The organism is Leptospira levettii (assembly GCF_002812085.1).
Taxonomy (GTDB): Bacteria; Spirochaetota; Leptospiria; order Leptospirales; family Leptospiraceae; genus Leptospira_A; species Leptospira_A levettii.
Window position 1 is genome coordinate 1 of the sequence record NZ_NPDM01000001.1, and the last position, 57,671, is coordinate 57,671.

A 57,671-nucleotide genomic window follows, 5' to 3' on the forward strand; every position below is an offset into this window, starting at 1 on the left:
AACTGCTGCCTCCCGTAGGAGTATGGACCGTGTCTCAGTTCCATTGTGGCCGTTCACCCTCTCAGGCCGGCTACTGATCGTCGCCTTGGTAGGCCTTTACCCCACCAACTAGCTAATCAGCCATGGACCCATCTAAAAGCGCATTGCTGCTTTAACCAATCCCTGCTACCAGGAACCGTCACATTCGGTATTAGCACAAATTTCTCTGTGTTATCCCCAACTTCTAGGTAGGTTATCCATGTATTACTCACCCGTTCGCCACTGGTATTGCTACCCGTTTGACTTGCATGTTTAAGACGCGCCGCCAGCGTTAGTTCTGAGCCAGGATCAAACTCTCCGTGTTGAAATCGGTATTGCTACCAATTTATTAATTACAGAGTTGTTGTTATCAGCCGAATGCTGTAACAACTACACCTAGTCTTCATTTGAGAGAACGTTTCCATTCCCTCGGTTTTTTCTCGCTAGAATTGTCTTGGAGTCACGCTACTGTGTATGTTGTAAAAGAGCTTTCTTTGCAATCAAGTCAGTTCCCTTCCAGGCTTCACTCAATCACCGTTTCACCATCATTGGGAATGTACACTCTACGTCAACCATCTATTGTAAAAATTGTCCCGGATTATGAGACATTTTGCATTTTTTTTATGAGATATGGAGAGGGAACTAGCAGGGAAAAATGGATCGAATTTGGATAGTTTGGGATTATGTCACATTAATTTGCGGCAATTATTGAAACCGTACGAATTGCACAAGGAAAACTAACAGCTATTATGGCATAAGTCCAGAGAATGAATTATACTCAAGTATAGGTAGTTAGTTTTCCCAAAACCAAACAGCTGTCTTCTTTCGCAAAACGGACGATAGTTTTTATTGGATATCTTCAAATAAAATTGACTAAAACAAACGTTATATTGAAATTCTGCATGATATGCGGCCAATAAATCACAATCGAAAATTATTTTTATTAACTTCTTTAATCTTCACACTTGCTTTTGTATTGAGTTGTGAAAAAAAACAGACGAACAAAGGTAACCTACTTACATCTCTTTTTTATTCTCCCCCTCCGACAAATTCTTTAGATCCGATAACAGATCCTATTCGGGAAGGTGGAGAGATCCAAGCAAATATAGTTGTAGAAAAAATTAAATCTGGCGAGTACCAAATTAATCCTGGAGGTCCGCAAGAAGGAAAGTTAGGAATTCAGGGATCTTACACAAATTTACCAAGCGCGGATTTTATCTATCGTGATGGTGCCCCTAACATTGGGAAAGTAATACCGAATCAAATCAAGATTCAGATTAAAAAAATTATAGTAACCTCTGAAGACGGGCTTGAATTGGAAACAAATTTCAATTCCACTCTCGTTGACATTATTTCTTTTGGAATGAATGCACCTGGTATAGCGTCAATTTCAAATATTCCAAGTGGAAAGTATAAATCTATCAAGTTCGTTCTAGATGCTAATCACGGGAATGTATGGATCAATGAAGAATCATTTGGATTTCATCTTACAAATTCTACACAAATTGAAATGGAAGGCAATTTCGAAGTAATTACTGGTATCACCACAAATATTAAACTAAACTTCGATTTATCTCTATTGCAATACAATTACTCAGTGAATTCTTTTACACTGCCAAGTCAAATCGTCACTATAACCAAAACATCCTTTGAGTTACCTTTCACGCCCGGAATTCTCATATTAAAACTAACAAAATCAATTGAAAACATTGATTCCAAAAAAGTGGGAATTCAAGAAATTGATGCTATATTAGAAAAATATTCTTTGTTGTCCATCTTACCTTTTGTTGCGGATGACACAAATGTAGATAAAGAAACTGCAAAATTAATTGGACTCGATCGGACATATTTCCTTTTGTTTGAAGCAAAGGTAGACCTACTCCAAGTAAACTTTGCTCTCACAAATAAGCCAGGTATTGAATGGGTAATAACAAATACAAAAACCGAAACATCTGCAGTTCCAGACGATCCCGAGGCCAATACAGGTTGTTTTTTCTGTACAAAATATCAGATAGCATATTTAACAGCAATTAATGCTTATAATGGATGGAACATATCAACTGGTTCACCTGCTGTAAAAATTGCTGTTATTGATTCGGGAATTGATGATACACATCCTGATTTGGTAGGAAAAATTATACAAAATAGATCTTTTGAACCAGCAACTTGCTACCATTGGGGCATATTCCCTTACGAATGTGTCACACACTCAGCTATGTCTAGACCCTTATTCAATGGAAAATTTGGATGGAATCATGGAACCCATGTGGCAGGTACAATTGGAGCTTCCACTAATAACGGTATTGGAATTGCAGGGATTACTTGGTCAAACCCCATTATCGCAATCAATGTGTTTTATCCCGGTATAATGAATGATCCAATTTCTAGTGATCGTCTAATCGCTTATGGAATACTAGATGCTATAAATGCCGGAGCAAAAGTTATTAATATGAGTTTAGGTGCTGAAGGTTATGAATATTGCCAATGGGGATGTTTAGTAAGAATTCACACTTCTGCTTTGACCAGAGATGCCGTTCGTTATGGGGAAGCGAAACGAGTCGTAATGGTTGCTTCTTCCGGAAATAAAGGCAGAAGGATTTCACCTTTCCCAGGTACATCACAAGAACGTGGTTCATTTCCTGCTTCATTTAATGAGGTTATTTCTGTTGGGAACTTAGATGCCTCGAATTCATATAGTTTTAGGTATCCAGATTCAAATTACGGGAAGGTGGATATTGTTGCACCAGGTAGTTTTATTTTGTCTACATCGACAAATAATCAATATATTTTTATGACTGGAACTTCTATGGCAGCTCCCATGGTTTCTGGGCTTGCTGCATTAATACTTTCCGTTGATCCCAATTACCATCCAAAAGATGTATTAAAAGCTATGTGCAATCAAGCCACACCACTCACTCAAACTGGAAATCCAATGATCGACAGGGAATACTTTGGTTGCGGACGGATCAATATTGGCGCAACACTTGCAGCATTAGTTCCTGCTCCGCTTAGACCAAACATTGTATCATATTGTGGTGCCGTCGATCAAGTCGCATGTCCAGCTGGTCGTTGGTTTTTACCTTGGGAATTTCAATTTGTTGCAACAGGAGGTACTCCTCCATTTCAATGGACCTATGAAGATGGGGGATTACCAACAAATTCATGGTTAGATCCCAATACAGGACGTCTGGTTGGTGGAGCCACGTGGTGGTTTGGTCCTGGTTGGACTTTCATGCTAAGAGTTACTGATTCTGCTGGCCAAAGTGATATTCGCAGTTTTTACTTTGCGTCGGGATTATAAAAGGAGTTTAAAACAAACTTATGAAAAAGCAAAAACTTTCTAAAAATACCATTTGTGCATATTTAATCTTTTCGTTTTTAATCACTTTCTTCGGAATTTCATGTCGTGATGCTTCTACAGATTCAGGATGGGTGCCATTATCTCTCATTACAGTTACTAAGAATGTGGAAGACCAAGAAAAACTTAATCAGTGTATGGGTGTTCTACCTCCTGGTTATTACTGTACAGCCGACCTTACACCTTACCCTACGAATATTTTACGAGTCGATCTCAGACTGGGAAATGAGCAAATTTCCACATTAAACACTGCATCATTGCCTTACTATTCTGGTGGTTGCACTAGATACTATGAAATCGTATGGAACGATGCAACGATATTCAAAAGAACAACTTTATACTTTTGGCGAGGTAATAAACAGGGAGTTTGTGCAATTCAATTTCAAAAAACAAATGGAGAAACAAAAAACTATTTGCTTAATTTACCAGAAGAAGAAGGTATCATCGAAGTCTTAAAAGAAGTGAGTGTAGACGGTTTCACACTCACTTTCAGCCGATAGTATTCTCAATTCAAAACATTTTATTAGATTATAGATATGAAACAAATTCGAAAATCAGTCGAAATAATACGAATTCCATATTTTTGCATTCCATTATTACTCTTTGTTCTTACATTCATTTCCTGCAAAGAGGACACAAATAACTCAAGTGTCATTCCACTTTCGTTAATCACAATTGCGAAAGAAGCGGAAGAACAGGATAAACTCAACCAATGTATGGGAAGAGTTCCTGGCCAATTTTGCATAACGATTGTCGAACACTACCCTACTAACATTCGTCAAATTGAACTCTTACAAAACGGAAATCAAATTGCCTTGGTTGATGCCACTGGTGTTCCCATCACGGATGCAATGTGCTCTGTATATTACAATATTGAATTGGGAAATGGCACTCCTTACCGAAACGCTAAGATTTATCTCAAAAACACGGACGGAGAAATTTGTGTGATAGGATGGGAAAAAAATGAAGGTGGGACCATTGACCAATTATTAAATTTAATTGGTGAAGAGAAAAATCTAAAAACGATTACAAAAATTGATTCAATGGGTATGACCTTAAAATTCACTCATTAGAAACCAAAGAAAAAAGAGAATCTTAAAATAACTTTCAAAAGCTTACCCAATAGTTTGACAGATTCGGTACGTTTTTGAAATTTTTCTCTTAGATCCGATGATCCTAATTTACTGTATCTCAATCGATTTGAAAGGGTAGGAAACTAATTTTAATCAAATATTTTCCCATCCTCATTCAAAATCGAAACCGAGAAACGATTTTTTCCATGGACTCAGAAACCAATTGCAAACGATTTGCCTCCTCGGAAATTTCACCGAAGGTAGTTGAAATCTGAGAATGATTTTCCCATAACTCCTGTAAGTTGGAATTGGATGTTTCTGTGTATATGGTTTGTAACTCCATTTCACTTGTGATCTTTTCGGCATCCATTTGGAATTCTCCAACCAGCTCTTTCAGTGACTTCACATTTTCCGAACTTGTTTCACTTGTGTGCCCAAAGAGTTGAGCTACTTGGGAGATTTCTTCAAATTTGGATTTAACATCATTATTTGTGGAGATAATCTCTTTCATGGATTCCAAACTTTCTTTGGATGCAACCTGAGATAATTTTACAACACGTTTGATCTCTTCTATGTTTTTAGCTGTTTCATCGGCAAGTCGTGATACTTCACTGGCAACCACTGCAAAACCACGTCCCATGGATCCAGCTCTTGCTGCTTCAATGGATGCATTGAGAGAGAGTAAATTCACTCGATCCGAGATATCTTCGACAATAGAGATGGCAGATTTAATATTTTCACTCATTTGGTTCATGAGTTCCACTTTTTCATATGCAGATTGAATGGCGTCTCCTGAAACCTTCACAGTGCCAATCGAGTGATTTGTATTGATTACTAGTTCTTCCGCTTTTATTGCGAGATTTGTCATCTCTTGTGTCACACGAGTTAATTCATTTGCCAAAAAATTAGTTTTGTCTTTTTGAGATAACACACGTTCATAAGTGGCTTTTGATAAGTTTTGGATTTGTTGCACGGAAGTAAATGTTGAATCAATTTTATTTTTTTCAGAGACAACTTGTGAATCGATCTCAATACCTTTGTTCAGAATCGTTTTGGAAGTATCGGAGAGTGTGACTGCTTCTTTTTTTGCAGTTTGAAAATAGACACGTAACGAATCCATAAACAAATTAAGTTTTACAATTGTATGACTTAAGTTTGTCGCCGAAAGTTGCGGGATCGATTCCGAAAGTTCTCCTTTAGATAAAGTTTCAATGGAATGATTGAGGTTCCCGATGTCTTCTTTTAATGATTTACTACCTACATAAGCAGCATACACCATAATCACAAGCATCATCACAAATACAATCGGCAATTGATAAAACCAATAAGGGGATCGAAAGTTTGTTGCTAAAATTAAAAACAAATAGTATCCAAATGTTAACATCGGTAATATTGCAACTGCCAAAACTGTACACAAATTTCTTTGGAATACACCAAAAACACGTACTTTGGATTCATCTAATGGAACATCTGCAAGGGATTTGTTACGTAAAACTCCACTTAAATATACTTCTGATTGGAAGTAGAAAGCTAAATATATAATAGGAACTAACATCACGCAGGCGTATGGAAGTGCAAATATTTCATTCCATGGTAAACCTAGTACTGTGACTGCCATAAATGAAAATCCGAAAATAGAAATTGTCCAACGGATTAGGATCACCCTACCTTCCCAACGTGGGTGTTCCAATAATCCTTTTTTCAATTTTGAGATCGCTTCTACATCTGTTAGGTGAGAATAACCAAGTAAATGTTTTAAACGTCGAGTGCGTAAAGTGATCCCTACTACCAAAGGAACAAGTGACAATAAAGTTCCAAGTAAAGCAAGTTGGATGAGTGTATCTGTGTCAAAACCAGAGGCGAATAAACAAAAATTGATAAAATATGGAAAGATTAAGAGGTATAAAGGAGCTTCAATGGCAATAGATAATTTCCTAATCAAACGATTCTCTGTCATTCTCCGCTAACCTACCTTGCGATTTGACAAAGATTTCAGAAAAGCAAAGTGAAAGCATCTATTTTCATATTTTTTTTACCAGTGAACAGAACAGGATGACCGTTCCCTGGCACATTCAAACTACAAAATAGTTCCAATCAAACAGTAGATTGTAATTCCAAGACCGAAATCTCGGAGGGTGCTCCCAAACGAAACGGAGGCCCCCAATAACCTGTACCTCGGCTTACATAAATTTGTGTATCCTTATAACGATGGAGTCCAGCTACAAATTTTTGAGCAAAATAAATGAGAATGTTACCAGGGAAAAATTGCCCTCCATGTGTATGGCCAGAGATTTGTAAATGAAAACCTACTTTGTTTGCATCGTACACGCTATTCGGTTGGTGAGCCAAAAGGATTTTAAAATCCGAATTTTCCCCACCAGCCATGGCTCGTTTGGGATTTGTTTGGTGGGATTTAATCATAGATCCTGCAGTTAAATCGGTAACACCTGCCATTAATAATTTAGCATTCCCTACCGGGATGGTTTGGTTCTCATTGAGTAAAACTCGAATTCCTAAAGATTCTATCTCTGGTAACCAGGATAAAACTCCAGAATAATATTCGTGATTTCCGGTTACATAATAGGTTCCAAATTTCGATTGGATATCGGCTAAAGGTTTTAAGTGGTGTTTGAGTGTCACTGCGGGACCATCTACTAAATCTCCAGTGATGACAACTACATCAGGAGTTTGTGCATTGATTTTTCCAACCACTCTACGTAGGAATTTTTCTTTAATTGTAGGTCCGATGTGAACATCCGAAATTTGTACGATTTTAAATTGATGGAGGTCAGGATGTAAATTCTTAACTGGAATTTTAACATGTTTGGTAGTTAATCGAACATGTGCATTGTAAAACCCAAGGGAACTCAGTGCCGTCGCAACAACAATGGTTGAAAATGCCAAACTAAAATTTTTTACCTCTGTCACTCCATCAATCGGAAATCCGAAATGAAGTAAGGTTGAAAACAAAAGTCTTGAATAATCAGAAACTATCCCAATATCAAATAGTCGTAGAAGGTCCATGAAGAGAACCAAGGTGAAAAGGATCGAAAAAAATCCAAAATTGGTGAAAGTGACATAGGCAAAAAAAGTCTGGGTTTTTTCCCGTTTAGACATGCGACTAAAGGCGTAAGTTAAGGGAACAAGGATAACCAGAGCTCCAATTCCGAAAAGAATCATAGTGACGATGGGACCATTCAGTGAAAGTCCTGAGATTAAACGAAAGGTAGAATAATAATAGATAAATCCAAGTAAGGATGTTAATACTGACAAAAATACAAAGAACGCTTTCAATGAGATTACCCTATATATTGGACAGTTTTTTGATCGAGAAAGTGACCTTTATTCAGACAAGAAGGATAGGATGAAAGAAAAAGATACAATTCGAACCAAGTCAGATGTGATTCTCATCGGAGCGGGAATCATGAGTGCTACATTAGGAGTTCTATTAAAAGAATTAAACCCCCACCTAACGATCACAGTTTTAGAGAGACTTGATGCTGCGGCACGCGAAAGTTCCAACGCTTGGAACAATGCAGGCACAGGACACTCAGCTTTTTGTGAATTAAATTATACAGTTGAAAATGAAGATGGCTCCATTCAGACCAAAAAAGCCCTTCAAATCGCTGAATCTTACGAAATTTCGAAGGAATTTTGGGCCTACCTTGCAGGTATCAAACAAATCATTGATCCAGAGGATTTTATCCATTCGGTCCCTCATTTTAGTTTTGTTTGGGGTGATGAAAATGTTCGTTTTTTAGAGAAACGATTTAACGCACTCAAACAATATGAATTGTTTAATGGACTGATCTACACAGAAGACAGAGAAACAATTTCAGAGTGGCTCCCCCTAGTCATGAAGGGTCGTGATCCAGATGAAAAAGTAGCAGCAACACGAATGGACTTAGGAACTGATGTCAATTTTGGAACCTTAACACGTGCTATGTTTCGTTACCTAGAAACGTTTTCGGATGTTCATGTTCACTATTTTGAAGATGTCAAAGACTTGGAAAGAAGTGAAAACGGAAATTGGCACCTAACATCTCATAATTTACAAACTCATGAAAAAGAACACCATGAAGCAAAATTTGTCTTTATAGGTGCGGGTGGCGGAAGTTTACCTCTATTAGAAAAATCTGATATTCCTGAGGCATCTGGTTTTGGAGGATTTCCAGTCAGTGGTCAATGGTTACGATGTAAAAACAAAAACATCATTAAAGAACATTTTGCAAAGGTTTATGGAAAGGCAAATGTTGGATCACCTCCAATGTCTGTTCCTCATTTGGATACACGAATCATTGAAGGGAAAAAAGAATTGTTATTTGGACCTTACGCTGGTTTTACGACAAAATTTCTCAAAAAAGGTTCTTATTTGGATTTAGTAAAATCTTTGGAATTAGATAATATTTTCCCTATGTTATCTGCAGGGATGCACAACCTTCCTTTAACAAAGTATCTGATTAGCCAAGCCCTACAATCTCACGAAGATCGAATTGAAGCATTAAAAGAATATTTCCCTGAAGTGAATTCTGAAGACTGGGAACTCGTTGTCGCAGGGCAAAGGGTTCAAGTCATCAAAAAAGATGAAGAGGAAGGTGGAGTATTAGAATTTGGAACAGAAGTTGTATCAGCAAAGGATGGATCCCTTGCTGCATTACTCGGAGCAAGCCCGGGTGCATCAACTTCCGTTTCCATCATGTTGGAAGTTTTATCAGATTGTTTCCCCAATGAAATGAAATCTAAAGATTGGAGAGACAAATTAAAAACCATGATTCCAAGTTTTGGTGAATCAATGAAAGAAAATCCAGAACTCTGCTCGTTTAGTCGAAAAAGAACAGAGGAATTATTAGGATTAAAAACCTTGGTTACTTAACTTTTTTCCTAAGTTCGATCACAACTTTTTCCTTCGACTCCACAGTGTACATGGCTGATCCTTGTGTGGAGTCGATGATCCTACGAGGGCTCACACCTTTTTCTCGAAGGACACGAGAGATAGCCTGGGCTCTTTCAAATCCCAAATCATAATTTTCAAAGTTACCTGGTAAGTCCTCTTTGTAAGGCGATGTATAAGTAATGATGAGAATATCATATTCTTTAAATTCGTTTTCTAAACTTCTCGCAATCGCATCTAACCTCGCTCGACCTTCCAAATGGATGCGGCTTGATGGTAAATCGAAGATCTCACTTGCAAAGAACACAAAACGTTCGAGTTTCGATTCATTGGGTATACTTGCTGTTTTCAATTGGTCATCGTTAGGGATGGAATCAATCACTCGTTTGGGAGTTTCTTCCTGAGGATACGTATCCTTTTTTGATAATGAAAAGTTGATTCCAAATCCAAACTTTCCAGCTGTTTCTTCGTAATTACCCTTGTTGCTATAACCAGAGTTTGGTGCCTTATAATTGACTATATATGTATTTGCATGTTCTACTTCGGTGCTAAGAAAAAATCGATCGGTGATATGATACCGGACTCCAAGACCACCAAAAACTCGATTCACGGTTCCACCATATAAATTTTCAGATCCGTAACCTGCTCCAATCTTTACATACGGATCAAAGGCACTGTTTGGATTCATATGAAAAAATAAATTTACATCAGCAGTTAACGCATTATAGAAATCTCGTTTTTTTTGTAAAATCAATTGAGCCAAATCACCTGCGTTTAGTAAATCGAGTTGATTCGAAACTGATCCGCTAAACAAAGCAGATCCAGTGACTACTCTCGAGTCCACAGTGCGAAAATTAGCAGAGGAAATCACTTGGTTTGTAGCAGAAAGACCAATCCCAAAATATTTAAAAATTCCATACTCAACCCCAAGTTCTCCGCCTTTACTAGAAAGCCTTGTTCTATCTTCAGTAAATCCAGTATAGAACGTATAACTAAGATAACGTGAGGTTATATCTGTAGAAACTGTATTGAGTGCAAGATAACCAGGAAAATTATAATTAAAAACTCCTTTTTGTATAGATCCAGAATTGTTACCAAAACCACCAATTCCCATTCCATAAAAGATCAGATTTCCTTTATCAAATCCTTGGCCCCATACGAAAGTAACTGGATAAAAGGAAAAAATCAAAATTGCCCAAAAAACAAGTTTTTGTTTCCATTTCTGCATGGGTGATCTTGTTCCAATATCGTTTGTTAATGCAAGTTCATTTTTTCTCTAAAATTGTCACAAACCTACCCCCTTCTTTCGTCATGTTAAGGAGGTTTCCTATGAAAACAAAGGTTTTGATTTTAGGTGCAGGTTATGCGGGCATACTCTGCGCCAATCGTTTGCAAAAACAAAATAAGGATATAGAAGTAGTACTCATTTCCAATTCTGAGTTCTTCCACGAAAGGATTCGTTTCCACGAACTGGCGTCTCGGAGAAATGAGAAAAAAATGAAAGTACAAGATCTCATTCGAAAAAAGATCCAGTTTACAATTGGTAAAATCACAAAGATTTCACCTAATTCCAATGAAGTGGACGTAAAAACAAATTTTGGACCAATTGTTTACAATTATGACTATTTGGTAGTCTCTATTGGAAGCCAAAATACGAAAACCCAGTTAGATGGTGAAAATTCAATCCAATCCAAAGAATCATTGGAATCATTTTTAAAATCAAAATCTCCTAAAGGTATAGGACATTTATGCATATTAGGTGGTGGTCTAACAGGCATTGAATTTGCTTCGGAATGGAAAGAAAAATATCCAAAAACTAATGTTACCATTGTGGATCAAAATCTATTTGCAAAATCCTTTTCTAAACTTGGAAGGAATTATATCAAAAATAAATTTGAGTCCTTAGGAATTGGAGTGATCGAATCGAAGGGAATTGAAAAAATTGAGAAAAATAAAATTCGATTCCTAGACCAAACAGAGTTACATTACGATACACTGATGAACTGTACAGGCTTTCAGGTTCATGATTTACTGACAAAATCTGGTTTTAAAACAAATGACTCCAACCAAGTTTATGTTGATCCTTTTTTACGATCCAAACAATACGATAATGTATATGTTGCTGGAGATGCGGCGAAGTTAGAACCTTCGCATTTGCGGATGGGTTGTGTTACTGCATTACCGATGGGAGCTTATGTAGCTGATACCATTTCCAATGTACTCCACAATCGAAACCTTTCTCCTTTTGAATTTCATTTTTTTGGACGTTGTGTTTCTCTAGGCAGAAACGATGGTCTCATCCAATGGACAAACTTCGATGATTCTCCAAAAGAAAAAATAATCAAAGGAACGTTAGGAGCATTGATCAAAGAATGTGTGAATCGTTTTACACTGATATCATTAAGGTTGGAAAAATACCTACCATTTCGATTTTATTTCTGGCCACAAGGGAATCCACAAAACAATCCAATTGGGTTTGAGGAAAAATTGATACAACGGGGAGAAACTTAATTTGGAAAATCTACAATCCTTTTTAGAATGGAAACCTTATTTGTTTTCAATTGCTTATCGAATCACTGGAAGTTATGCAGATTCTGAAGATATTTTACAAGAGAGTTACCTTAGGTGGCTCTCAGCAAATCATATTAAGGTAGAAAATCCGAAAGCCTATTTAGGAAGTATCGTAGCAAGGCTTGCTTTTGATTTATTAAAAAAGGCTTCCCGAAAAAGAGAAACCTATATTGGTCCTTATTTACCAGAACCAATTCCTGAACTTACGTCCGATATCGATGATGAAAAAATAAATTTTGCATTTTTAGTGTTGCTGGAAACATTAAACCCATTTGAACGTGCAGTTTTTTTATTACGTGAATCGTTTGGTTTTGAGTTTGAATTAATCTCAAAAATTATTGGAAAATCCCCAGAATACACAAGAAAAATTCTTAGCAGAGCAAAACAGGCATTAAAAGAACGAAGAAAAAAATTTGATCCAGATCCCAAACACCAAGAAAAACTTTTATTGGAATTTAGTTTGGCATGTATCAAACAAGATACAAAGTCCCTTTCCCAATTACTAAAAGAAGATGTGGTTGCCTATTCAGATGGTGGTGGAAAAGTACATGCAGCAAGAATTCCGATTCCTGGAATCATCCGAGTCATAACGTTCTTAAAACAAACAATCAAAAAGGTGAGTGATTCATCAATGGTTTACTTCGGTTATGCGAATGGTAGTCCAGTCACCATTGGTTATGGGAAGGATGGATTTCCCAATTTTGTACAATTCATTTTGATTGAGGGGAACCAAATCAGTGAAATTTTAACAATAACCAATCCTGACAAATTGAAAGGGTTTCAAAACAAAGACCTATTAAGAAAATTAGGATATATACGAAAACCTAACTATTTCTTACTCACCTTTTTATGGATCAAAATTAAAATCTTCGGGATTGGAAAATAGATTGAAGGATCACCTTAAATCGAATCCTCATACTAGATTAAGATGTTCCATCACTTCCTGCAGAAAGTTTCGATATCAATTCTTTTAATCACTTTTGCAGGATGTTTTACTTACGACAAACCAAACCCACCCACAGCACAATTTGGAGTTTTAGATCTAAGAAGTTGGGATTTTGATTTATATGGAAATGTTCCCTTAAATGGTGATTGGAAGATCGAGTGGAAACAATTGGTAACTGCTCAAAATGAAAATTCTAATTTTACCAAAATTCCTGGAAATTGGACAAATCATACAGGAGTTCCCTATAAAGAAGGATATGCCACATTACAGTTAAAAATCTTAGTAAATCCAAATGCAAAAACATTATACTTACAAAACGGAGTCACAAGGAATGCATTTAAGATTTTTGTTGGTGAAGAAAAAATTTATGAATCTGGAAAATTAGGTTTTGAAAGTGATTCTGAAATTCCAAGCATCAAAATTCAAACCATACCACTACCTTCAAGAGATAATGGTGAAATCAATTTAAACATTCAGATTTCTTGTTTCCATTATCATGTTTGCGGAATTGCGACACCATATCTGATTGGAACACACGAAGGAATTAACAAATCATTTTTCGAAGCAACAAGTCATGATATCTTCGTTATATCTTCTCTCGGCACACTTGCCTTTTTCCATTTTGTATTATTTCTATTCTGGAGAGACGAAAAAACTCACCTTTATTTTTCCTTTGTCTGTTTCCTTGCATCAGTTAGGTTACTGAGTATTGGGGAAGCGAGAATTGTTTATAATTACCTTCCAATGGATGTTTATGAAACCATGCTAAAGCTGAATGGCTTATCATTTACTTTATTATACCTTTCCTTTGTAAGATATGTAGAAGAAGTTTATCCCGATCACAAATACTCGCCAGTGTATTTAACAAATTATTTTTTTGCAATACTCTTGTTATTTGGCCTCCCTTTCGCAACTCCAATTTTTTCAAGAGTTCTATCATATCATTTAATTTTATCTTTAATTGGATTATTTGCGCTAATGTATCCAATAATTCATGGTGTATATATTAAAAAACCAGGGGCAAAATTTTTCCTATTTTCCCTTGTATCAACGATGTTACTTTTTTCATTCGATATCTTAACAGAATTTGCAAAAAAAGGAACAGCTTATCACGGACAATATGGATTTTTAGTTTTTGGTTTATCACAAGCCTTATTCATAGCAGATCGTATGATCCAAAATTTTAAAAACAAAGAAAAACTCAAACAGGAGAAAGAGTTAGCTCTCGCGGAAGCAAAATTTAAAACAGCTTTTTTATCCACCATGAGCCATGAAATCCGGACTCCAATGAATGGGATTTTAGGCATGACTCAGATGTTGGGTCAAACAAATTTAACGGATGATCAAAAAGAATATTTAAGTTTAATCCAATTTAGTGGAGAAAATCTTTTACTATTAATAAACGATATTTTAGATTTAGCAAAATTAGAGTCAGGTAAAATTGAGCTACATTTAGAACCGATAATTTTAAAAAAAATATTAAATGGTATGGTGCAGTTATTTAAATCAAAACTAAACTCTGAAGCAGTAAAAATAGACTTGGTATTCGATAGCGAAATACCAAACACCATTATCACAGACCAAAAACGTTTTACACAAATCCTTTCTAACTTATTAGGAAATGCAGTTAAATTTACTGAATTAGGAAGGATCTCACTCCTCGTCTCTTCTGAAAAAGTAGATGATAAAAAATTTAAATTAATCCTTCAAGTTAAGGATTCAGGGATTGGTATCCCAAAAGAAAAAATAGAGAATCTTTTCCAACCTTTTACACAAATCCATTCACATTTGTCAGGGAAAACTACTGGAACAGGATTGGGTTTAACCATTACGAAAAAAATTGTAGAAGAGTTATTGGGAAATATCACTGTCGAGTCTGAGTTAGGGAAAGGAACCATTTTTAAAATAGAAATTCCTGTAGAACAGACTGATGATGATGACAAAACAAACAATGAAACAACAATCCAGAGTAATTTAGATGCCACTAAGTGGGAAAAACATTTAGCGGAACAATACCCAGTAAAAATTTTAATCACTGATGATGACTCCATCAATCTTAAAGTAGGCAAGATGTTTTTGAAAAAACTTGGGTATCCAGCTTTGGTTGCAGAAAATGGAAATGATGCGATTTTACTCGTGGAAAAGGAAACACCGGATATATTATTTTTAGATGTTCAAATGCCAGATCTGGATGGAATCCAAGTAACCAAACAAATTAGACAAAATCAAATGTTAACAAAACAACCAATCATCATAGCACTAACTGCTAACGTTATGGAAGAAGAAAAGGAAAAATGCCTTGCTGCAGGAATGGATGATTTTATGACAAAACCTCTTTTAATGCAAGACTTAGTATTTATGATCAAAAAATGGGCAAAGGAATCGATAGCGTGAGTATGGAACATTCTTTAGTGATTGGAGGAACTTCTGATATAGGTGTATGGGTAGTTGAGTCTTTAGCCAAACAAGGTCATTCCATTTCCATTACGGGCAGAGACAAACAAAAGTTATCTGACTTAAAAACAAAAATCCATTCAAAATACAATATTTTGATTCAAATCTATGAATTAGATATCACCAATATGGAATCTTTTAATTCCTTCTATTCTGGACTAAGTGTAGAACCAAATCATGTTTATATACTTGTTGGTTATTATGAAGACCAAACATTCGCCAGAGAAAATTGGAGGGAATTAGAAAAAACCATCCAAATCAATTTCATTGGAGTTGTAACACTTGTGAATACCATTTCTATCAACATGGAAAAAAGAAAATCTGGAAACATTACTGTTGTTAGTTCTGTCGCAGGAATCAGAGGAAGGAAATTAAATTACATTTATGGTAGTGCAAAGGCAGGTTTAACAACCTACCTATCTGGCCTACGAGCACTTGTTTTCCCAAATGGTGTACACATCAGCACCATTTTACTTGGGCCAGTCTATACGAAGATGTCATTGGGACACAATTTAATTCCATGGTTAACATTAACACCCGAAGAAGCAGGTGAAAAAATAGTCAAGGCAGGTTTAAACAAAAAAAACGAAGTTTATATTCGTTGGCCATGGCGTTTCATCATGTTCATTATTCAAATCATTCCCGAATGGATTTTTAAACGTCTTCCACCATTTTAGAAACCAGATTTCTCAATTTTCTAAAAGATCAAGGATAACTAACATAATTCCAAACATTTTGGAATCCATTGAACATCGGACATGCGTGCATAGCCAAGATTCCCATTCCATTACAATTTGTTGTCACCAAACGTTTGCTATTTCCATATGGACTCCCGACATTCACATTTGTCAAAGAACCAACCAAACCCAATTGGTTTAACCATACATCTGTTATCTGATTCATATTTCCACTGATATTGGCGATAGAATCATTTTCATGGATTAGTCCAAAATAAGAACCTGCAGGAGCTTGTTGTGAGAGTCCAAGCCAAGAAGGGGTGGAAGCTGTTTGCAAACTATAATCGGTAACCCCACTATAGATGGAAACTCTACCGACAGTCCGAATTTTCCCTTGGTAGGCAGCATGTCCACTACCTTGGGAATGCCCCCCTACATAAACACTTGACCAGACAATGGAACCACCTGATACAAATTGGTCCCAACCTTGGCCTGGATAGGTTTGATTTAAGTAAAGTAATAATGACAATAGTCTACCTTCGATAGCATTACCAGAGTCCACTGCAACATATGGAGAAACAGATTCGCCTGTTACGATTTCACGTCTGACCAATTCAAAACAACTGGCATCATTACGCGCAGAACCTTGGTTACAAATCGTATTCACTGCTTCACCATTTGGATAACTAAGCCCAATGACATGGTATCCTCTTGTAGCTCCTTGTTGTAAAATTGCATTGATCTCACAAGGAGTGGCATCAGTACCAGGATAAAAAACGGACAATTTATTTTTTTGCGTAACACCCGTTTGAGGAGGAAACACTTGGTGAGGAGCATTATAGGTTGTAATATGTGAATTAGTTAGAGAGGGAACAATTTGATAACGAAAAAGAGAACCAACAGCACCATTGGAAGGAAAGGCATTTTGACCTGCACAGGAACGTGCATATAATCCTAAGGAAAGAATTTTTACCAAATCATCATTGGGATCCGATTCTTTTTTGCAAAAAAGAAAAGACTGAAAAAAAGAGAATATGGTAACGAAAAAAATTAACTCACATAACGTTTTATGGGCAAATGGAATTTTCAAAGAAGTATCTCTTATACTAATACAAATCAAAATAAAAACGATTGTAAGATTGGCAATTCAAATCTTTAACACACAACACCAATCAAAGGTTAGGATTGGTGTGAAACAAATCTCACTTTCATTCATTAAACTCACAGATGGCGGATCATTCAAACTTTACCTTTTCCCTCATGCAAAAAGAAAACACATAAAATTCTAAATCGACGGATCGGTATCAATTGGAAAAATTGGTATGTTGCCTCTATGACAGACCCACAAACTAGCCTGAGCAAATTCAGAAGTCTTCTTCATATTTCTTCCATTCTCAATGCAAACCTGGATTTGCACCAATTACTTCCTCTCATCATGTTATACTCCAAAGACTTATTGGAGGCAGAGGCAAGTTCCCTTTTCCTCTTGGAAAACGATGAGTTTTTATACTGCGAAGTAGCTCTGGGTGAAAAAGGAGAGATCATCCAAGAATACGCTAGATTGGAACTCGGAGAAGGCATCGTGGGAATGGTGGCAAAAGAAAAAAAACCAATCGCATTAGTCGATGCTTACAAAGACCCAAGATTCAATCCAAGTATGGACAGACGTACTGGTTTCAAAACAAAATCTCTTATCTGTGTCCCACTCTTTGTAGAAGAAAGATTGATTGGAACTCTGGAAGTGATCAATAAAACAAATGATCGGATTTTTAATGATTCTGATTTAGAATATTTGATTTCTCTCTCAGAGGTTGCTGCCACTGCCATTCAAAATGCCAATGTCAAAGATAGTTTAGACAAACGAATTTTAGAACTTTCATTACTATATGAATTTGAAAAACTTTCTGTTTCGGAAAAAAGCCTAAACGAACTTGGGAAATGGATGTTAAACCGAGTTTTACAATACTTAGGTGCAAGTTCTGGAACCATTTACTTAGCAAATAACACCAAACAAGAGTTAGGAATTCTTGCTGCCAAAGGAATCCCTGAAGATGCGTATGATCAAATCAAAGTTCCATATGGGAAAGGTGTTTCTGGTTGGGTCGCAGAAAAAAAAGAAAGCCTACTCATTCACAATTTGGATATGGACCCCCGTTATAATAAACTTTCACCTTACAAGTTTGAATCTAAATCTTTGATTTCGGCACCTCTCATTTTCCAAAACGAGCTACTTGGTGTGATAAGCATCAACAACAAACTTTCTGGTTATGCATTCCAACATTCCGATTTAGACCTACTCACCAATATTGCAGCTAGACTCAGTAATACGATTAAAAATGCACAACTTTTCCACCAAATCGTAGACACAGGAAAAGAACTCAGTCGTGCCAAAAACATCATGCAAAAAATCATGCCATCTGTTTTACCGCAAACAAAAGAACTGAGTTACGGAGTTTCACACATCCCACTCGAACAAGTTGGTGGTGATTTTTATGATGTAACACAAATTGATGAAAACCATTATTCCATTTTGATTGCTGATATTTCAGGGCATGGACTTTCCGCAGCGGTTTTAGCTGCCATGTCTCATATGGTTTTAAAAAACTTTGAACCAGAAATCAAACAAAGCCCTTCTTTATTTTTAACAACACTCAACCATATGTTGTTTGGTAAATTGGCTGGGAATTTTCTCACAGCATTCTATGGAATCATCAACATCCAAGAAAACTCGATTCTCTGCGCCAATGCAGGCCACCATGCACCTTTCCTTCTCAAAACGGGAGAATCAATAGCAAAACCATTGGATGTAAAAGGAAAAATCCTCGGACTCATTCCAGATCTTTATTATGAAGAAAAAACATTCTCTTTTGGAAAAGGGGATAGGCTTGTACTCTATACAGATGGAATTACGGAACATATGTCAAAAGACCATAACAAACGTTATGATGACGAATTATTCCAAAATGCAATCACAAAAGGGATATCAAAAGTAGCACAAGAATGTGCGAACCTACTCATCCAAGAAGCAAAGGATTATGTAGGTTCGGTAGAATTTGCAGATGATGTGACAATTCTCATTGTCGATCGAAAGTAAACCTTAGACTAACAAAATTGAATGTGATGTTAGTCTTATTGGTTATAAACACATTCCGTTAAGCTATTGCACTCTGAACCAATAAGCAACAGTTTCAAAGATCGATGGATTCGTTTCCTTTGTTTCGTAAGGTTTCGAGTAACTCTGGATTTTCCAAACAGTCTTTCGCCAAATCAGACTCAAATGCTTCCACTAACATTCGTAAGGATACATTAGAAGTTTCAAAATTCGAACCCCCATCCACAGAATCAGAAAATATAGGAAGTACAATATAAAACGGAATGGTTAACCAAGAAACAATCCTACGACCTTGGATTGGGTATGTATAATCTCGTATGATTTTTTTGTCTTCGCGGTCCATCAGAGTGAAGGTTACATTGGAATGGGTTTCCACAAACGAAGGGAAAATCCCCAGTGTGAGTAAAAACATAACCGCAGAAATACCTGCTGAATCAGTTCCAGTTTTGGTTGTATACGTAAGGTTTAACTTGGAAGTCCGACTCAGTTTGAAAAGTTTTGATTTGGCAAGTTCAAATTCCAATGCAGGCGAATTGTATAAATTTACTTTTGGAGATTCTTCCACGCGGATGAGATGAAACCGAATTTTATCTCCAGTGATTTTGTCTGGGTCAACAGGTGTTTGGTTCGATTCATTTGCCAATGCAAAATAATGGAAGTTACAAGAAATAAAACTTAAGAATAGAAATGAGAATAAACACCGAATCACGAATTTCATACGTCCTGTTACACTGCCATACAACCATCCCAACTGCAAGCTGATTTCCGCACAAGGGGGAGTAGCGGAAATCCTTATCGCAGGAAGCGATAAGATTGGAGCGGATCACCCGGTCCCTTTCCCTTAGGAAAGGGATGTGCCCCCAATCCCTTCCTTACGATAGTTTTCTTTGTACTTGGTATAATTGTTTGCTGTGCGGGTGATGATCTCGCGGTCTTTGTCTGTGATGTCGCGGATGATTTTAGCGGGACTACCCATTACAAGGACACCGGGAGGGATTTTTTTCCCTGGAGGGACAAGGGATCCAGCGCCCACAAAGGACCATTCCCCAATCTCCACGTCGTCCATGAGCATGGCTCCCATCCCCACAAAACTATGATCTTTCAAAACACATCCATGGATGGTCGCATGGTGGCCAATGGATACATAATCCCCAATCGTGACAGGATACAAATCTCTTGCCACATGTACGAGTGTCATGTCTTGGATGTTCACATGTTTGCCAATGGTGATGGAATTCACGTCACCTCGTAACACACATTGGAACCAAATCGAGGACTCTTCCCCAATGCTGACTTTCCCAAGTACATCAGCGGAAGGTGCCACCCAGGCAGTGGGGTGGATGGAAGGTGTATGGCCTTGGAAAGAACGGATCATACTTGCTACAGATCGGTGCCCAAACTGAAACTCAAGGTCTTTTCGTTTTTTCCGCTTGCGTTTTTACCTTTAAGTAAGTTACGGTAGTCTTAGATTCAAATGGGATCTCACTCCTCAACAACGCTATTTTTCTCTAAAAATCTGCTAAGGAATATTTCATGGCAATAGACATCAAAGTCCCCGAGATGGGGGAATCCGTAACCGAAGCGACCATCAGTGCTTGGACCAAAAAAGAAGGCGATGCTGTTAAAGTAGACGAAGTGCTCGCAATTTTAGAAACAGACAAAGTCTCATTAGAAATTCCTGCTCCTACCTCTGGGGTATTAAAATCCATCTCCAAAAAGGTGGGAGATGTGGTGCACGTGAGAGACATCATCGGTGCCATCGAAGAAGGTGCTGTGGCTTCTGCTCCTGTTAGTTCTAACACCCCTACTCCGAAAGCAGAAACTCCAAGCGCACAACCTAACACAGGAAAAGTGAACGAAGAACTTCCTCCTGCGGCTCGTAAACTCATCGAAGAAAATAAGTTAGACGCATCAAAAATCACAGGCACTGGTCGTAACGGACAAATCACAAAAGAAGATGTGATCCTCTATATGGAAAAAGGTGGCTCCAGTTCCGCTGGCACTTCTAAAGGAACATCACCAAGTCCTGAGATTCCAAAAGCAGTTGTGGTATCGGCAAACGCTGGTCCTAGAGAAACTGTTGTGCCGATGACGAAACTTCGCCAAACGATTGCTAATAGGCTTGTGAATGCACAACACACAGCAGCCATCCTCACTACGTTTAACGAAGTGGATATGGCGCCCATCATGGAACTTCGCAATAAATACAAAGACAAGTTCAAAGAAACTCACGGTGTGGGTCTTGGGTTCATGTCACTTTTTACCAAAGCAGCTGTGGCAGCACTCAAAGCGTACCCTGCTATCAATGCAGAGATTCGTGGGACTGACATTGTCTACAAAAACTACTATGACATCGGAGTCGCAGTGGGTGGACCCAAAGGACTTGTGGTTCCCATTGTACGCAATGCTGACTTACTCAGTTTTGCTCAAATCGAACAAGAGATTGCAAGGCTTGCGGGCAAAGTGAAAGACGGAAAAATTTCACTCGAAGATATGGAAGGGGGAACTTTTTCGATCTCCAATGGTGGTGTGTATGGATCAATGATGTCCACACCAATCCTCAACCCTCCCCAATCGGGAATTCTTGGAATGCACAACATCGTCAAACGCGCGGTAGTTGTGAATGACCAAATTGTGATTCGTCCGATGATGTATCTTGCTCTTTCTTATGACCATAGAATTGTAGATGGAAAAGAAGCGGTGCAGTTCCTCGTGAAGATCAAAGAAATGGTAGAGGATCCAACAAGACTCCTCTTTGAGGTATAGTTACCAATATGGAACAATATGATATCGTTGTCATAGGGGCAGGTCCTGGTGGGTATGTGGCTGCTGTTCGCGCAGCCCAACTCGGGAAAAAAGTAGCCATCATTGAAAAAAGAAAAACACTCGGAGGGACTTGTCTCAACGTGGGTTGTATTCCTTCTAAAGCACTTCTTGATTCATCAGAAGAGTATCACAAAACCAAACATAAATTAGCGGATCATGGAATCTCCGTGAAAGATGTCAAAATCGATATCGCGAAGATGATGGCTCGTAAAGACAAAGTGGTAAATGAAGTGACATCAGGTGTTGACTATCTGATGAAAAAAAATAAAATCACTCGATACTTGGGACATGCAAGTTTCATTTCTAAAAACGAAATTTCGATCACGGCAGAAGATGGAAAAAAAGAATCTATCTCCGGAACGAATATCATCATAGCATCGGGTTCTTCTCCCATTGAAATTCCTCCACTCCCTGTGGATGGAAAAAACATTGTTACCTCAGACCACGCCATTGCACTTGATGCAGTGCCAGAACACCTCATCATCGTGGGTGCAGGAGTCATTGGACTCGAACTAGGATCTGTTTGGTTACGCCTTGGTGCAAAAGTCACTGTCGTGGAACTCATGCCACGCCTTTTTGGAACCGCTGACCAAGCGATGGCAAGTCTTGCCGAACGACTCCTCACTGGGCAAGGGATTAATTTTCTATTCGAAACCAAAGTGCACGGTGCAAAGGTAAAAGGGAAAAAAGTAGAAGTCGAAATCGAAGGGAAAGACGGCAAAAAAACCATCCTCGAAGGCGACAAGGTACTTGTTTCCATTGGTCGCCGTCCGAACACAGATGGACTTGGTGCCAAAGAAATTGGTATTGAGATGACAGACCGTGGTCGCATCAAAGTAGAACCTAACAAATTCCAAACGAACATTCCTAACATTTATGCCATTGGGGATGTGATTGATGGACCGATGTTAGCTCACAAAGCAGAAGACGAAGGCATTGCTGTTGCCGAACTCATTTGCGGAAAGTATGGCCATGTGAATTACAAAGCCATTCCTTGGATCGTTTATACTTGGCCAGAAGTGGCATGGGTTGGTCTTGGGGAAGAAGAACTCAAAGCAAAAGGCATCGAATACAAAGTGGGTAAGTACATGTTCAAACCCAATGCTCGTGCCAAAGCAATGAACGAAACAGATGGACAAGTGAAAGTCCTCGCTGACAAAAAAACGGACAAACTCCTTGGGGTTTACATCGTAGGACCAAGGGCTTCTGACATGATTGCAGAAGCCGCAGTTGCGTTTGAGTTTGGTGCTAGTGCGGAAGACATTGCTCGTTCTACACATGCTCACCCCACTCTTTCTGAAGTCCTCAGAGAAGCGGCGATGGATGCTGATGCAAAATGGTCCATCCATTCGTAATGAAACAGTTGTTTTGTTGTTTTAGGGAGATTATATGACAACCGATCAGATGATGAGTTTATACGGCGATAACGTTGTATTATTGGAAGAGTATTACAAACAGTTCAAAGAAGATCCATCTTCTTTATCCAAGGATTGGATCGATTTTTTTGGGGAATTGGAAAGATCTTCAGTTTCGAACAATGGTTCGAATGGAGGTGGGTTCAATGGAAATGGATATGTAAACTACACATCCACCGAACATCGTAAAGACTCCTCTCTCAGTGATTTTGGTATCATCAACCTTCTCAATGCTTACAGAAGACAAGGTCACTTAGCTGCAAACCTCGATCCACTGGGAATCAACAAACCTAACCGTGAATTCATTGATCTCAAAATTAAAGCACTCAAACAATCTGACTTAGATACAGAAGTGGATTCTGGGATCAACAATCTTGGAAAAACAAAATTAAAGAACGTCATTGATTGGTTTGAAAAAACGTACTGTGGTTCCATTGGTTGTGAACACTACTATTTGGTAAATGATGAGGAACGTGAGTGGTTACAAAACCGTATGGAACCACTTGCCAATAACGAACCTATCTCAAAAAAGACCGCCTTACGTTTGTTTGAAAAACTTTACCAAGCAGATAGTTTCGAAAACTTCCTCGCTAAAAAATTCGTAGGTAAAAAACGTTTTTCTCTAGAAGGTGGGGAAACAATGATCCCTATGCTTGATACCCTTGTGGAAGAAGCGGGGGGTCACAAAATGGATGCCCTAGTCATTGGAATGGCCCATAGAGGACGACTCAACGTTCTTGTGAACATCATCCGTAAACCTGCTGGCCTTATTTTTGCTGAGTTTGAAGAAAAACTAAACCCAGGCCAACTTGGGTATGCAGACGTAAAATACCACTTAGGGTATTCTAATCATGTCATGACCCATTACGGGAAAGAAGTGAAACTTTCCCTTGCCTTTAACCCTTCTCACTTAGAAGCCGTAGACCCAGTGATTTTTGGATCGGTCCGAGCACGCCAAGAAATGGCGAAAGACATGGATCGTTCTAAATTTATGCCAGTTGCCATCCACGGAGATGCCGCATTTGCGGGCCAAGGTGTAGTTGCAGAAACTCTCAACATGATGAACCTGGAAGGTTACACAGTGGGTGGAACTTTCCACATTGTGATCAATAACCAAATTGGATTCACCACTCTCCCTAGTGAATCACGATCTACTTTATATGCAACAGACCTTGCCAAAGGGTTTCAAGTTCCCATTTTCCACGTGAATGGAGACGACCCTGAAGCAGCATACCGAGTCACAAAACTGGCGTTAGAATACCGTCAAAAATTCAAAAAAGATGTGATCATCGATTTGATTTGTTATAGAAGGCTTGGTCACAATGAAACGGACGAACCAACTTTCACACAACCTCAGATGTATGACATCATCAAAAAACACCCAAAAACAATTTCTCTTTACGAAGAAAAATTATTACAACGTGGGGACATTACAAAAGAAGAAATCCAATTCATCAAAGACGGGATCCAACAAGGACTCGAAACTTCCTTCCAACAGGCAAAGGAAAAAGACACTCGCATTACAGTGGATACACTAGGCGGGGTTTGGTCTAGATACACCAAAGAACCACTCGATTCTGATGTCCATACGGAACTCCTCCAACAACAATTAGGTGGGATTGTGAAAGCAGTGACTACCTTACCGGAAGGATTTACAGCCAATCCAAAACACATCAAAGTGTTGGAAGACCGGAAAAAAATGGGTGCTGGTGAACTTCCAATTGATTGGGGATTTGCGGAATCACTTTCCTTCGGATCCATTTTGGAGAATGGATTCCCAATTCGACTTGGGGGACAAGATGCCCAAAGGGGAACTTTCTCTCATAGACATGCAACACTCTCTGATATTGTGAATGGTAAAAAACTGACACTTCTCAATCATATCAGCGACAAACAGGCAAAGATCGAAATTGTAAACTCATCTCTTTCGGAATATTCCTGTCTTGGTTTTGAGTATGGTTATTCCCTTGCCGATCCAAGTAGCCTTGTGATGTGGGAAGCACAGTTTGGTGACTTTGCTAACAATGCACAGGTGATCTTTGACCAGTTCATTTCCAGTTCTGAAATCAAGTGGCAAAGGATGTCTGGTCTTGTTTGTTTATTACCACATGGTTACGAAGGCCAAGGTCCAGAACACTCATCTGCAAGGCTGGAAAGGTTCTTACAACTTTGTGCACTCGACAACATCCAAGTGGCAAACCTCACCACTCCAGCGCAGTATTTCCATATCCTTCGCCGCCAAATCTTACAAAGTTTTAGAAAGCCACTCATCATCATGACACCGAAGTCTCTCCTTCGATTGAAAGATGCAGCTTCTAGTTTAGAAGATATTACAACAGGGGCATTTAAAAAGATCCTTCCGGATCCAGTGGCAAAACCTGATAAAGTGGAAAAACTACTTTTTTGCTCTGGAAAGGTTTATTATGACCTACGTAAGGCGATTGATGCTCAAAAATTAGAAAATGTAGCAGTCGTTCGTATTGAACAACTTTATCCTTTCCCTGAAAACCATATCAAACAAATGATCACCAGTTACGGAAAACTGAAAAAGTTTGTATGGGTTCAGGAAGAACCAAAAAACCAAGGTGCTTGGTTCTTTGTGAGAGATCGTATCGAAGCAGTGATGCCGGAAAACAAACGTCTGCATTATGCAGGTCGTTCGGAATTCCCAAGCCCAGCTTGTGGACACGTGGTCACTCACTTAAAGGAACAAGAAGACTTAGTAAAGGATGCTTTGTCATAAACAAACACCAAACGGTAGGATACTTTTGTTTTAAATCGGCAAAGGTTTGACCACCGCTCCTACTTTGTTTTCAAACGTAAAAATAAAAAACCCCAAATCAATTGGGGTTTTTTATTAATTCTTTAATCATGGGAATCTTGAATGAAGATTGTGTCCAAGTTTGGGGGAATGATTCGTTTACTGGTTTTGTTCAGGAGGAGAAGGAGACTCTAGTGAACCACTTAAGATTCCTTTTGTTGTGACAACATCATAATCATACACATGCAGTTTGATGTTAGGTTCGGGGAGTTTTTTCCTAACATTTTTTGGTTCTGGTTCAGGGTTTCTACCCAAAATCAATGTTAGGTGATTTCTCATAGAATTAAATAAAAGTTTTCTAAAATGATACCCTTGTGGTAACACGGAATCTAATTTATTTGTTTCTGGATCAAAGAGATAAACAAATTTGTGGTCTTTGTAATTGAGGACTCCATCCAAATTACTATCCTCTGTCACCGCGAAGATCAAAATTTTTTTTTCAATTTGTAAGACATCTTCTTTTGGATCATCAATGGTGTTTAACACTGATTTTTTAGAAAACTCTCCCACAAAAAAATCCCAAATGTAAACATCATGAGGGAATAGTTTTTGGATTTTCCCATCCTTCAAACTGATCGAATATAAGTTACGTGCATGAGTTAAAATGCCATCGGGTCCAAATCCACCTGATTCAGTCACAAGCCCATGTGGGTAGATAAAGTATTGTTTCCAATAAATTTTACCATTCCCATCTTCTAAATCTAAACTGTCAGTAGGTTCAGGAGAGGTGTCTTTTTCTTTGGACTCTGGATTCTCCACAGTCACTTCATAACCACCATCATAGAGGCGCCAACTTTTAGACAAACTAAAAGTTAACACCGCAAGGATGAGTAAAAAGAATAAAAAGACTCCTACCCGAAGTTTTTCCATTATTTACTAGCGTTATACGCCTTAATCGCACTCAATACTTCATCCATTTCCGAACTTGTCATATAAGCAAAGAGTGGAAAGTTGAGAACTGATTTTGAAATCCGACGTGCATTTCCATCGTTTCCAAATCGTTCAATGAGGTAAGGTTTGGCTCCTGGTTGGTCTGACATCGCACCTGGATAGATGTTCCCAAAGCCGATTCCTTTTTCTTTTAAGACAGCTTCAATTTTGGGACGAACTTCTGGATCCACCAATGTCACGTTACAATATCCATTTTCCTCATACCCTTTTGGTGGTTGGATCACTCCAATCCCAAGTCCTGGTAATTCCTTATAATAGATGTTTTGCGAGGATTTTCGTGAATCGATTCTTTTTTGTAAGTGTTTTAGTGAAAGATTGAGGAATGCTGCTTGTAAGGAATCAAGTCTTGAGTTCCAACCCACGAGGCCGTGTTCGTAGTGGGATGTCCTTCCATGATTCACAAGTCGCCTTGTGACAACAGACAATTCTTCATCATTCGTAAAAACAGCACCACCATCACCCGCTGCACCTAACACCTTTGCTGGGTAAAAGGAAGTAGTTGAGATGAGTGCCTCTTTGTAGAGTGATTTTCCATTGTGTTTGACACCGAAACATTGAGCACCATCTTCAATGAGAGCTACATTTTTTTCTTTGCAAAACTTACGGAGTTCTTCAATTTTTGCAGTTCCCCATCCATACAAATGAACAACAAGAGCTGCCTTTGGTTTTACTTTTTCAACTGCTTGTTGGAAAACTTGGAAATCCATTTGTAAATCCACTGGGTTTGTATCCACCGTGTAGGGATCTCCTCCCACATTCACAACTGCTTCGAAGGTTGCCCAAAAAGTAGAGTCAGGTAATAATACTTTATCACCACGTCCCACACCAACTGCGCGTAACGCCAGTTGTAAGGCATCAGTTCCATTCGCACAACCAATCGCATATTTGGTTTCTGCCCAAGTAGCAAGGTTAGTTTCTAAATCAGTGACTTCGTTTCCGCCAATGAACTGTGCGTTTTCGGACATGGACTTTACTTTTTCATTCCAGGTGTCCAAAAATCCTGGTTCAAATCGTTTGATATCTATAAATGGAACTGCCATTGTTCGCCCTTTTCTTTACTTATTTGCAAATATTTGATGAAGCCATTCATTGAACTCTTTTGAATACAAGGTCCAAAGAAAAAATAATGCCCAATACAGAACCGTCCCATACGCGAGTGCTGGAATCAAGGTTTTACTTAAATGATTGGATGCGGAATAATAAATTCGAATGAGAACAAGGGGCCATAAAAAAAACAAAAACACATAAATCGAATTTCCCATGGCAGAAATCCATTGGAGCACTTCCCCTTTGGGGTTTTCCTTCCACCTAGTGACCCCAAGCCAAAATTCAGGGAAAAACTGAACGAGGTAAAAACAGAACACAAGAAAGAAAAAGAACTTCCAATGTGGTTCGAGGTCCTTTCGAAAAAAAGTGAGAAGTAGTCCCACAAACCAAATGAATAAAACGGGAAAAGCTAGGGTTTCCAAAAGAGTCATATTGGTTTTATTTTGTCTCCACAAGTCGTTCTAAACAGGAGATGAGTCCCGTGGGATCAGCACATCCTTTTCCAGCAATGCCAAATGCGGTTCCATGGTCAGGTGACACTCTTGTGAAATCCAGACCTAAGGTTATGTTCACACCCTTCTTTCCTTCAAGCAATTTAAATGGGATGAGACCTTGGTCATGGTAACCTGCTAGATACAAATCGTACACTTTGGCTCCTGGCAAAAAGGCAGAATCTGCAGAAAGTGGACCTTCCACTGCCAACTTTGCCTTTCGGAGAACTCCCACTCCCGATTTCAGAATTGTGGTTTCTTCCGTGCCAATTTTTCCACCTTCCCCGGCATGAGGGTTTAGACCCAGGTAACCGATGGTGGGATGATTTAGGTAAGGAGAACGGAGAATTGCATTCTTTAATTCTTTCCAATCAAAGTTTTTAAGTTCTTTCACAACATCCTTCAAGGGGACGTGAGTGGTTAAAGGGATCACATTCCATTTTTCCCCAGACATCATCATAAAGGTGGGCCGTTTGTAGGCTTCTGCCAACGTTTCGGTATGGCCACGAAATCCCTTCACTCCCGCTTTTTGCACCCACTCTTTGGAGAGAGGAAGAGTGATGATATCCCCTCCATATTGTTTTTGGAAGTCGATGGTCGCAAGGAGAGTGTCGTATGCCATTTTCCCCGAGGTTTTGGACGGTTTCCCAAGAGCGAAGGATTTTGGTTTTCCACTACCCCAACCAATCGTATAAAATCCAGGTTCGTCTACGGGTTTTGTGACTTGTTTGGCCTGGGATAGGGTTTGGTTGTGAGGTCCTCGGATGAGGTAAATGCGGTGTTTTTTTCCTAAGGATGTTAAGAGCGGGAAGGAAGAACCCAAAAGTTCGTAATTGATACTCGTTGGGTCCCCTTCCGAAATGAAGATGGTTTTCAATTATTCTTTGGCGTTTGGTTGTTTCCCAAAAATCTTTTCTACACTGAGTGAGTCTTTGGAGTATTCCAATTCGATGAGGTCTTTTGCGCTGTGTTTGAGGTCATTGGAAATCATACAACGACCTTCTAAGATCACCCCATTTTGGATGATGAGTTCGGGAGTTTTGATGTCCCCAAGGATTTTGGAAGTAGGAAGTAACATCACACGATTCCTTGCTGTTACGTTTCCTACCACAATCCCTTCTACGATGACACTCGCTGCCGTAATATTGGTTTTGACCTTTCCTGTCACCCCAATGTAAAGGTGTTCGGCTTGGAGGGATTTTCCCTCGAATTTACCGTCAATTTTAAGAGATCCATTAATGAAGAATTTTCCGTTGAAGTAAGAATTCTCACCAATAGTTGAATTGGTAACTTCGGTCTGATTTTTGACTAATGCCATGCGTTTGCGAGTCCGTGTATGTGATTTTTCACAGTGTGCGTTTCCCCCTAGGAATGAAAAGGTTTTTTTACCCTCGAAACGACGGGAGACGAATCAAATCACAAGCTTCTTCGGCAAATTCCTCAAATTCTCGGAGACCTTCCATAATGGAACGACCTTCTAAAACCGTTGCCTTTTCAAAACGTGGATTGAATTTAATAGGTTCTTCCATGTTCATGATGACATTATTTCCTTCTTTGATGTCTTTGTTTACGGCAACAAGGAAGTCACGGAACTTACCCAAGGTCTCAAAAGATTCAGCAATGAAGATACGAGATTGTTTGTTTTTCATCCGAGAGAGCTGTTCGCGGAACTCTTGTTTGTCTGCCGCTGCATACTCTTCAATTGTTTCGACAAGGATCTTCATATTCCGACGGAGGTTCTCCATGTATTTTAAAACAGAGTCACGTTCTGTTGCATGGGAATAATCAAATTTGATATGTGCATCCCCAAGGATTGGAATGTATTCCAAATCCATAATATTAATGAGGGTTCCAATTTGGTTGATCTCACTATCATTGGAATTGGGTGAGATTTTCATGACAGGGTATTGGGAAATGATTTTGTGTTTTAGGTTTTCTGGATTTTCTTCTCGTGTTTTCGCATTACGCATGGTTTGTTCCAAGTTATCTGGAATTCCATCCGGCGAAACTTCTTGCATGCGACGTCTGTATCGTTCGATGTCAAAAGCAACACGTTCTTTTTGAAGATCGTTTTTTGCATTACGTTCAATTTTCTCCAAATTCCTTAGCATTTTCTGCAATTTGGAGAGTTCCATGATCTGTTCTTGCGTTAGAGGCATTTATTCCCAACCTTCTGGTAATGTAATGGACTCATGACCATTCTCGAGCGAACGTTTGATAGCAGAACTTAAGTTTTTGTCACCTTTCTCTTGTAATACTCTCCAATACAAATTGAGAGCCAGTGGAAGGTGCTTGAGCCTACCTGATTTTTGGTAGAGTTTTATAAACTGATCATATTCTTTTTTCACAAAGTGGATACAAGAAAGTTGTAATGGGATCAGATACGAATAAGGTTTTAATTGATATTCAGCACTGAGTTCCCTTTCAAAAAGTTCCCCTTCATTCTTATACCTTACCACGGTATCAATACATGGGTTCATTGTGTGTGAAAGTTCATACCCAAATTCATTTCCATTCATCCAATCCCCACGAAGTTCAGTTTCTAAGTCCGATTTATATTTCAAAAAGGTAGAATGAGGTAAATATCGTTTCGCATACCGAAGTGCAGAAAAAGGAGGAATTTTTCCAATTGACACCCACTGGAATTTTTCCTTTTCCCATGTTTCCCATTCTTCATAAAATCCGATCATAAACTTCCAAACACGAAAGGCTTCTTTTTCAGGTAACAACCCAAGTTCAATGGCATGGAATAATACACCTACAAGTTGCCAGTGGGAATCTTGTAATGCCGCATCCACTAAAGTTGGAAAATGAATTTTTTCGAAATTCCCTTTTGCATATTCAACTAACATATGCAAGATGGAGTTTTCGAATGGAAACTCTGAATATTCCCAACCAAGTAAGGTTAAAAAACGACGGTTGTCATCTGTTTGCCCAAAAAACTCTTTTGTGGTGAGAACCCATTTCCGAAATTCGGGAACATTCCCTTCATACAAAAGTCCATAACCGATGAGTTCCCAATCTTCTCGTTCCATCTCCTCAAATTCACGGTTTTGGCAAAGTTTCCAAATCCGCTCTAAACTTGTTTTGGGGAAAGGTGTTGGTGATTGCAAAACAGGATCGTGGAAACGAAAGCTCGCATCATTTTCGGAAAGAACCGAACAAAGGCTGAACCCGCCAGAGAAATCGGTCGATAAATAGAAAAGATAGTTTGCAAAACGAGACTGATTGCCTGAAAAAAAGGCACGTAAGTCTGGCCATAACTCCTGGAGAGAAACTTTTTTAGGGATTTCTTCCGTTGGATGGAATTCGATTCTGTATTCTGGCCAGCGCAGTTTGTATTCTGTTTGTAAGCTCATAAGGAGGGGAACCTTCCCTCTCTAAATTCGTAATCATAGGAAGTATGCATGAGGCATTTTTGGTTAGCAAGTAGAATTCTGCTCTTTTTCACAACTTCATTACTTGCCGAAACAGACCTTCAGTATCTAATCAAGTCCCACCAATGGGGGGAAATTGAATCTCATTTCAGAAACACGACTCCATCTAGGGAAAGTGAAGTATATACCCTCATCGAATTCCATGAAAAATCACCTAACGGAGACAAGGAGAAACGATTTCGGTATTTATTATCACTCATTAGAGGAGTATTTGTCACTGATGCAAATGAAGAAGAAGTTAGAAAAATTCTCACTCAAACAATGCCTTTCCAAACCACTCTCTTTAAATTGAGTTATTGGAAATTATACAACGAAATTACTGCAAAAAACTTTTTAACTCCAATGGAACGGATTCAGTTTTTGAATCGGCTCAATATGGAAGAAGATCCGATTTGTCGAAAAGTATTAGATGAACAAATCCGATTACTTGCATCGAATAACCAGTGGAAGGAAATCACAGAAAAAGTCCAATCCATCCAAGATTCTCACAAACGATACCTTTTAACGGGTGATAGTTTGTATAGATACGGTAAAGCAAAACTAATTTTAGGCGACGAAAAAGGTGCCGCTGACGAATGGCTTGGTTGCCTACAAAAAGAAGGACTCCAAGACCAAACGATTCAAATGATTGCTTCCGATTGGAGTAAATACAAAGGGAGTGGCAGTATTTTACAACTAAGTCCATCTGAGCTTACCTTATTTTTGCCAGCCATCAATTCAAATGACAAAGAAGCATTGTTTCGTTCTAGGCCTGAACTTTTTTCTAGCCGTCTGAATTATTACGAAGGTTTTAAACACCTAACATCTGTCCTTACCAAAGTTGGAAAAACAAACGAACTTTTCCGTGTTTTACGTTCCAATAAATCCTTTGTGGATATGGATTCTTCTTGGATTGTCTCACTCGCTGATACCTTATACCAACAAAACAAATTCCAACAAGCCATCGAACTATTAAAAACCTTTCCGGGAAAAGACGCTGGGTATTACCGTGTGCTCGCTGCTTGTTACGATAGGTTAGGTGAGAAAGAACTCTATTTTGAAAATCTGATTTTATACTTAGGTAAATACCCTTTTAACTTATTTTACCAAGACCGACTGATAGAATATTTAGTGGATCGGAAAGGGGAAAAATCACAATATGCACCTCTAACCAAATTTGAAAGAGCCCTCGCTGAGATTCCAAACTTACCTGTGAAAGGGAGGCTTGTGTATTGGTATTTACGTTCTTTAAAAGAAAATGGAGAAACGGAACGATTCAAAAAAGAATTAAAACGATACTATGCCCTTTGCCCAGGTTCCTATTACACTCGTGTGATCCGCGAAGAGTTTTTATCTACCATCAAAGAATCGAATAAACCAGAAAATCCAACTTACAATAAAGAATATTTGTTTGAGTATCTATCTTACACAGCTGGTATCCCGGAAGAATCGGGTGCCCTCATCGGTCGTAATTTAGGTTTTGTATATCCGAAAGATTCTTATGAACTCGGGAACAAACTAGGTGGGATGAGTTCGAGAATCCAAGGCCACAAACTTTTGAACCTTGCCAAAGAATACTTTCGTGTAGGGGAAGATAGTCTGGGTCTCCATCTAGTCAACTTTCATGTCAAGAGGGAAAATTTATCCGAAGATGAAAAAGATGAAATTTTAGTTGGGATCGGAGACCTTACACGTAACACCTATTATTCGGCATTTCATACAAGGTCTTTACTCAAACGTTACCTCATCCCAGATGATCCAATTTTACTCCCCACTTCCCTTTCGGTTCGGATGTACCCAAGACCTCACCAAAATTTAGTCTCCAAATATGCGAATGAAAACGGAATCTCGGAAGACAATGTGTATGCTCTTATGCGCCAAGAATCCTTTTTTAAGGAAACGGCAACATCTAGGTCCAACGCTCGTGGTCTCATGCAAATCATGCCAGCCACAGGACGAGAACTAGCCCAAAGGATGGGCATCTCCACATACTCTCTCTACGAACCAGAGACCTCCATTCGATTGGGCACAAAATTTTTAGCCTATTTACTCAAATCGAATGGGAACGAATTAAAATGGGCATCCATTGCTTATAATGGTGGTCCAGGGAATTTACGAAAATGGAAAAAATCTGTCTACTCTGGTGATTTTAACCATTTTTTAGAAGACTTACCTTACAAAGAATCAAGGGACTATTGTCGCATTGTGGTATCGAATTACTACGCATACGATATCATGAAAAAATACCACAAGTTGTAAAAAATGGCTTTTCCCCTCCCTTTATCCTGTCTATTCTTTGAAATAGACAGAGATATACAGGAGAAGATATGTCCGAAAAGGCTATTCTGAAAGTGGATGGAAAAGAGTATGAACTTCCGATTGTAGCGGGAAGTGAAGACGAAAAGGCAATTGATATTACAAAACTCCGCCAATTGTCTGGTTATGTTACAATAGATTCCGGTTATTTAAACACAGGTGCATGTACAAGTGAGATCACCTTTCTAGATGGGGAAAAAGGAATTTTAAGATACCGTGGAATTCCCATCGAAGATTTAGCAGCAAAGTCCACCTTTACAGAAGTGGCTTACTTACTCATCTATGGAAAACTTCCAAATGATGCACAGCTCAAAGAATGGAATAGTTCGATTACAAAACACACGATGATCCATGAAGACCTCAAACGTCTCTTCAATGGATTTCCAAAAGATGGACACCCGATGGCGATCATGTCTTGTATGATGGGTTGTTTGTCTACCTATTACCAAGATAGTTATGATCCGATGAATGAGGAACATAGAGAAATTTCCATCATTCGCCTACTCGCAAAATTCCCAACCATCGCAGCGTATGCATATAAAAAGTCGATCGGTCAACCCATCATCCATCCGTTAAACGAATTGGATTATGCATCTAACTTTCTCAATATGATGTTTGCTGTTCCCGCAGAAGACTATCATATCGATCCGGAAATTGTTTCAGCACTCAATTTACTCCTCATCTTACACGCAGACCATGAACAAAACTGTTCTACATCAACTGTGCGTCTTGTGGGATCATCACTTGCAAACTTGTATGGTGCCATTTCTGCTGGGATCCTTGCACTTTGGGGACCACGCCATGGTGGTGCCAACCAAGAAGTTTTGGAAATGCTCGAAGGAATTAAAAAAAGTGGTTTGTCTGTGAAAAAAATCGTAGAACAAGCCAAGGACAAAAACTCTAGTTTCCGATTGAATGGATTTGGTCACCGCGTTTACAAAAACTTTGACCCACGTGCCAAAATCATCAAAGTTGCTTGTGACAAAGTATTAAACAAACTCGGAATCAAAGACCCACTCCTTGACATCGCAAAAGAATTGGAAGAAGCAGCTCTTAATGATCCATACTTTGTAGAAAGAAAACTTTATCCAAACGTTGACTTCTATTCTGGTATCATTTACAGAGCACTTGGAATTCCTACAAACATGTTCACTGTGATGTTTGCTATGGGAAGATTACCAGGTTGGATTGCACAATGGAAAGAAATGATTGAAGACCCGAACTTAAAAATTGGTCGTCCAAGACAAATTTACACTGGTCCAAAAGAAATTTCTTACGAAACAGCAAAAAAACAAGCGTAAGACGATACAAACCAAAATGGACAAGGGAGTTTTCCCTTGTCCCTACCTACCATTGAAGCCATCCTTTTTCAAAATCACTTTCCTTTTCCAAGTTTTTCTCTTATTTACAATTCCAGTTTTTTCCATGGATAAGGAAGATATTGGAGAAAGATACATAGCAACAAAGGAATTTACGTATTGGATCGATACAAAATCGAATACCGGAGTCGACAAAGTATTAGTGGAGGGAAAGTTCAAACCAGTCCAAGATGAATTTGCCAATTTTGGATTTTTAAAAGGGACTTTGTGGTTACGGCTCGATCCAGAAAAATTCCCCGATCCAACAAAATTCCCACTCTTACTAATCCAAGCACATAATATTGATTTGGTGGAATTGTATCATAAACATGATGGAGACAGTTTTATAGTCTCAAAATCCGGACATATACAACCTATGTTCCAGAGAGAAATTCCACATAGGAATTTTGTGTTCCGATTGGGACACCAAAAAGAAACTATACTAATTGCGATCAAATCCGATATTTCCTTACAATTTTCGGTTGTTTTCACAAACCAAAGGAACTTACAAAGAGAAGATTATTTTACCCAATGGGTATATGGTTTATTTTTTGGAAGTTTAGGAATCATCATTTTATACAATTTGGCGATCGCATTTTTCGTAAGGGACAAAAGTTATTTTTTTTACATTGGATACGTTTTCTTTTTTGGACTCGGTCAATTATCACTACTTGGATTTTGGGGTTACTTTTTTGTACCCAATTCTTATTATTGGAAACGAGTCGGTATCCCTGTATTTTTTAGCATATGCCTTTTTTTCTTCGTATTATTCACTGCCAATTTTTTAAAAATCAAAGCACGGTTACCTAGGACGTCAAGGTTGTATCAACTATTAGGTGCCTTCTCTTTATTTAATGTTTGTATCGCATTGTTTGGTGGAATCGCGGAAGCATCAATCGGAGTGAGTTGGTTATCAGTTAGTATTTGTGTTACTTTATTTGGTATGTTGGTGTGGGGTTTAAAAAAACGAATCAGGTCTTTTTATTATATTTCCATCGCATTTTTTTTATTACTCTTAACATGTATTATCTATGGTTTACTCAAGTTTGGAATTTTACCAAGTAATTCGTTTTTAGAAGAGATGTTGTTTCCCATTGCATCTTTAGCTGATATCACCTTATTTGCGTTTGCTTTGGCAGATCGAATTCAATTACTCCGCCAAGAAAAAGATTTGGCACTTGCCCAAGTCACAAGCCTTAGAAGGGAAAGGAAAATTTCTCGTGACATTCTCATGCAGTCCCTTCCTAAAACGAGTCCAGATGTCAAAGGATTACAAATCCAAATTTACATCCAACCGATGAAAGATGTTGGTGGGGATTTTTATGAATACTACTCACCTAATCCATATGAATTAGGGATTGTTTTATGTGATGTATCTGGTCATGGAATTCCTGCTTCTTTAATTTCAGCGATGGGTAAAGTTGCTTTTACAACACAAAAAGATTCAATTTCATCCCCCAAACAGGTGTTAGAAGGAATGAATCGTGTTTTATTCGGGAACTGTTCCCCTCAATATGTCACTGCTTCCTATTTGTATTTAAATAGTTCTACAAATGTTTGGAGGTTTGGACGTGCAGGTCACCCAAGTGCTTTTTTACAAAGAACAAGTGGAGAAATCATCAAAGTCCATCCCAAAGGGAAAATCATCGGTGTATTTCCTGAAATCCAAATTGATGAAATCACCTATCCCGTATTCCCAAAAGACCGTATTTTACTATTGAGTGATGGGGTTTTGGAATGTTTTGATCCCAAAGGAAATATGTTCGGTGATGCAGGCCTTATCGATTTTTTAAAAACCAACCGTGAACTTCCCAACCATTTGTTTAAGGGAAAACTCATCCAAGAGTTGGAGTCATTTTCAAATCGAGAAATAAAAGACTGGGAGGACGACCTAACCTTTATTTTTCTGGAATTGGTATGACAAAAAGTTACGAATTATTGGATTCCGGTGACCTATCCAAATTAGAAATTGTGGGTGGTTACAAACTGCAACGTTCCTCCCCCACTTCCGCTTATGGCAAAGAAACTCCTGAGATCTGGAAAGACTTACATGCTACTTATATCAAAAATGATTCTGGATCTGGGCATTGGAATTTTCAAAAAAAAGTTCCCGAAAGTTTCACCATTGAATTTTCAAATCTCACCTTTAAAATCAAACTTACCCCCTTTGGTCATATTGGACTTTTCCCAGAACAAGAGACAAATTGGAATCGGATCCGTGAGATTGGCAAAAAAAAACAAGGCCTCGAAGTATTAAATTTATTCGCCTATTCTGGTGGATCAACACTAGCTTGCCTGGATGCAGGAATGAGTGTTTGCCATGTAGATGCATCCAAAGGGATGGTAGACTGGGCCAGGGAAAATGCAAAACTTTCAGGGCTCGATTCCAAACCTGTTCGTTGGATTGTAGATGATGTGATGAAGTTCATCCGACGTGAAATCAAACGAGGGAAAAAATACCAAGGCCTTATCCTGGACCCACCTAGTTTTGGTCGAGGTTCGAAAGGAGAAGTTTGGAAAATTGAAGAAAACCTATCGGAGCTTATGGATGCACTGATGGAACTTTCAGACTCCAAACCAGAATTTGTCATCCTCAGTTGCCATAGCCAAGGTTTTAGCCCGCTCACTTTGGAACGGATTCTTTCTTCACGGATCAAAACCAAAGGGAATTACGAAACGACAGAACTTTATATCCCAGAAACTTCAGGGAAAAAATACCCTGCTGGTTTTTGTACATTCTTTAAAAAATCTTAAGTGCCACTTTGCCTGTTATGAAACAACAACGATTGAGCATCACTAGTTTCTCAAACCCAAAGGTCAAATGGGTCAGTGGTCTAAAAGAAAAAAGAAACAGAGATGAAGAAAAAAAATTTTTCATCGAAGGTTACAGAGAAATTAAAAAAGCCATCACTGGGAATCAAAAATCACCTATCCCTTGTTTACCGGTAAACATCACAAGTGTATTCATTTCACCCGAATGTTTTTTAGGAGAAAATGAGGAAGAACTCATTTCTTCCCTTCGTTGCCCGATCTACGAATTACCTAGAAAAATATTTGAAAAGATATCTTATCGGGATAGGCCAGATGGCCTCATAGCCATTGCCGACACACCAAATGCAAATGTTCCATGGGACCAAATCAAAACCATTCAAACCAATCCCATCCTCATCATCGAAGGTGTTGAAAAACCAGGGAATCTTGGAACTATCCTTCGGACTGCCGAAGGTGCTGGTGTTGGACTCGTCATTGTCACTGACCCAAGGATTGATCTCTTTAATCCCAATGTAGTCCGTGCAAGCACCGGCACCATATTCACACTCCCCATATACATTGGAGACTTAAAGGAAGTTTTATCTGAGTTTCATAACAAAGGATACAAACGTTATGCGGTAACACCAGAAGGGAAAACCTTATACAGTTCTGTGGACATGAATGAAAAATCTGTTTTTTTATTTGGGAGTGAACAATATGGACTGAGTCCGATTGCCAAGGAACTCTCAGATACAACATTATATCTACCAATGCTCGGTGAAGCAGATTCTCTCAATTTAGCAATGTCCTGTGGCATCGTTTTATACGAATCCATCCGCCAAAGATCCAAATGAAACTCTATTTTTATATTTCAGGCCATGGATTTGGACACATCAGCCGTTCAGGAAACATCATTAAACGTTTATTAAATGAAGATTTCGTTGAAGAAATCCATTTAGTAAGCACTCGAATCAGTTTTATCGACTATAAACATCCCAAACTAAAACTACGATCCCTAAAATTAGATGTTGGTATTTCACAAAAAGATTCACTTTCCATAGACATAGAATCCACAAAGGAAGAACTGATCCAATTTGAAAAATCCAAATCCATTTTGTTAAAAGAGGAAACCAAATACTGTAAGGACCATAAAATCTCTCTGATCCTTACAGATAGTTCATCCTTCCCGATTACGATCGCATTGGAAACAGGGATACCCAGCATCTTCATTGGAAATTTTACTTGGGATTTTATTTACCGTAATTATGCAAAATCCGATTCTTACTTCGGAAATTTGAGCGACCAACTGGAAGTGGAATATGGGTTTGTAACAGAAGCTCTGGTTCTACCTTTCCAATGCCCTATGCCCAATTTTTTAGAACGAACGAATATCGGTCTTGTTGGGAGAAAACCAACTCTATCAAAGGAGATGGCTCGTAAACAATTTGGGTTCCGAGATGAAATTACTTATATCCTACTTTCCTTTGGTGCTTACGGTCTAGAAGGTCACAGGTTACATACCGAGTTTTTACCGAAACATATTCAACTTGTTGCATTTGGAGTACCTGGCATTCAAAAAGAAGGAATTTTAGTTCCAGAAGTCTCACATTACCCGGATTTGGTGGCCGCTTCTGATTTTGTTTGTACAAAACCTGGGTATGGAATTTTAGCAGAATGTTATTATGCAAAAACTCCGATTCTATATACAGATCGAGGAGACTTCAGCGAATATCTATATCTCGTTGGTGCACTTGATTTGTATTTTCAATCTGCCTATTTGCCTTTAGAAAAAATTATTTCTTGTGAATTTGATGAAGCTCTGGCATACATGAGAACTGTAGATGGAATGACTCCTAAATCGGAATTAAAAACCGATGGAGAATCTGATGTGGTTCGTCATCTTTTAGAATATACATAAATGCCAGGTCCTGACTCATATACCGATCGAATCTTACAAGATTTGGAAGCATCCGAAAATGGATATTTTCAAATCGAAAATTCCAATGGAAAAGCCATCTTAAAAATCACAAAACCTGGTGCCAAAGGCAAAAAAGTAGAATACAAAGATGTATTAGCCCGAGTGCAACTCTTTGGAGTGGAAGGTTACCAAACCGAACAATTAAAAAAAATCGTTGTACTCGCCGATGGAAAACCAGTCGAAATTGGAACATGGTCCAAAGGGGATCCAGTTCCCTCGTATGCTGACATCAGTGTTTCCGACGATGGAATGGAAGCAAAAATGGTCCTCCACCCTCCGAAACATGGTGGGCCACTCCTCACTGAATACCAATTAAGAGAACAGATTGCAGCCGTAGGAATTTCAGTTGGGATCATCGATTCTGTCATCCAAAACCAAATCAAAAATCCTGAATTTTTTGTTCCGTATGTCATCGCAAAAGGTTTCCTTCCTATCCCTGGAAAAGATGGGGAAATTAAAATCTACTTCCGGTCTGACAACAAACCACAGTTAGAAGAAGACGAACATGGCAGGATCAATTATAAAAATATTGGTGTCATCCAATCTGTGAAACCAGGTGACCTCATTGCCGAAAAAATCCCACCGAAAAAAGGTGAGTTTGGTAAAACCGTTACAGGTACGATCCTTCCCTACCAAGAAGAAAAAACTGTCGAATGGATCCTTGGACCAAATGTGGAACTGAAAGAGGACAAACTGTACGCTAAAATTGCAGGTCGTCCGGTTCTATCTGCGGCATGGGAAATCAAAGTGGATGAAGTCATTCAATTAGAAGCTGTAGACTACTCCACAGGTAATATTGATTTTCCTGGCACCATCATTGTGGAAGAAAAAATTGGAGATGGGTTTAGTCTCACTACCAGCGGTAGTATCATCATTCGTAACTCAGTCGGGAAAGCCTTTCTCAAAGCCAAAGGTGACATTGTCCTTTCTGGAGGTTTTATGGGCCGAGGAGAAGGATACATCGAATCGGAAGGAAATATTTACGCCAAATTTGTGGAACAAGGAAAACTCACAGCCCAAGGGTCAATCTTTGTCGAAGAGGCAGTGATGCATTCGGAAATTTCAGCAAAAGATTTTATCCGTGTGATGGGTGGCCGTGGCGAAGTGATTGGAGGAACCATCATTGCCGGAAATTCACTCACTTGTGCGAAACTCGGTGCTGTCGTAGAAACAAAAACCAAGGTAGCCATCGGAACTCCACCAGAACTCTTAGATGAACTCAACCGAATGAAAAAAGAAATTTCGGAAAAAGAAATCACCCTTCATAAAGTCCAACTCACACTCACAAAACTAGTCGAAAAAAGCCAAAAAAAAGAACTAAGCCAAGAAGAAAAAGACACCATTACCAAACTCAAAGATGCGAATGATAAATTTACAAAAGTTTTAGAAACCCAAATCAAACAGTTTGAAACTGCACTTGGGTCCTATGAACCAAATCCTGATGCCTTTGTGGAAGTTGAAAGGGAGGTATTCCCAGGTGTGGATTTGAGTTTTGGAGCTGGTAAAAATTATCGGATGGGAATGAGTTCTCTTGTCGGGAAAACGAAATTTTATTTAGGAACTGATGGTTCCATCCAAACAGAACGAAATGTGATTCGAAAAGAGGAAGATTTACTCCTCTAATAACACTCCATCCTCTTCATCGCGAGATATTTTTTTATCTGCTTTCATATCCGCATCCACTGAGTTTGAAATTTCATTCGAATTTTTTTTTCGTTTTTCAAATTTCAATTTAGTTAAGTCGGTTTTATCAAATACAAGCCAGTGGCGGTTACGAAATCCTCCTACCTTTTTAAAACTAAATCCCTGACCTTGTAACACATAAGTGGATTGTGGGAAATGTTCAAAAGGGATATCAGGAATGTTTGACCAATCAAAATAATTCCCTTGTTCATCATAAGAGATTTCTTTTTGTAATTCGCCAAATAAAATCTCAATCGATGAGTCTGTAGACCAAATATAAAAAGCAGTTCGAGAATAATGAGAGACCACAGATTTCACTGGATTGTATTTTGAAATCACAAGTAAAAGTTGGTCAGGTTTTAATTTTTGTAATCCATCTACTAAATCGAGAGCAAACTCTTTGATTTCTTTTTCTTCAAAGATGTATTGGTTCACATCTCCATAGGAACTCTCTTCGCGGAAACGAATATTACCAAGCAGGTCTAAAATTTTATCCTCTGTCAGTTCTACTGGGTGAGCAAAGGTTTTAGCAACTGAGGTTTCTTGTTTTAAATTGATTTTGTCCCTAGCGACTGTATAAATCGCAAACTCATTACTACGGAACAGTAAGGATCTCGATTTAACACCAGAGGCACAGGATTGTAAAAAACCGATCAAAAGGAAACAGGGAAGAAGGAGTCGAAAGAATTTCATATTGGTTTTATGCCTCTAGAGTTTGTTGGAACTCAGGGAATTTGGAAAGGTATTCATCCAAAGTCAAAATCGAAAGGATATGGTTGAGCCCTGACAAACGAAAAACAGAATTTAGATTTTTATTGAGGTTGGTCACAAAGATTTCCACACCACGGTTGTGGAGGGCAGAAGATGCTTTGATCACCGCTCCAATCCCACTTGAATCCAAAAATTTTACCAAATGAAAGTCCATTGTCAGTTTCCCAAAATTGGAACCTTCAATTGCTTTCTCAAACTCTTGGTAAAACTCGCGTGAATTTTCCATCAGGACATCCCTTTGGATGGAGAGTAACAGGTGGTTTTCCTGACGGTGGCTTTGAATCAACATACTTGGATTAACAATACGTTACGATTCTCTTCTTTTGTGTCAAGAAAATCGGGCTTAGGAAACTGGCGCCAAATCAGTGAGATTCATCTCTAAATCGTGAGGGTATCCTTCTTTGTCATTATAAATGACAATCGCTTTCTCATTTTGGATCTCTTTGATTTCGACAGTGGAACCAGTAAAAATAAAAATCCCTTTATGGAGGAAGGTTTGTTTGGTGAGTTTAGCCTTATCGCCAGGTTTCATTCCCCTTCCCCAGTTTTTAAATAGAGATCTTTCCCTGCTTTTTTCATCACATCAAAGATATACATTTGGCTATGGTCTATCCGAGTTCCAATATCATAAATGGCATCAGTAAAATCAGCACCGTCAATTTTGGCCGAAGCTAATTTTGCAAACCGAAGGTCAGCACCGCGAAAATTGGCATTACGCAAATCTGCTCCATTAAAAAAAGAAGCCTTGAGATTTGCACCTTGGAAGTTTGCTCCCACGAAACTTGAATTCTGTAAGAAGGCATTGTGAAGGTCAGCGCCTGAAAAATCAACACCGTCCAATTTTTCTTTCTCTAACATCACACTCGATAACTTAGCTTCCCTTAGGTGGCCCTGTTTGTGAAGGAGTTCCATGGTTTGGGCTTTTGTGATTCGATTTTCTTTCGGAACACCTTGCCCCGATTCATAATCTTCTACCGCTTTTTTGAGTGCAGCAACAGCTGATTCTGGATAATTTTTCCGACGTTCTGGGAATTCAAATAATGTTTCGAGTGTTTCTGGGGTAAGGGTTTTTAAATCAGCTATGGACTTACCTTTGGCATATTCCGTTGCCATCGCAAGTGCCACAATCCCAAACCCACAACCTGTTGTGGTATAACTTGCGTCTTCCACAACCTGATGATCGTTTAACTTAAGATAGATGCGGTAACCGTCTCCGCAACCTGTGTTGCGGTAATAGGAGACAACAGTTGCGTCTTCCATCTCACGGTAATTCATCCTTTGGTCGTTGATTTCTTTGTAGCGAGCAAAGTCCATTACTGCCATGAGTTGTTCCCCCGTTATTGTTTAGACGGTTGTGAGGCAGAAGCCTCTTACTTCATTTTGTATTTTTTCTTGAACTTGTCTACGCGGCCTGTTGTATCCACAAGTTTGGATTTACCTGTGAAGAACGGGTGGCAGTTGGAACAAATTTCCACACTGATGTCCCCAGCAGTGGAACGTGTTTCAATCACAGTACCACAAGCACATTTAATTTTGGCAGCAACGTATTTTGGATGGATGTCAGTTTTCATGGTGGCCCTTTTAGTTCGTATTCATGCTGGCGAGGAATTGGTCGTTTGTCTTCGCGCCACGCATTTTTTCAATCAATAGTTCCATACTTTCGGTGATACTCATAGGAGAAAGTACTTTTCGAAGGATAAAGACACGAGTGAGGGTGTCTTGTGGAAGCAGGAGTTCTTCTTTCCTCGTTCCAGAGCGGTTGATGTCGATGGCAGGGAAAATTCGTTTGTCAGCGAGTTTTCGGTCCAAATGGATTTCCATATTTCCCGTTCCCTTAAATTCCTCAAAAATCACCTCGTCCATTCGGGAACCTGTATCAATGAGAGCAGTGGCGATGATGGTGAGTGACCCACCTTCTTCAATATTCCTTGCGGCACCAAAAAAACGTTTTGGTTTGTGGAGAGCATTGGAGTCCACACCACCAGAAAGGATTTTTCCAGAGGTTGGGACCACTTGGTTGTAAGCACGGGCAAGCCTTGTGATCGAGTCAAGGAGGATGACCACATCCTTTCCATGTTCTACCAGTCGTTTTGCTTTTTCGATGACCATCTCAGCTACTTGGACGTGGCGTTGTGCTGGTTCATCAAAAGTAGAACTGACCACTTCACCCTTCACATGACGAGCCATGTCAGTAACTTCTTCTGGACGTTCATCTATGAGTAAAACGATGAGAAAAATTTCTGGGTGGTTACGAGTAATCGCATTGGCAATGGATTGCATGAGGACTGTTTTACCGGTTCTTGGTGGTGCCACGATGAGTGCTCTTTGCCCTTTTCCAATGGGACACATAAGATCGATCACACGTGTATCCAAATGGCTTGGATCAAATTCCATATTGATCCTTTCGTTTGGATAAAGAGGTGTTAGGTTATCAAATAAATTTCTTTTTTGTGCCACTTCGACAGGGAATCCATTGATGGATTCCACTCGTAACATCGCAAAGAATCGTTCGGCTTCTTTTGGTGGCCGAATAAGACCTGTTACAGTATCACCTGTACGAAGTCCAAATAACTTAATTTGAGAAGGAGATACATAAATATCATCTGGACCTGGCACATAATTGTAGTCAGGTGATCGTAAAAAACCATACCCATCAGGAAGTCTTTCCATGACTCCAGCTGCATGCACTTGTCCGTCTTTTTCGGTTTGTGCTTGGAGGAGAGCAAACATCAGATTTTGTTTTTTTAAACCATGAGTGTTTTCCACTCCCAAACCTTTCGCTAGGTCAGCAAGTTCATTGATGTTTTTTTTCTTGAGTTCAACTAAATCAAGAGGTGGAGGAATTGGTCCTTCATACCGGCTCTTTTTTTTCTTAAATTGTTTCGGTGGTTCGGAAGCATCGTCTTGGTCCATGATGCCATTTGTATATTCAGTTGGTTCTTCGGGGGGATTAACTTGGATTTCTTCTTGTTTGCGTGATGCCATAGATTGTTCTACATTGATTTGTTAGAGTATTTGATAAAATTCGGGAAACCATTTGTGCAAGTTATGGTTGCAAGTGAAACAGCGAAGTGCGGAGGTGTTTTCTCAAACGGTAATGAAAAAATCGTTTCTGCACCATTTTCGTCAACGCCTTTTTTTTGCCTTTTGTGTTGCTTTTGCCTTCGTTTTGGTCCCTTGTTTCCCATTTCCTTGTTTTTTGGGAAGAGAAGTGCTTCGTTTCTCTACTTTTCCTTTTTTAGTTGGGATTGGAGTTGGTTTTTTCTTCGGGAGACTTTGTTTTTTTTTCGATGTGTTTGTTTGAGAAGAGGTTTGTTTTTCTGAATCCAGTTGTTTTTCGGATCGTTTTCTCGGGATGACCACTCGTTCTTTTTTATTGTTTTGGAAACGTTCTGATAAATTTAAAAATCGAATTCTGTTTTGTAAGGTTGTGCGTGGAATGCCCAATTCACTGGCAGCATGGGATATATTTTGAGAATTCCGTTGTAAAGATTTGTGGATATAATGGGCTTCCATTTCCGCAAGAACCGTTTCCAGAGGGAGTTTAGAAAAAAAAGCCATGTCCAAATCAGGGAATTCGGATTTTGTTTTTCCCACTCCAAATCCAACATGACTCGAGACAAAATGGTATAAAAACCCTACTACTTTTTTCTCTTTTTTTAAAGTGATGATCCTTACTTGTGATTGTAAGTCTGGTAACATGGTTGTTAAGACATTTGTATCTGCTTCTTTTCCCAAACTCAAATCATGTTCTTTTAGGTAAGAGGCGAGGACTTCTCTATTTAAATTATGTAAATACTTCTCTGCAGTCTCAATCGAGTCATCAAACAATGATTTTGTGAGAATATCCCTTTCAAAACTTTCATTATAAAAAATAGTTCCACCCGTTACATCAGTTGCAAAAAGACCATCTGGGAAATGGGAAAGGATGAGTTCCATAAACCACTGGACAGAATCCACGTTTTCTTTTTTTTTCTCGAGTTTGGATTCAATACCATCCAGTTTTGGATCTCGGACTTGTTTGGATTCTAGTTTGGTGAAAGCGGCAAGGAACCTTGGTTTGTCCCAATTGTCTTTTTTTTCACCATCAATTCCGATCACAGGAATGAGTGAGGTTTCTTTAAAATATAATAGAATGGATTCGTTCAGTTCTGTTTCCAAAATCTCTAAAGGAATTTGGTCCAAATCTTCCCTTTCTTTCCCAAGGTCAGACAACTCACGATGGACTCTCTCTTTGGAAAGTAAACCAACAAGTTCCCCCTTCTCGCTTATAACGGGAATGTGAGTGGCTCTTGTGAGCAAAAAATGACGATAAAGTGATTCAAACTTCACTAAGCAGTCATTCTTTGAAATTTAGTGTGAATGAAAATGAAAATTTTTTAGTTTTCTTGGATGGAGTTTTGCTTTTGTTTGTGGAGGTTCATCCAAATGGGTTGCACCCATGCGGCATCTGCACTTTGGTAGGTTTCTGGAATTTCTGATTTTTGGGAACGTAATGTAAGTAAACTATACACTAGCGAACGTTTGTAAGTATGAAGGGATAGTTGGTAATTTCCAGACAGATAGTATTCTTTTGCGTGGTCTTTTTCACTTTTTGCCATTACTAAATAACGTTGGATTTTATCTTTTGTATCCCACTCCAATCGAGTTGAACCAGACTTTTCGTCATTTTCCATTTGAATCCAATGCCCCATGGCTTTTTGGTAGAGCCCAGTTGCGACTTCTTCCATGGGGACACATAGTTTTCGTTGTGTGATGAGAATCTCACCTTCAGCAAGGGTTAAAACTTTTTCGATTTCCGCACGTTTTCCCACGCGGTAGGTTTCTTCCACTTGGTCACGAATGGATTCAACAGACGATTTTCCAACCTCAGGTTCAAGTTTTAGGTGTTCTTTGAGTTCTAATACAAGTGCAATTTTACCATCTAATTGTTTTTTCCTTTCCCTGTAAGACATCGTACTTTTGGCAACGAGTCCGAGTGAGAAAGAAAGTAAAATCACACTTGTAAAGAACTTCATCTTATTTCTTCTTTTCTTCCGGATAAATCGCTTTGCCGTTTTCGTCAAATTTTGGAGTGGGAGGAACTGATTCACGTCTTGCCCCTTCCGTCTCTTTGATTTGCGCATTGGCTTCCAGTAATAAATCCAATTTTTTAGAAGTGATGAAACCGTAGTTATCATCATGTTGTTCTAGTAGATCTAATGGTTTTGCATCTGGATTTCCTGGAGGGACAACAGTTCTTTCCATACGTTTGTTTTCAATGAAATTGATGAGTGTATCTCTCACCTTTTCGTAGTTACGTTGTTTTTCTTCGTTACGAGCTTCTTTTAAGTCTTCATTGGAACGGTATTGGTATTCTGGTTTGTCCTCATCTGGAGTTTTGCTATAAATCATCGCAAGGATGGCAAAACGTTTTGCACGACGAAGTGTCAAAATCCCTTCTTTGTAGAGCGTAAGTTTATAACGGTATTGGTGAGGGCTTGAATTGAGACCCGTTGTATAAAGGTCTTCTGAGGAACGAAGGTCACGAAAACCTAAACGTAACAAAGCTTTGGCGTTACTATCATTGGACCTGATGATGGCAGGAGCCGCAGCCTCTAGTAGAGCTCTTGCATCTTCGATGTATTTTTGTAATACAATTTCAAAGATGTTTTTGAGTTCGCCTTGGGCTTGTCTGAGTTGGCGGAATCCATACACATAATTACTTTGTAAGTACCACATGTTTCCACTGAAGTCAGATTGGTTTGCTGCTTTTAGGAGTTTGAAATAATCAAAATCCAAATTCTTTTTGGAAGGATCTGGGGTTTGGGTTGTTCCTGGTTGGGCAGTGTTTTGTGCTTCTTCTTGTGAAGGAGCCAAATTACTGAGTGCCACATTGATAAAATTTAAGTTTTCTTTGTTTTCAAAGATCAAAATCCCCAAATTCGTTTGTTCTGGAGATACTGCATTGATGTGGGAGATATGTCCCACTACCATTGCAAAAAAGAGGATGAATTTCCATTTTCCCATAGCTCTACCTTGTTTTATATATCGGAGCTATGGAAAAAACCAGGACTAAATTTTACATTTTTTGGATACGTTCGATGGCAGAAATGACATCTTCTCGTTTTCCAAAGGCAGAAAGTCGGAAATACCCTTCTCCAGCCGGTCCAAACCCAGAACCAGGAGTTCCCACCACTTGTGCATTTCCAAGGAGTTCGTCAAAAAATTCCCAAGATTTGAGTCCTCGAGGGGTTTTTAACCAAATGTAAGGGGCATTGGTTCCGCCAAACACTTTGTAACCTGCCTTAGCAAGACCTTCGCGAATGAGTTTTGCATTTTCCATGTAATAGGAAATTTGTTCTTTGATCTCCACTTGTCCTTGGGTGGAAAACACGGCTTCCGCTCCTTTTTGAGTCACATACGACACACCATTGAATTTGGTTGTGTGGCGTCTGTTCCAAAGGGAATTAAAACTCACCTCTTCTCCTGATTTGGTTTTTCCTTTTAGGTCTTTCGGGATTACAAGGTAGGCACAACGAGTTCCTGTAAACCCTGCAGTTTTTGAGAAGGAACGAAACTCCATTGCCACTTCCTTGGCACCTGGGATTTCATAAATGGACTTAGGAATCTCTTTGTCTTGGATAAAGGACTCATAAGCAGAATCATAAAGGATAATACTTCCCATTTTTTTAGCGTAGTTCACCCATTCTGTGAGGCGGGCTTTCGTTGCGACCATTCCCGTTGGATTGTTTGGGTAACAAAGATAAATGATGTCTGGTTTTTCTTTTGGAAAATCAGGTTCAAAATTATTTTCTTCTGTAGCTGGCATATAAATGATGTTCGCATAACGTCCATCAGGTCCCACTTCACCGGTTCTACCTGCCATCACATTGGTATCAACATAAACAGGATACACTGGGTCAACGACGGCAATTTTACTATCGAGGGAAAAAATCTCTTGGATGTTTCCACAATCACATTTAGATCCATCAGAAACAAATACTTCGTCTTCTGCAATTTGGACTCCACGCGCAGTATAATCATGAGCGATGATTTTTTGGATGAGGAAGGAATAACCTTGTTCTGGTCCATACCCATGAAATCCACCCGCACTTCCCATTTCTTTGGCGGCATCTACCATTGCATTGACAATTGTTGGTGCGAGAGGTAGGGTTACGTCACCAATCCCGAGTCTGATAATTTTTGCATTTTGGTTGGCTTCGGAATAAGCTTTTACACGTCTTCCAATCTCAGGGAATAAATATCCCGCTTTTAATTTTAAATAGTTTTCATTTATCTGAGTCATTTTCTTCTTTATTTTCCTCTATGAGTTTTCTCGATCTAAATCCTTCATGATAACCATGTTCGTATAACACATCTTCTTCGCCCCATGTCCAACAGTAAAATCCATTGCCATGATCGAAGTCTACGAGCCACAAACCTTTTACATCAATTTTCAAATTTAAGATTTCGTTTGTCCAATGTTTGATGATTTCTCCAATTTCTTCTTCTTTGGATTCCAAAACATTTTCTGGTAACATTTTGTTACGCACATCATCCGCAAGAACACTAGCCTTTATATAGTATTCTTTTGTGATATCGCGGACAAGGGGTAAGATCTCCCTAGCTTCTTCCAAAGTCCAAATTTTTTTAGTCAAAATTGACTCCAAGACTTAAGCAGAGTAAAACCATTCTGACTACGACTCCATACTTCGCCTGACGGAAGTAAGCTGCATTTGGTAAATCATCTACATCAGTGGAAAGTTCATTCACACGAGGGAGTGGATGCAGGATGGTTGTGTCCTTTTTAGAGGCAAGTACAAGTTCCTTATTCACTTTATAGATATCTTTTAGTTTTTCATACTCTCTATGATCAGGAAATCTTTCTTCTTGGATTCTTGTCACATACGCTACATCTGCGTCCCAAATGGCTTTGATGTCGGTTGTTTCCTCCCAAGTCATAGGGAAACCTTCTAAGTTCTTTTTGTACTTTTCAGGGAGTTTTAGTTCTTCGGGACTGATGAGATACAAATGAACTGGATAATGCCGAAGTAAATTGATGAGGGAATGGATGGTCCGTCCATACTTTAGGTCCCCAATGAAAGCTATGTTTAACCCATCGATTTTCTTTTTTTCGGATACAATGGTATACAAATCAAGAAGGGCTTGTGTCGGGTGTTGGCCTGCCCCGTCCCCTGCGTTGATGACTGGTATGTTCACTGCACCTGCGGCAATCCGAGAGGAACCTTCCACGGGGTGGCGGATCACAGCAATGTCACAATACGCTTCAATCATCTTCATGGTATCGTATAAAGTCTCTCCCTTGGAGATGGATGAAAATTGAAAACCCACTGTGGAGATGAGCCTTCCACCTAGCCTTTCCATAGCAGCTTCAAAACTCATCCGAGTGCGGGTACTAGCCTCAAAAAACAAGGAAGCCAGGAGTTTCCCGTGAAGGATCCCAAATGCCTTTCCCGATTCATGTAGGGCACTCATTCGATTTGTTTTTTCAATTAGGAAATTGAGGTCTTCTTTGGAAAATTGTAAGGTGTCTAAAATGTTTTTGTGGGAGTATTCATACATAGGGCGGAAATCTTTTCTCTAGGGTTTTTGGTATCGAATAAATCGAAAACATATTTTTTGGTATTTATGGTCGAGACAATTCAGAACAAACTGCAGGATATGGAACTAGTCACCCAACACTTGGTCCAACCAGACGATTTAAACTACCATAACAATCTTTTTGGTGGGAAAATGCTCTCCTGGATTGATGAGGGAATGGCGATGTATGTCATGAACAAAATTCGGTACACCAATATCGTCACGATGAGTATGGACAATGTGGTGTTTCGTTCCCCTGCGAGGGCTGGAGACATCATCCAAATTTATGGAAAGATTGTGAAATATGGAAAATCTTCCATCACCTCAAGAACCCTTGCCATCACAAACCACCCCCAAACAGGGAAAATGGCCGCTGTGATCGAAAGTGACATCACCTACGTATGCTTAGGTGAGAATGGAAAACCAACTGCGTATTTTAGAAACTTTACCCCTCCCACTTAGGAAAAAGAGTTTGCGGGACACCTAGTAGATTCAAAATCCTACCCGTGATAAAATCACCAAGGTCATCCAAGGTTTTTGGCATTTGGTAAAACCCAGGAGATGCAGGTAAGAGGATGGCCCCTGCTTCATCTAGTGCCAACATATTCCGAAGGTGGATGCGGTTGTAGGGAGTTTCTCTCGGAACCACAATGAGTCGCCTTCTTTCTTTTAAGGTCACGTCAGCTGCTCGTTCGATTAAGTTTTCTGTGAGACCTGCGGACATGGAAGCAACTGTTTTCATACTACAAGGGATGACGACCATCGCATCCCAAACATTGGAACCACTAGCGATGTCCGAACCGATATCAAAAAAATTACGAACATGGAATTTGTGTTTGGGTTTTACCCGCCACTTCTCTTCTACAAAAGACAAAATGTCTTCAGTTGTTTTCACAGTTGTTTCATATTCTTCTGAAAAGATACGAAGCGAAGCAGGACTTGCCGTGATATAGGTTTCTCCTTCAATCTCAAACAATGCCTTTAAAAATCTGGCAGCATAAATACTACCACTGGCACCCGCAAGACCCACAACAAGTTTCATCGAAAACTAATTCCAGATGAGATCTTAAGTAAAAACTCATTCCATTTATCAAAGAGGATGGCCAAAAACAAAACCACACTGATCCAAGAATTGATTTGGTAAAAAATGAGAGGGAGATCCTTTTGTTTGTATTGGTATGAAATTTTGTGTTCATACAACACTAAAATCCCAATCACAGAGAGGATTAAAAAATACATAAACCCAAGTTCCGCACTTACCCCTGCGAGGATAAAAAACACAAACGAAAGTGTATGTAAGATAACAGCGATGATACGAGATTTGGTTTCCCCTAATTTGGAAGGGATACTATGGAGTTTTTCTTTTGCATCAAAATCCATATCCTGAATGGCATATAACACATCAAATGCGGAAATATGAAATAAGAGTCCGAGTGAAAATAAAATAGGAACTAAATTCACGGTTTCTGTGATGGCAATCCAAGCACCGAGCGGTGCTAGAGAGATCGCAAAACCGAGTACCAAATGGCAAAACAAGGTAAATCGTTTGGTGAGTGAATACAAAAACAAAATGAAAAGTGCCGGGAAGGAAAGTAAGAAAGCCAGTTTATTCACAAAAAAACTAGCAAAGATAAAAATGAAAGCGGAAAGCCCTATAAAAAGTAAGGCCGATACCTTGGAAATTTTTCCAGCAGGGATTTCTCGATTTTGGGTGCGGGGATTTTTTTCATCAATTTCAGAATCTACATACCTGTTGAATCCCATGGCTGCACTACGAGCGCTGACCATACAAACAAGGATCAGGGCACCAATTCTTAGCAAATCACCTGTATCGAGACTCGACTCGAGGTAGGCTAGGACGAAGCTAATCCCTGCAAAAGGCAAAGCAAAAAGTGTATGGGAAAATTTAACCATTTTAGCGTAAAGAAATAGATTTTTGAAGAAGTTCATGGCATCCTTTCTGCCCTATGTTTAGACAGTCGGTAGGTTTTTTGGTTCATTCTGTTTCGAATTCTTCCGTTCTTAGAACCAAGGTCACAAAATATGAATATCCGTCTTTCCTTTCTTGGAAGAAACCTTTGGTCAATTATGACAATTGGATACTTTCTCTCTGTTTCTGCAAGTTTCACCCATGAAAGTTTAGAAGACCGACCTTTACGTTTATTTTTCCACTGTGGGAAAGAACTCTTCACCAAAATGGACGAGGAAGGGCGTGGTGGGCTTAGTGCTCTCCTCGGCTTTGTGGAAAGAGAAAAAATGGATTTGGATCTGAAACGTGGGAAAGGGTACATGTTGTACCCTTTTTCCCCAAAAGACAAACCATTAGAGTTCCCCTTTGATGGATTTAACCTGACGAAGACCATCGAAATGGACCATGGTCCCGTCAAACTTGGCTTAGGTTCTATAGACGGCCTCTTAAATGCCAAAAACACTGACGACTATGACGGTTGGATCGTATATGTAAGCCCTGAAGACGAAATCAAAATCCCGCAGATCCCAGGGCAAAATAATCCCGAACTCCCGATATTTTTACTCGTCGAAGGGAAACCACAAGCAAGGTTCCGTTACCTTTCCAATGTCCACCAAGTGGAATGCCCAAAGGACTATGGTAGACTCGGAACTTTAAATTTATACTATCGCAAACGAAACTTAATCCGGTTGGATTACAAAGTAGAATCCATCAATTTAGTAGACCGCAATCGTTCTTGGAAACAGAGAAAGGAATCTGAAACGGAAGAAGGCCTTATGAAACCGACTCCGAATAAGAAGGACATAGGGAAGAAAGAGGACAATCCGAACAAAACGTCCGGCGCGCCTGGCAGTACTTACGACCGAGAAATATTAGGTAAAGAGATAGGTTTCGGCAAATTTCCTTAGGGGTAATTTTCATCATTTCTCGTTCAATTTGTACGGGATCTGTTTTTTTGGTAAACCCAAGTCGTTTCGTTAATCGTTTTACATGGGTATCCACCACAAACCCCTCCACCACTCCGTAAATTTCTGCAAGGACCACATTGGCGGTTTTTCTTCCAAACCCTGGGAGTTTGATTGCCTCTTCCATTGTTTTCGGAATCTCACCACCAAATTCTTGTAATACCATTCTCGCAAAGCCTTGGATACTTTTGGCTTTGTTTTTATAAAACCCTGTGGAAAAGATTTTTTTTTCAATCGCAGAAAGAGGAGCCTTCGCAAAAGACTCAAGGGTTGGGAAGGTGCGAAAGAGTTCAGGTGTGACTTGGTTCACACGTTCGTCCGTACACTGTGCGCTCAAAATGACAGCGATTGCCAACTCGTACGGTTTTGTAAATGTGAGGGGAGTTTCGACGACACCGAATTCCGCCTCAAGGAGACGGTAAACTTCGGTGATATTGGGAGTTTTTTTGGATCGTTTCAATCCAGAACAACTAAATCTGAGATTTAAGTTGCTGGTTGTGCTTTTGGAGTGATTCCTACGTATTTTTTAGGAGTGATTGCGGAAATATCACCGCCGTGGTCTTTGATTGCCACTTTCAAACCTTTTTTACGAAGGGTTCTCAAAGCACGTGTAGAAATCTTAACGCGAACCCAACGGTTCTCGTCTTCCAAGAAGATTTTTTTTGTGATCACATTCACCTTCCAGATACGGCGATTCTTTTTATGAGAATGGGATACGTTGTTCCCTGCCGTTGTTCCTTTTCCGGTTACTACACATGTTCTAGCCATAATTATTACCTTGTTTCGCTATGTTTTTGTACCCTCAGAATGGGTCAATTCGAAACGAATCTTTTCCTGAAAGAATCGAAGTGCTTCCACAGGACTGTCAGCAAATCCAAATAGATGTAGGTCTTCTTCCGAAATTAACTTCATCTCTGCTAATTTTTTGAAATTGATCACTTCTGTCCAAAATTTTGTCCCATACAGAAGGATGGGGATTCTACTTTTTTTTCCAGTTTGGACTAGGGTTAGGGTTTCAAATAATTCATCGAACGTCCCAAAACCACCTGGAAACGCGATCATTCCCCGGCAGGTTTTCATAAACCAAAGTTTACGCATAAAAAAGTAATGAAACTCAAATGTAAGTTCCTTGTTCACATACGGATTGGGGTGTTGTTCGTGAGGAAGGACAATGTTTAAAGCAACAGATTTTGCCCCAGCTTCTTTGGCACCACGATTCCCTGCTTCCATAATCCCAGGTCCCCCGCCAGTGCAGATGAGCAAATTACGATTGGGGGTATCCAATTTTAAAACTTCTGCCCATTCCGAAATCAATCGGGAAAATTCTCTCGCTTCCTCGTAGTATTGGCTAAGGCCCTCCAAGGGAGAAGGATTTTTTGTTTGGCTTTTTTCCTTTGAAGGAATCCTTGCAGAACCAAAAACAACAATGGTATCGGTGATTCCATGTTCATTGAACTCCGCCTTGGGATGTAGGTATTCCGAAAGGATCCGGATGGGGCCTGCTTCATTCCCCCATAAAAAACTTTGGTTCTCAAAGGCTAAATCATTCATCTTGTTATCATAGATCGACCGATTGGTATAAAAGATGTGGAAATTCCAAAAAACATTTGAACTCTCGATTTCCTTAGAACATCTCCCTGTGTTAGAAACCAAATTACAAGAAAGGATTCTTGTTTGGGAAGAATCGGGATTTCAAAACTTCCATCCTTACCAAGTCTCTGCATGGAAAACCAAACCAGAAGCATTGTCTCATTCGAGTGTTTCCTTCGATTTTTTATATGAGTTCTCCAATTTTGAATCGATTTTCTTTTTCTTATTTCCCAAGTCATTTGAAAAGAAAAGCAAGTCTCACTTAACAGACATATTACGATCATACATAGAAAATAAAACAAAACCTAAAAACAAACTAACATTTTGGGAATCCATCGAACAGTGGCGTAAGAAACCATTGCAGTTAGAGTTAGGAAATGTAACAATAGTGAATGCCAGTTTGGATATGGATGGACTAGAGAACCCGATCGACCATCGCCATCTACAAATGGTTTCGGGTGCATCCAAACTTTTACTCAGGATTGGATATTTAAAGGGAATCCAATACAAATTTCATCATAAGACGTTTAAGCCACCTTACCCAAAATTTGGTGAGTGTTATATCAAAACAAGAGACACTCATTTGGACAAAAGTTTAGGTAAGGTTTATTTTAGTTTTTTAGGTTATCTATTGGAAAACCAATCTGACGAATACTTGTTACCTTATTTTGGATTAAACCAACTGGTACCTTCTCCCATTCGATCCCAAATCCCAAATGAAATTTGGAATCAGTGGATCGAAGGAGAAATAACGAATTGGATTGAATCTAACGTAAACGGAGAAGAATACGAATTTAGGCCTGTCTACCTGGTTTCCACTTCTTCGCAGCATCATCTAAAATAATGAAACGTGAATTTTTTCCAATCACAACTTCATTGATTTTTTGGTCTTGTAAGGCTCGGTAAACAGAAGTTCGGCTAGTGTTTTTTTTCTCTGCGAAATATTTGATTTCCAAAAGGTTTTTACTAATTTGTTTACAAGTATTCACTAGGGCATCTGACATTGGGGGACTATCCTCTTTTTTTTGTTAGACAGTTTGTTCGATAAAGAGAATATTTTTTTTTAGAATTGATCCAAACGAATCGAAAATTCAATTTTTTTTTCGGAATGTGGTTTGATGAGACTAGGATTTGCACCAGGGAAATGTAAAAAATTCCCAGTACTAGTCATCGGCTCTATGGCAATCGACCTTCTATCTTGCGGGGTGTACACTTGGTAAAAATTTCCACCAGAGATGAGTAACTTCTCTTTTTTGTTCATCGAAAAAAGACCTATATAGGGAGTTTCGTTTCCAGTTGCCCCATACAAATCATCTAAATTTTTTCCCATCAGTGGTAACTCACCATTGAGTAATAACTCATCACCTAATATACGTTCAGGTAATAGATAATCACCGAGTTTGATTTGGTGGAATCCAGATCCGATGAGAAACAGATCATCGATACTTTCTTCTTCGTTCCAACGGAAATAGGGATGGATTCCCAGCGCAAAGGGAAATTCTTCCTCTGATTGGTTCGTTAGTTCATAAATGATTTTGAGTTCCGAAGGGGTCAGTTGGTACACTTCAGTCACTTGGATTTTGGAAAGTAGAGTCCCTCTCCAAGTTTCAGGAATGTCCATGGAAAATCTGACAGTGGAT

General features: G+C 39.0%; 54 protein-coding genes and 1 rRNA gene (1 of these 55 running past the window's edge). 22 read left to right on the plus strand and 33 right to left on the minus strand.

What is annotated here, in order from left to right; genetic code table 11:
- Positions 1 to 343, minus strand: a 16S ribosomal RNA gene (locus CH354_RS00005); the annotation flags it as partial.
- A gap of 582 nt (positions 344 to 925) precedes the next feature.
- Here CH354_RS00005 and CH354_RS00010 point away from each other — a divergent pair.
- The 3 genes from CH354_RS00010 to CH354_RS00020 are packed head-to-tail and all read left to right on the plus strand — an operon-like array spanning position 926 to position 4,449.
- Positions 926 to 3,319, plus strand: a complete 2,394-nt coding sequence (locus tag CH354_RS00010) for a S8 family serine peptidase (protein WP_100726412.1) — start codon at positions 926 to 928, stop codon at positions 3,317 to 3,319.
- Between the two features lie 20 nt (positions 3,320 to 3,339).
- Complete coding sequence (locus CH354_RS00015) at positions 3,340 to 3,876, plus strand: hypothetical protein (RefSeq protein WP_100726411.1); 537 nt, start codon at positions 3,340 to 3,342, stop codon at positions 3,874 to 3,876.
- A gap of 36 nt (positions 3,877 to 3,912) precedes the next feature.
- A complete protein-coding gene (locus CH354_RS00020; RefSeq protein ID WP_100726410.1) occupies positions 3,913 to 4,449 on the plus strand; it encodes a hypothetical protein in 537 nt (178 codons plus the stop codon).
- 175 nt (positions 4,450 to 4,624) lie between these two features.
- Here CH354_RS00020 and CH354_RS00025 read toward each other — a convergent pair whose 3' ends face one another.
- Positions 4,625 to 6,406: a methyl-accepting chemotaxis protein gene (locus CH354_RS00025; protein WP_100726409.1), complete on the minus strand. Its 1,782-nt coding sequence runs from the start codon at positions 6,404 to 6,406 to the stop codon at positions 4,625 to 4,627.
- A gap of 137 nt (positions 6,407 to 6,543) precedes the next feature.
- On the minus strand, positions 6,544 to 7,743 hold the full coding sequence (locus tag CH354_RS00030; protein WP_100726408.1) for a metallophosphoesterase: 1,200 nt from the start codon (positions 7,741 to 7,743) through the stop codon (positions 6,544 to 6,546).
- Positions 7,744 to 7,813: 70 nt separating this feature from the next.
- Between CH354_RS00030 and CH354_RS00035 the strand changes: the two genes are divergently transcribed.
- Positions 7,814 to 9,322 (plus strand): malate:quinone oxidoreductase, encoded by a 1,509-nt coding sequence (locus CH354_RS00035; RefSeq protein ID WP_100726407.1) that lies wholly within the window; start codon positions 7,814 to 7,816, stop codon positions 9,320 to 9,322.
- Here CH354_RS00035 and CH354_RS00040 read toward each other — a convergent pair.
- Positions 9,315 to 10,568, minus strand: coding sequence for an OmpA family protein (locus tag CH354_RS00040; protein ID WP_100726406.1), 1,254 nt, complete (start codon positions 10,566 to 10,568; stop codon positions 9,315 to 9,317). The two genes, CH354_RS00035 and CH354_RS00040, sit on opposite strands and share 8 nt — an antisense overlap.
- A 101-nt stretch (positions 10,569 to 10,669) precedes the next feature.
- On the opposite strand from CH354_RS00040, the gene CH354_RS00045 reads away from it, so the two are divergent.
- From CH354_RS00045 to CH354_RS00060, 4 genes are read left to right on the plus strand one after another with little or no spacing between them, the layout of a single operon-like run.
- Complete coding sequence (locus CH354_RS00045; RefSeq protein WP_100726470.1) at positions 10,670 to 11,851, plus strand: NAD(P)/FAD-dependent oxidoreductase; 1,182 nt, start codon at positions 10,670 to 10,672, stop codon at positions 11,849 to 11,851.
- A 1-nt stretch (position 11,852) separates the two neighbouring features.
- Positions 11,853 to 12,797: a sigma-70 family RNA polymerase sigma factor gene (locus CH354_RS00050; RefSeq protein ID WP_100726405.1), complete on the plus strand. Its 945-nt coding sequence runs from the start codon at positions 11,853 to 11,855 to the stop codon at positions 12,795 to 12,797.
- A 42-nt stretch (positions 12,798 to 12,839) separates the two neighbouring features.
- Positions 12,840 to 15,251, plus strand: coding sequence for an ATP-binding protein (locus CH354_RS00055; RefSeq protein ID WP_100726404.1), 2,412 nt, complete (start codon positions 12,840 to 12,842; stop codon positions 15,249 to 15,251).
- Between the two features lie 2 nt (positions 15,252 to 15,253).
- Positions 15,254 to 15,988, plus strand: a complete 735-nt coding sequence (locus tag CH354_RS00060; RefSeq protein ID WP_100726403.1) for an SDR family NAD(P)-dependent oxidoreductase — start codon at positions 15,254 to 15,256, stop codon at positions 15,986 to 15,988.
- Positions 15,989 to 16,016: 28 nt separating this feature from the next.
- On the opposite strand, the gene CH354_RS00065 is transcribed toward CH354_RS00060, so the two are convergent.
- Complete coding sequence (locus tag CH354_RS00065) at positions 16,017 to 16,964, minus strand: BPSS1187 family protein (RefSeq protein ID WP_243395894.1); 948 nt, start codon at positions 16,962 to 16,964, stop codon at positions 16,017 to 16,019.
- A gap of 58 nt (positions 16,965 to 17,022) precedes the next feature.
- Here CH354_RS00065 and CH354_RS18300 point away from each other — a divergent pair, with 58 nt between their 5' ends.
- Together CH354_RS18300 and CH354_RS00070 are read left to right on the plus strand one after the other, a co-directional pair.
- Positions 17,023 to 17,277, plus strand: coding sequence for a hypothetical protein (locus tag CH354_RS18300; protein ID WP_165780314.1), 255 nt, complete (start codon positions 17,023 to 17,025; stop codon positions 17,275 to 17,277).
- Positions 17,278 to 17,321: 44 nt separating this feature from the next.
- Positions 17,322 to 19,082: a GAF domain-containing SpoIIE family protein phosphatase gene (locus CH354_RS00070; RefSeq protein WP_100728309.1), complete on the plus strand. Its 1,761-nt coding sequence runs from the start codon at positions 17,322 to 17,324 to the stop codon at positions 19,080 to 19,082.
- Positions 19,083 to 19,176: 94 nt separating this feature from the next.
- On the opposite strand, the gene CH354_RS00075 is transcribed toward CH354_RS00070, so the two are convergent.
- The gene (locus CH354_RS00075) at positions 19,177 to 19,818 is read right to left on the minus strand and encodes a hypothetical protein (RefSeq protein WP_100728308.1); all 642 of its coding nucleotides are present in this window, start codon (positions 19,816 to 19,818) and stop codon (positions 19,177 to 19,179) included.
- Between the two features lie 123 nt (positions 19,819 to 19,941).
- Entirely contained in the window at positions 19,942 to 20,475 is a 534-nt protein-coding gene (locus tag CH354_RS00080; RefSeq protein WP_100718938.1) for a gamma carbonic anhydrase family protein, read from the minus strand.
- 158 nt (positions 20,476 to 20,633) lie between these two features.
- On the opposite strand from CH354_RS00080, the gene odhB reads away from it, so the two are divergent.
- Genes odhB through CH354_RS00095 form a run of 3 tightly spaced genes read left to right on the plus strand, consistent with a single transcriptional unit; the run spans position 20,634 to position 26,084 of the window.
- The gene (gene odhB, locus CH354_RS00085; RefSeq protein ID WP_100728307.1) at positions 20,634 to 21,866 is read left to right on the plus strand and encodes a 2-oxoglutarate dehydrogenase complex dihydrolipoyllysine-residue succinyltransferase; all 1,233 of its coding nucleotides are present in this window, start codon (positions 20,634 to 20,636) and stop codon (positions 21,864 to 21,866) included.
- A gap of 8 nt (positions 21,867 to 21,874) precedes the next feature.
- A complete protein-coding gene (lpdA, locus tag CH354_RS00090) occupies positions 21,875 to 23,281 on the plus strand; it encodes a dihydrolipoyl dehydrogenase (protein WP_100728306.1) in 1,407 nt (468 codons plus the stop codon).
- Between the two features lie 34 nt (positions 23,282 to 23,315).
- A complete protein-coding gene (locus tag CH354_RS00095; RefSeq protein ID WP_100718935.1) occupies positions 23,316 to 26,084 on the plus strand; it encodes a 2-oxoglutarate dehydrogenase E1 component in 2,769 nt (922 codons plus the stop codon).
- A gap of 177 nt (positions 26,085 to 26,261) precedes the next feature.
- Here the strand turns inward: CH354_RS00095 and CH354_RS00100 are convergent, their stop codons facing one another.
- From CH354_RS00100 to CH354_RS00130, 7 genes are all read right to left on the minus strand, one after another.
- Positions 26,262 to 27,032, minus strand: coding sequence for a hypothetical protein (locus tag CH354_RS00100; protein ID WP_207764230.1), 771 nt, complete (start codon positions 27,030 to 27,032; stop codon positions 26,262 to 26,264).
- Positions 27,032 to 28,153 carry a DegT/DnrJ/EryC1/StrS aminotransferase family protein gene (locus tag CH354_RS00105; RefSeq protein WP_100718929.1) on the minus strand — a complete coding sequence of 374 codons (1,122 nt, stop codon included), beginning with the start codon at positions 28,151 to 28,153 and terminating at the stop codon, positions 27,032 to 27,034. The genes CH354_RS00100 and CH354_RS00105 overlap by 1 nt, the downstream gene beginning before the upstream one ends.
- A 15-nt stretch (positions 28,154 to 28,168) precedes the next feature.
- Positions 28,169 to 28,591, minus strand: coding sequence for a hypothetical protein (locus CH354_RS00110; protein ID WP_100726399.1), 423 nt, complete (start codon positions 28,589 to 28,591; stop codon positions 28,169 to 28,171).
- Between the two features lie 7 nt (positions 28,592 to 28,598).
- Positions 28,599 to 29,528 carry a PdxA family dehydrogenase gene (locus tag CH354_RS00115; protein ID WP_100726398.1) on the minus strand — a complete coding sequence of 310 codons (930 nt, stop codon included), beginning with the start codon at positions 29,526 to 29,528 and terminating at the stop codon, positions 28,599 to 28,601.
- Positions 29,529 to 29,969, minus strand: coding sequence for a bactofilin family protein (locus CH354_RS00120; RefSeq protein WP_002973191.1), 441 nt, complete (start codon positions 29,967 to 29,969; stop codon positions 29,529 to 29,531). It abuts the gene before it with no gap.
- Between the two features lie 67 nt (positions 29,970 to 30,036).
- Entirely contained in the window at positions 30,037 to 30,810 is a 774-nt protein-coding gene (locus CH354_RS00125; RefSeq protein ID WP_100718926.1) for a hypothetical protein, read from the minus strand.
- Complete coding sequence (locus tag CH354_RS00130; RefSeq protein WP_100726397.1) at positions 30,811 to 32,010, minus strand: LBF_1011 family protein; 1,200 nt, start codon at positions 32,008 to 32,010, stop codon at positions 30,811 to 30,813.
- 48 nt (positions 32,011 to 32,058) lie between these two features.
- Here CH354_RS00130 and CH354_RS00135 point away from each other — a divergent pair, with 48 nt between their 5' ends.
- The 7 genes from CH354_RS00135 to CH354_RS00165 all read left to right on the plus strand — a co-directional run bounded on the left by CH354_RS00135 (position 32,059) and on the right by CH354_RS00165 (position 42,093).
- Complete coding sequence (locus tag CH354_RS00135) at positions 32,059 to 34,326, plus strand: lytic transglycosylase domain-containing protein (RefSeq protein ID WP_100726396.1); 2,268 nt, start codon at positions 32,059 to 32,061, stop codon at positions 34,324 to 34,326.
- A 68-nt stretch (positions 34,327 to 34,394) separates the two neighbouring features.
- The gene (locus tag CH354_RS00140; RefSeq protein WP_012388048.1) at positions 34,395 to 35,684 is read left to right on the plus strand and encodes a citrate synthase; all 1,290 of its coding nucleotides are present in this window, start codon (positions 34,395 to 34,397) and stop codon (positions 35,682 to 35,684) included.
- Positions 35,685 to 35,808: 124 nt separating this feature from the next.
- Positions 35,809 to 37,662, plus strand: coding sequence for a SpoIIE family protein phosphatase (locus CH354_RS00145; protein ID WP_243395895.1), 1,854 nt, complete (start codon positions 35,809 to 35,811; stop codon positions 37,660 to 37,662).
- Positions 37,659 to 38,495, plus strand: a complete 837-nt coding sequence (locus CH354_RS00150) for a class I SAM-dependent methyltransferase (RefSeq protein WP_100726395.1) — start codon at positions 37,659 to 37,661, stop codon at positions 38,493 to 38,495. Before CH354_RS00145 ends, CH354_RS00150 begins: the two co-directional genes overlap by 4 nt.
- A gap of 17 nt (positions 38,496 to 38,512) precedes the next feature.
- Positions 38,513 to 39,346, plus strand: coding sequence for a TrmH family RNA methyltransferase (locus CH354_RS00155; protein ID WP_100726394.1), 834 nt, complete (start codon positions 38,513 to 38,515; stop codon positions 39,344 to 39,346).
- Positions 39,343 to 40,410: a glycosyl transferase gene (locus CH354_RS00160; protein WP_100726393.1), complete on the plus strand. Its 1,068-nt coding sequence runs from the start codon at positions 39,343 to 39,345 to the stop codon at positions 40,408 to 40,410. The genes CH354_RS00155 and CH354_RS00160 overlap by 4 nt, the downstream gene beginning before the upstream one ends.
- Complete coding sequence (locus CH354_RS00165; RefSeq protein ID WP_100726392.1) at positions 40,411 to 42,093, plus strand: DUF342 domain-containing protein; 1,683 nt, start codon at positions 40,411 to 40,413, stop codon at positions 42,091 to 42,093.
- Here the strand turns inward: CH354_RS00165 and CH354_RS00170 are convergent.
- From CH354_RS00170 to pyrB, 12 genes are all read right to left on the minus strand, one after another.
- Complete coding sequence (locus CH354_RS00170; protein WP_100726391.1) at positions 42,082 to 42,846, minus strand: LA_1326/LA_4305 family lipoprotein; 765 nt, start codon at positions 42,844 to 42,846, stop codon at positions 42,082 to 42,084. The genes CH354_RS00165 and CH354_RS00170 overlap by 12 nt on opposite strands.
- 7 nt (positions 42,847 to 42,853) lie before the next feature.
- Entirely contained in the window at positions 42,854 to 43,213 is a 360-nt protein-coding gene (locus CH354_RS00175; protein ID WP_100718918.1) for an STAS domain-containing protein, read from the minus strand.
- 54 nt (positions 43,214 to 43,267) lie between these two features.
- Positions 43,268 to 43,456 carry a hypothetical protein gene (locus tag CH354_RS00180; RefSeq protein WP_100718917.1) on the minus strand — a complete coding sequence of 63 codons (189 nt, stop codon included), beginning with the start codon at positions 43,454 to 43,456 and terminating at the stop codon, positions 43,268 to 43,270.
- Positions 43,453 to 44,247, minus strand: a complete 795-nt coding sequence (locus tag CH354_RS00185) for a pentapeptide repeat-containing protein (RefSeq protein WP_100726390.1) — start codon at positions 44,245 to 44,247, stop codon at positions 43,453 to 43,455. Before CH354_RS00185 ends, CH354_RS00180 begins: the two co-directional genes overlap by 4 nt.
- A gap of 47 nt (positions 44,248 to 44,294) precedes the next feature.
- Positions 44,295 to 44,495 carry a 50S ribosomal protein L31 gene (gene rpmE / locus CH354_RS00190; protein WP_002973045.1) on the minus strand — a complete coding sequence of 67 codons (201 nt, stop codon included), beginning with the start codon at positions 44,493 to 44,495 and terminating at the stop codon, positions 44,295 to 44,297.
- A gap of 10 nt (positions 44,496 to 44,505) precedes the next feature.
- Complete coding sequence (gene rho / locus CH354_RS00195) at positions 44,506 to 45,909, minus strand: transcription termination factor Rho (protein ID WP_100726389.1); 1,404 nt, start codon at positions 45,907 to 45,909, stop codon at positions 44,506 to 44,508.
- A gap of 141 nt (positions 45,910 to 46,050) precedes the next feature.
- Positions 46,051 to 47,256, minus strand: a complete 1,206-nt coding sequence (locus CH354_RS00200; protein ID WP_100726388.1) for a PAS domain-containing protein — start codon at positions 47,254 to 47,256, stop codon at positions 46,051 to 46,053.
- Between the two features lie 47 nt (positions 47,257 to 47,303).
- Positions 47,304 to 47,942, minus strand: coding sequence for a hypothetical protein (locus tag CH354_RS00205; RefSeq protein ID WP_100718720.1), 639 nt, complete (start codon positions 47,940 to 47,942; stop codon positions 47,304 to 47,306).
- 1 nt (position 47,943) lies between these two features.
- Complete coding sequence (locus tag CH354_RS00210; protein ID WP_100718721.1) at positions 47,944 to 48,933, minus strand: adhesin OmpL37 family surface protein; 990 nt, start codon at positions 48,931 to 48,933, stop codon at positions 47,944 to 47,946.
- 52 nt (positions 48,934 to 48,985) lie between these two features.
- Positions 48,986 to 50,212, minus strand: coding sequence for an LL-diaminopimelate aminotransferase (locus CH354_RS00215; protein ID WP_100726387.1), 1,227 nt, complete (start codon positions 50,210 to 50,212; stop codon positions 48,986 to 48,988).
- The gene (locus CH354_RS00220) at positions 50,196 to 50,564 is read right to left on the minus strand and encodes a DUF2203 domain-containing protein (RefSeq protein WP_100726386.1); all 369 of its coding nucleotides are present in this window, start codon (positions 50,562 to 50,564) and stop codon (positions 50,196 to 50,198) included. The genes CH354_RS00215 and CH354_RS00220 overlap by 17 nt, the downstream gene beginning before the upstream one ends.
- A complete protein-coding gene (gene pyrB / locus CH354_RS00225; protein ID WP_100726385.1) occupies positions 50,557 to 51,489 on the minus strand; it encodes an aspartate carbamoyltransferase in 933 nt (310 codons plus the stop codon). Before pyrB ends, CH354_RS00220 begins: the two co-directional genes overlap by 8 nt.
- A gap of 66 nt (positions 51,490 to 51,555) precedes the next feature.
- On the opposite strand from pyrB, the gene CH354_RS00230 reads away from it, so the two are divergent.
- A complete protein-coding gene (locus tag CH354_RS00230) occupies positions 51,556 to 51,969 on the plus strand; it encodes an acyl-CoA thioesterase (RefSeq protein ID WP_100726467.1) in 414 nt (137 codons plus the stop codon).
- Here CH354_RS00230 and CH354_RS00235 read toward each other — a convergent pair.
- The 5 genes from CH354_RS00235 to CH354_RS00255 form a co-directional block, all read right to left on the minus strand.
- Positions 51,953 to 52,549 carry a UbiX family flavin prenyltransferase gene (locus CH354_RS00235; RefSeq protein WP_100726384.1) on the minus strand — a complete coding sequence of 199 codons (597 nt, stop codon included), beginning with the start codon at positions 52,547 to 52,549 and terminating at the stop codon, positions 51,953 to 51,955. The two genes, CH354_RS00230 and CH354_RS00235, sit on opposite strands and share 17 nt — an antisense overlap.
- Positions 52,546 to 53,457 carry a UbiA-like polyprenyltransferase gene (locus CH354_RS00240; protein ID WP_100726383.1) on the minus strand — a complete coding sequence of 304 codons (912 nt, stop codon included), beginning with the start codon at positions 53,455 to 53,457 and terminating at the stop codon, positions 52,546 to 52,548. The genes CH354_RS00235 and CH354_RS00240 overlap by 4 nt, the downstream gene beginning before the upstream one ends.
- Before the next feature lie 793 nt (positions 53,458 to 54,250).
- Positions 54,251 to 54,901: an endonuclease III gene (nth, locus tag CH354_RS00245; RefSeq protein WP_100726381.1), complete on the minus strand. Its 651-nt coding sequence runs from the start codon at positions 54,899 to 54,901 to the stop codon at positions 54,251 to 54,253.
- Positions 54,902 to 54,924: 23 nt separating this feature from the next.
- Positions 54,925 to 55,209 carry a 50S ribosomal protein L28 gene (gene rpmB / locus CH354_RS00250; RefSeq protein ID WP_100718729.1) on the minus strand — a complete coding sequence of 95 codons (285 nt, stop codon included), beginning with the start codon at positions 55,207 to 55,209 and terminating at the stop codon, positions 54,925 to 54,927.
- An 18-nt stretch (positions 55,210 to 55,227) separates the two neighbouring features.
- Entirely contained in the window at positions 55,228 to 55,992 is a 765-nt protein-coding gene (locus CH354_RS00255) for an LOG family protein (RefSeq protein WP_100726380.1), read from the minus strand.
- A 34-nt stretch (positions 55,993 to 56,026) separates the two neighbouring features.
- Here CH354_RS00255 and CH354_RS00260 point away from each other — a divergent pair, with 34 nt between their 5' ends.
- Entirely contained in the window at positions 56,027 to 56,875 is an 849-nt protein-coding gene (locus tag CH354_RS00260) for a hypothetical protein (RefSeq protein WP_100726379.1), read from the plus strand.
- Here CH354_RS00260 and CH354_RS00265 read toward each other — a convergent pair.
- Positions 56,826 to 57,035, minus strand: a complete 210-nt coding sequence (locus CH354_RS00265; protein ID WP_100718732.1) for a hypothetical protein — start codon at positions 57,033 to 57,035, stop codon at positions 56,826 to 56,828. The genes CH354_RS00260 and CH354_RS00265 overlap by 50 nt on opposite strands.
- Positions 57,036 to 57,094: 59 nt before the next feature.
- Positions 57,095 to 57,671, minus strand: partial view of an aldose 1-epimerase gene (locus tag CH354_RS00270; protein WP_100726378.1) — the 3' portion only. It continues 320 nt past the right edge of the window; only the last 577 of its 897 coding nucleotides appear in the window; its start codon lies off the right edge, out of view; it ends in the stop codon at positions 57,095 to 57,097.

Coding starts and splice junctions, on each gene's coding strand:
- CH354_RS00240 (WP_100726383.1), bottom strand. CDS start 53,457: ATGAACTTCTTCAAAAATCTATTTCTTTACGCTAAAATGGTTAAATTT.
- CH354_RS00210 (WP_100718721.1), bottom strand. CDS start 48,933: ATGGGAAAATGGAAATTCATCCTCTTTTTTGCAATGGTAGTGGGACAT.
- CH354_RS00095 (WP_100718935.1), top strand. CDS start 23,316: ATGACAACCGATCAGATGATGAGTTTATACGGCGATAACGTTGTATTA.
- CH354_RS00175 (WP_100718918.1), bottom strand. CDS start 43,213: ATGTTGATTCAAAGCCACCGTCAGGAAAACCACCTGTTACTCTCCATC.
- CH354_RS00260 (WP_100726379.1), top strand. CDS start 56,027: ATGTGGAAATTCCAAAAAACATTTGAACTCTCGATTTCCTTAGAACAT.
- CH354_RS00040 (WP_100726406.1), bottom strand. CDS start 10,568: ATGCAGAAATGGAAACAAAAACTTGTTTTTTGGGCAATTTTGATTTTT.
- CH354_RS00025 (WP_100726409.1), bottom strand. CDS start 6,406: ATGACAGAGAATCGTTTGATTAGGAAATTATCTATTGCCATTGAAGCT.
- CH354_RS00185 (WP_100726390.1), bottom strand. CDS start 44,247: ATGGCAGTAATGGACTTTGCTCGCTACAAAGAAATCAACGACCAAAGG.
- CH354_RS00080 (WP_100718938.1), bottom strand. CDS start 20,475: ATGATCCGTTCTTTCCAAGGCCATACACCTTCCATCCACCCCACTGCC.
- CH354_RS00110 (WP_100726399.1), bottom strand. CDS start 28,591: ATGACTCTTTTGGAAACCCTAGCTTTTCCCGTTTTATTCATTTGGTTT.
- CH354_RS00120 (WP_002973191.1), bottom strand. CDS start 29,969: ATGGCATTAGTCAAAAATCAGACCGAAGTTACCAATTCAACTATTGGT.
- CH354_RS00255 (WP_100726380.1), bottom strand. CDS start 55,992: ATGAATGATTTAGCCTTTGAGAACCAAAGTTTTTTATGGGGGAATGAA.
- rho (WP_100726389.1), bottom strand. CDS start 45,909: ATGGCATCACGCAAACAAGAAGAAATCCAAGTTAATCCCCCCGAAGAA.
- CH354_RS00100 (WP_207764230.1), bottom strand. CDS start 27,032: ATGGAAAAACTTCGGGTAGGAGTCTTTTTATTCTTTTTACTCATCCTT.
- CH354_RS00235 (WP_100726384.1), bottom strand. CDS start 52,549: ATGAAACTTGTTGTGGGTCTTGCGGGTGCCAGTGGTAGTATTTATGCT.
- CH354_RS00035 (WP_100726407.1), top strand. CDS start 7,814: ATGAAAGAAAAAGATACAATTCGAACCAAGTCAGATGTGATTCTCATC.
- CH354_RS00205 (WP_100718720.1), bottom strand. CDS start 47,942: ATGAAGTTCTTTACAAGTGTGATTTTACTTTCTTTCTCACTCGGACTC.
- pyrB (WP_100726385.1), bottom strand. CDS start 51,489: ATGTATGAATACTCCCACAAAAACATTTTAGACACCTTACAATTTTCC.
- CH354_RS00125 (WP_100718926.1), bottom strand. CDS start 30,810: ATGCCTCTAACGCAAGAACAGATCATGGAACTCTCCAAATTGCAGAAA.
- CH354_RS00055 (WP_100726404.1), top strand. CDS start 12,840: ATGTTCCATCACTTCCTGCAGAAAGTTTCGATATCAATTCTTTTAATC.
- CH354_RS00045 (WP_100726470.1), top strand. CDS start 10,670: ATGAAAACAAAGGTTTTGATTTTAGGTGCAGGTTATGCGGGCATACTC.
- CH354_RS00145 (WP_243395895.1), top strand. CDS start 35,809: ATGGATAAGGAAGATATTGGAGAAAGATACATAGCAACAAAGGAATTT.
- CH354_RS00075 (WP_100728308.1), bottom strand. CDS start 19,818: ATGAAATTCGTGATTCGGTGTTTATTCTCATTTCTATTCTTAAGTTTT.
- CH354_RS00140 (WP_012388048.1), top strand. CDS start 34,395: ATGTCCGAAAAGGCTATTCTGAAAGTGGATGGAAAAGAGTATGAACTT.
- CH354_RS00265 (WP_100718732.1), bottom strand. CDS start 57,035: ATGTCAGATGCCCTAGTGAATACTTGTAAACAAATTAGTAAAAACCTT.
- CH354_RS00160 (WP_100726393.1), top strand. CDS start 39,343: ATGAAACTCTATTTTTATATTTCAGGCCATGGATTTGGACACATCAGC.
- CH354_RS00180 (WP_100718917.1), bottom strand. CDS start 43,456: ATGAAACCTGGCGATAAGGCTAAACTCACCAAACAAACCTTCCTCCAT.
- CH354_RS00020 (WP_100726410.1), top strand. CDS start 3,913: ATGAAACAAATTCGAAAATCAGTCGAAATAATACGAATTCCATATTTT.
- CH354_RS00060 (WP_100726403.1), top strand. CDS start 15,254: ATGGAACATTCTTTAGTGATTGGAGGAACTTCTGATATAGGTGTATGG.
- CH354_RS00170 (WP_100726391.1), bottom strand. CDS start 42,846: ATGAAATTCTTTCGACTCCTTCTTCCCTGTTTCCTTTTGATCGGTTTT.
- CH354_RS00165 (WP_100726392.1), top strand. CDS start 40,411: ATGCCAGGTCCTGACTCATATACCGATCGAATCTTACAAGATTTGGAA.
- CH354_RS00010 (WP_100726412.1), top strand. CDS start 926: ATGCGGCCAATAAATCACAATCGAAAATTATTTTTATTAACTTCTTTA.
- CH354_RS00150 (WP_100726395.1), top strand. CDS start 37,659: ATGACAAAAAGTTACGAATTATTGGATTCCGGTGACCTATCCAAATTA.
- lpdA (WP_100728306.1), top strand. CDS start 21,875: ATGGAACAATATGATATCGTTGTCATAGGGGCAGGTCCTGGTGGGTAT.
- odhB (WP_100728307.1), top strand. CDS start 20,634: ATGGCAATAGACATCAAAGTCCCCGAGATGGGGGAATCCGTAACCGAA.
- CH354_RS00015 (WP_100726411.1), top strand. CDS start 3,340: ATGAAAAAGCAAAAACTTTCTAAAAATACCATTTGTGCATATTTAATC.
- CH354_RS00155 (WP_100726394.1), top strand. CDS start 38,513: ATGAAACAACAACGATTGAGCATCACTAGTTTCTCAAACCCAAAGGTC.
- CH354_RS00135 (WP_100726396.1), top strand. CDS start 32,059: ATGAGGCATTTTTGGTTAGCAAGTAGAATTCTGCTCTTTTTCACAACT.
- CH354_RS18300 (WP_165780314.1), top strand. CDS start 17,023: ATGGTAACGAAAAAAATTAACTCACATAACGTTTTATGGGCAAATGGA.
- rpmE (WP_002973045.1), bottom strand. CDS start 44,495: ATGAAAACTGACATCCATCCAAAATACGTTGCTGCCAAAATTAAATGT.
- CH354_RS00105 (WP_100718929.1), bottom strand. CDS start 28,153: ATGGCAGTTCCATTTATAGATATCAAACGATTTGAACCAGGATTTTTG.
- CH354_RS00215 (WP_100726387.1), bottom strand. CDS start 50,212: ATGACTCAGATAAATGAAAACTATTTAAAATTAAAAGCGGGATATTTA.
- CH354_RS00070 (WP_100728309.1), top strand. CDS start 17,322: ATGACAGACCCACAAACTAGCCTGAGCAAATTCAGAAGTCTTCTTCAT.
- CH354_RS00230 (WP_100726467.1), top strand. CDS start 51,556: ATGGTCGAGACAATTCAGAACAAACTGCAGGATATGGAACTAGTCACC.
- CH354_RS00130 (WP_100726397.1), bottom strand. CDS start 32,010: ATGAGCTTACAAACAGAATACAAACTGCGCTGGCCAGAATACAGAATC.
- rpmB (WP_100718729.1), bottom strand. CDS start 55,209: ATGGCTAGAACATGTGTAGTAACCGGAAAAGGAACAACGGCAGGGAAC.